The 42,754-nt window shown below is 72.8% G+C and carries 35 protein-coding genes and 1 tRNA gene; 24 read left to right on the top strand and 12 right to left on the bottom strand.

Annotation, left to right across the window (positions count from 1 at the left end; genetic code table 11):
* Nucleotides 1–726, top strand: a 726-nt coding sequence (locus NBM05_RS11135; RefSeq protein WP_254167324.1) for a PD-(D/E)XK nuclease family protein, incomplete at its 5' end; no start/stop codon positions are given.
* A gap of 15 nt (nt 727–741) precedes the next feature.
* Here NBM05_RS11135 and NBM05_RS11130 read toward each other — a convergent pair.
* A complete protein-coding gene (locus NBM05_RS11130; protein ID WP_254167323.1) occupies nt 742–1,692 on the bottom strand; it encodes a phosphotransferase in 951 nt (316 codons plus the stop codon).
* A 43-nt stretch (nt 1,693–1,735) separates the two neighbouring features.
* Here NBM05_RS11130 and nudC point away from each other — a divergent pair, with 43 nt between their 5' ends.
* Both nudC and NBM05_RS11120 read left to right on the top strand, forming a co-directional pair.
* On the top strand, nt 1,736–2,764 hold the full coding sequence (nudC, locus tag NBM05_RS11125; protein WP_254167321.1) for an NAD(+) diphosphatase: 1,029 nt from the start codon (nt 1,736–1,738) through the stop codon (nt 2,762–2,764).
* A 5-nt stretch (nt 2,765–2,769) separates the two neighbouring features.
* Nucleotides 2,770–4,542 (top strand): ATP-dependent helicase, encoded by a 1,773-nt coding sequence (locus NBM05_RS11120; RefSeq protein ID WP_254167319.1) that lies wholly within the window; start codon nt 2,770–2,772, stop codon nt 4,540–4,542.
* Nucleotides 4,543–4,551: 9 nt separating this feature from the next.
* On the opposite strand, the gene NBM05_RS11115 is transcribed toward NBM05_RS11120, so the two are convergent.
* The gene (locus tag NBM05_RS11115; RefSeq protein WP_254167317.1) at nt 4,552–5,229 is read right to left on the bottom strand and encodes a hypothetical protein; all 678 of its coding nucleotides are present in this window, start codon (nt 5,227–5,229) and stop codon (nt 4,552–4,554) included.
* 213 nt (nt 5,230–5,442) lie between these two features.
* Here NBM05_RS11115 and NBM05_RS11110 point away from each other — a divergent pair, with 213 nt between their 5' ends.
* On the top strand, nt 5,443–5,892 hold the full coding sequence (locus NBM05_RS11110; protein ID WP_254167316.1) for a M48 metallopeptidase family protein: 450 nt from the start codon (nt 5,443–5,445) through the stop codon (nt 5,890–5,892).
* On the opposite strand, the gene NBM05_RS11105 is transcribed toward NBM05_RS11110, so the two are convergent.
* Nucleotides 5,856–7,241 (bottom strand): zinc-dependent metalloprotease, encoded by a 1,386-nt coding sequence (locus NBM05_RS11105; RefSeq protein ID WP_254167314.1) that lies wholly within the window; start codon nt 7,239–7,241, stop codon nt 5,856–5,858. The two genes, NBM05_RS11110 and NBM05_RS11105, sit on opposite strands and share 37 nt — an antisense overlap.
* A gap of 198 nt (nt 7,242–7,439) precedes the next feature.
* On the opposite strand from NBM05_RS11105, the gene NBM05_RS11100 reads away from it, so the two are divergent.
* From NBM05_RS11100 to NBM05_RS11090, 3 genes are all read left to right on the top strand, one after another.
* A complete protein-coding gene (locus NBM05_RS11100) occupies nt 7,440–8,534 on the top strand; it encodes a YlbL family protein (protein ID WP_254167312.1) in 1,095 nt (364 codons plus the stop codon).
* 217 nt (nt 8,535–8,751) lie between these two features.
* On the top strand, nt 8,752–11,784 hold the full coding sequence (locus NBM05_RS11095) for a UPF0182 family membrane protein (RefSeq protein WP_254167310.1): 3,033 nt from the start codon (nt 8,752–8,754) through the stop codon (nt 11,782–11,784).
* 433 nt (nt 11,785–12,217) lie between these two features.
* Nucleotides 12,218–12,291, top strand: a tRNA-Met gene (locus tag NBM05_RS11090).
* 263 nt (nt 12,292–12,554) lie between these two features.
* Here NBM05_RS11090 and NBM05_RS11085 read toward each other — a convergent pair.
* The 4 genes from NBM05_RS11085 to NBM05_RS11070 form a co-directional block, all read right to left on the bottom strand.
* Nucleotides 12,555–12,902 carry an ArsR/SmtB family transcription factor gene (locus NBM05_RS11085; protein WP_254167308.1) on the bottom strand — a complete coding sequence of 116 codons (348 nt, stop codon included), beginning with the start codon at nt 12,900–12,902 and terminating at the stop codon, nt 12,555–12,557.
* A gap of 180 nt (nt 12,903–13,082) precedes the next feature.
* The gene (locus tag NBM05_RS11080; RefSeq protein ID WP_254167306.1) at nt 13,083–13,799 is read right to left on the bottom strand and encodes a PspA/IM30 family protein; all 717 of its coding nucleotides are present in this window, start codon (nt 13,797–13,799) and stop codon (nt 13,083–13,085) included.
* A 131-nt stretch (nt 13,800–13,930) separates the two neighbouring features.
* Nucleotides 13,931–14,164 (bottom strand): hypothetical protein, encoded by a 234-nt coding sequence (locus NBM05_RS11075; RefSeq protein ID WP_254167304.1) that lies wholly within the window; start codon nt 14,162–14,164, stop codon nt 13,931–13,933.
* 50 nt (nt 14,165–14,214) lie between these two features.
* The gene (locus tag NBM05_RS11070; RefSeq protein ID WP_254167302.1) at nt 14,215–15,516 is read right to left on the bottom strand and encodes a hypothetical protein; all 1,302 of its coding nucleotides are present in this window, start codon (nt 15,514–15,516) and stop codon (nt 14,215–14,217) included.
* Nucleotides 15,517–15,874: 358 nt separating this feature from the next.
* Here NBM05_RS11070 and NBM05_RS11065 point away from each other — a divergent pair, with 358 nt between their 5' ends.
* Nucleotides 15,875–17,290 carry a S1C family serine protease gene (locus tag NBM05_RS11065; RefSeq protein WP_254167300.1) on the top strand — a complete coding sequence of 472 codons (1,416 nt, stop codon included), beginning with the start codon at nt 15,875–15,877 and terminating at the stop codon, nt 17,288–17,290.
* A 179-nt stretch (nt 17,291–17,469) separates the two neighbouring features.
* On the opposite strand, the gene NBM05_RS11060 is transcribed toward NBM05_RS11065, so the two are convergent.
* Nucleotides 17,470–17,934, bottom strand: coding sequence for a tRNA (cytidine(34)-2'-O)-methyltransferase (locus NBM05_RS11060; protein WP_254167298.1), 465 nt, complete (start codon nt 17,932–17,934; stop codon nt 17,470–17,472).
* A 168-nt stretch (nt 17,935–18,102) separates the two neighbouring features.
* On the opposite strand from NBM05_RS11060, the gene NBM05_RS11055 reads away from it, so the two are divergent.
* The 10 genes from NBM05_RS11055 to secA all read left to right on the top strand — a co-directional run bounded on the left by NBM05_RS11055 (nt 18,103) and on the right by secA (nt 32,026).
* On the top strand, nt 18,103–19,308 hold the full coding sequence (locus NBM05_RS11055) for a cysteine desulfurase family protein (RefSeq protein ID WP_254167297.1): 1,206 nt from the start codon (nt 18,103–18,105) through the stop codon (nt 19,306–19,308).
* A gap of 174 nt (nt 19,309–19,482) precedes the next feature.
* Nucleotides 19,483–20,658 (top strand): tRNA 2-thiouridine(34) synthase MnmA, encoded by a 1,176-nt coding sequence (mnmA, locus tag NBM05_RS11050; RefSeq protein WP_254167295.1) that lies wholly within the window; start codon nt 19,483–19,485, stop codon nt 20,656–20,658.
* Nucleotides 20,659–20,868: 210 nt separating this feature from the next.
* On the top strand, nt 20,869–21,285 hold the full coding sequence (locus tag NBM05_RS11045) for a chorismate mutase (RefSeq protein ID WP_254167293.1): 417 nt from the start codon (nt 20,869–20,871) through the stop codon (nt 21,283–21,285).
* 175 nt (nt 21,286–21,460) lie between these two features.
* On the top strand, nt 21,461–22,450 hold the full coding sequence (locus tag NBM05_RS11040) for a hypothetical protein (RefSeq protein WP_254167291.1): 990 nt from the start codon (nt 21,461–21,463) through the stop codon (nt 22,448–22,450).
* Between the two features lie 184 nt (nt 22,451–22,634).
* Nucleotides 22,635–23,324 carry an MtrAB system response regulator MtrA gene (gene mtrA, locus NBM05_RS11035; RefSeq protein WP_309248154.1) on the top strand — a complete coding sequence of 230 codons (690 nt, stop codon included), beginning with the start codon at nt 22,635–22,637 and terminating at the stop codon, nt 23,322–23,324.
* A gap of 31 nt (nt 23,325–23,355) precedes the next feature.
* Nucleotides 23,356–25,089, top strand: a complete 1,734-nt coding sequence (gene mtrB / locus NBM05_RS11030) for an MtrAB system histidine kinase MtrB (protein ID WP_254167289.1) — start codon at nt 23,356–23,358, stop codon at nt 25,087–25,089.
* Nucleotides 25,090–25,221: 132 nt separating this feature from the next.
* A complete protein-coding gene (locus NBM05_RS11025) occupies nt 25,222–26,880 on the top strand; it encodes an LpqB family beta-propeller domain-containing protein (protein WP_507237316.1) in 1,659 nt (552 codons plus the stop codon).
* Nucleotides 26,881–27,629: 749 nt separating this feature from the next.
* On the top strand, nt 27,630–28,064 hold the full coding sequence (locus tag NBM05_RS15685; RefSeq protein WP_254167279.1) for a ComF family protein: 435 nt from the start codon (nt 27,630–27,632) through the stop codon (nt 28,062–28,064).
* A gap of 102 nt (nt 28,065–28,166) precedes the next feature.
* On the top strand, nt 28,167–28,925 hold the full coding sequence (gene hpf, locus NBM05_RS11015) for a ribosome hibernation-promoting factor, HPF/YfiA family (protein WP_373689323.1): 759 nt from the start codon (nt 28,167–28,169) through the stop codon (nt 28,923–28,925).
* A 254-nt stretch (nt 28,926–29,179) separates the two neighbouring features.
* Nucleotides 29,180–32,026 (top strand): preprotein translocase subunit SecA, encoded by a 2,847-nt coding sequence (secA, locus tag NBM05_RS11010; RefSeq protein ID WP_254167277.1) that lies wholly within the window; start codon nt 29,180–29,182, stop codon nt 32,024–32,026.
* Between the two features lie 82 nt (nt 32,027–32,108).
* On the opposite strand, the gene NBM05_RS11005 is transcribed toward secA, so the two are convergent.
* The gene (locus tag NBM05_RS11005; protein ID WP_254167270.1) at nt 32,109–32,741 is read right to left on the bottom strand and encodes an Rv3235 family protein; all 633 of its coding nucleotides are present in this window, start codon (nt 32,739–32,741) and stop codon (nt 32,109–32,111) included.
* Between the two features lie 313 nt (nt 32,742–33,054).
* Here NBM05_RS11005 and NBM05_RS11000 point away from each other — a divergent pair, with 313 nt between their 5' ends.
* The gene (locus tag NBM05_RS11000; RefSeq protein WP_254167268.1) at nt 33,055–34,629 is read left to right on the top strand and encodes a sensor histidine kinase; all 1,575 of its coding nucleotides are present in this window, start codon (nt 33,055–33,057) and stop codon (nt 34,627–34,629) included.
* A gap of 179 nt (nt 34,630–34,808) precedes the next feature.
* On the opposite strand, the gene NBM05_RS10995 is transcribed toward NBM05_RS11000, so the two are convergent.
* The gene (locus NBM05_RS10995; protein WP_129658945.1) at nt 34,809–35,057 is read right to left on the bottom strand and encodes a WhiB family transcriptional regulator; all 249 of its coding nucleotides are present in this window, start codon (nt 35,055–35,057) and stop codon (nt 34,809–34,811) included.
* Between the two features lie 294 nt (nt 35,058–35,351).
* On the opposite strand from NBM05_RS10995, the gene NBM05_RS10990 reads away from it, so the two are divergent.
* The 5 genes from NBM05_RS10990 to NBM05_RS10970 all read left to right on the top strand — a co-directional run bounded on the left by NBM05_RS10990 (nt 35,352) and on the right by NBM05_RS10970 (nt 40,948).
* Nucleotides 35,352–35,834, top strand: coding sequence for a hypothetical protein (locus NBM05_RS10990; protein WP_254167266.1), 483 nt, complete (start codon nt 35,352–35,354; stop codon nt 35,832–35,834).
* A gap of 239 nt (nt 35,835–36,073) precedes the next feature.
* The gene (gene glf, locus NBM05_RS10985; RefSeq protein WP_254167264.1) at nt 36,074–37,261 is read left to right on the top strand and encodes a UDP-galactopyranose mutase; all 1,188 of its coding nucleotides are present in this window, start codon (nt 36,074–36,076) and stop codon (nt 37,259–37,261) included.
* Between the two features lie 32 nt (nt 37,262–37,293).
* Nucleotides 37,294–39,294 (top strand): glycosyltransferase, encoded by a 2,001-nt coding sequence (locus NBM05_RS10980; protein WP_254167334.1) that lies wholly within the window; start codon nt 37,294–37,296, stop codon nt 39,292–39,294.
* On the top strand, nt 39,291–40,154 hold the full coding sequence (locus NBM05_RS10975) for an ABC transporter permease (protein ID WP_254167262.1): 864 nt from the start codon (nt 39,291–39,293) through the stop codon (nt 40,152–40,154). Before NBM05_RS10980 ends, NBM05_RS10975 begins: the two co-directional genes overlap by 4 nt.
* A gap of 74 nt (nt 40,155–40,228) precedes the next feature.
* Nucleotides 40,229–40,948, top strand: coding sequence for an ABC transporter ATP-binding protein (locus NBM05_RS10970; RefSeq protein WP_373689324.1), 720 nt, complete (start codon nt 40,229–40,231; stop codon nt 40,946–40,948).
* Nucleotides 40,949–41,032: 84 nt separating this feature from the next.
* Here NBM05_RS10970 and NBM05_RS10965 read toward each other — a convergent pair whose 3' ends face one another.
* Together NBM05_RS10965 and NBM05_RS10960 are read right to left on the bottom strand one after the other, a co-directional pair.
* Entirely contained in the window at nt 41,033–41,851 is an 819-nt protein-coding gene (locus tag NBM05_RS10965) for an ABC transporter ATP-binding protein (RefSeq protein ID WP_254167261.1), read from the bottom strand.
* Nucleotides 41,845–42,754, bottom strand: a 910-nt coding sequence (locus NBM05_RS10960) for a FecCD family ABC transporter permease (protein ID WP_254167259.1), incomplete at its 5' end; no start/stop codon positions are given. The genes NBM05_RS10960 and NBM05_RS10965, both read right to left, overlap by 7 nt.

Genomic DNA, 42,754 nt, shown 5'->3' with positions numbered 1-42,754 from the left:
GCGTCGGCCCCCGCCCGGACCGCGGACCCCGAGGAGGACGACGACGCCCGGACGGCCCGGGCCTGGACGGAGGAGACCGAGCTGCTGCTGGCCCTGCGCCGGGAGCGCGCCGCGGCGCCGGCCGAGGCCGCCCCGCCCACCCACGTCAGCGCGTCCCTGCTCGTGGGCCTCGCGGAGGACCCCGAGCAGGTCAGATCCGGGCTCCGGAGGCCGATGCCGCGCCGTCCCGCCCCGCAGGCGCGCGCCGGGACCCGGTTCCACGAGTGGGTCGAGGAGCACTTCGGCAGCCCCGCCATGCTGGACCTCGGCGAGGCCCTGACGGACCCGGAGGAGGGCGCGGAGCCCGAGCTCGGCCGGCTCCAGGAGGCCTTCCGGGCCAGCCCGTGGTACCAGCGGCAGCCGTGGGCCGTGGAGTTCCCGCTGGAGACCCCGGTCGCCGGCTTCACGGTGCGCGGGCGCATCGACGCGGTCTTCCGCAACGACCCCGCCGCCGGGGGAGCGGAGTGGGAGCTGGTCGACTGGAAGACCGGCCGCGTGCCCACGGGGGCGCGGCTCGAGCACCGGGCGGTGCAGCTCGCGGTCTACCGGCTCGGCTTCGCGCGGCTCATGGGGGTCCCGCTCGAGGACGTCGGGGCGGCCTTCCACTACGTGGCCGAGAACCGGACGGTCAGGCCGGCGCGGATCGCGGACGAGGGCGAGCTGGCGCGGCTGCTGGGGCTGCTGTAGGCGCCGCCGGGGCGGCTAGGAGCTGAGCGCCCCGGACTCCCGCAGGTCCTCCGCGAGGGTCTCCAGCAGCGACACGGCCTCGCTGATCGTGGCGCGGTCGTCCTGCTCCACGGCCCGGACCAGCCACTGGGCCAGCGCGAACTCGGCGTGCAGGTAGGACCGGCGCAGCAGGTGCGGGTCGGGGGCGTGCGGCAGCTGCATCGAGTAGACCTCGAGGATCGTGTCGGCGAGGTCCTGGTCGGGGCAGCTCATGAGCCACGCGAAGTCGCTCGCGGGGTCGGCCACCTGCATGTCCTGCCAGCCGCGGATCGCGGTCATGCGGTCGCCGTCGAGCACGATGTTCTCCTCGGAGAGGTCGCCGTGGATCACCGACGGGTTGAACCGCCACATCGACTCGTCCTCGAGCCAGCCCTCCCACCGGCGCAGCAGCTCCGAGGGGATCTTGCCGGTCCCGGCCGCGTGGTCCAGCTCCGCGAGCATCCGCTGCCGGCACTGGTCCCACGAGTAGAACGGGAGGTCGGCCTCCTGGACCAGCTCCACCGGCAGCGTGTGGATGGTCGCCAGGGCCGTGCCGATCTGGGTGGCCAGCGGCTCGCGCTCGGGGGAGACGACCCGCGAGCGGCGCACCAGCTCGTCGATCTCCACGATCTGGCCGGGGATCTCCGGGTAGACGAAGGACTTCAGCCCGTGGCGGTCCGCCGATCCGACCACCGTGGGCAGCTGGAAGGGCAGCCGGGCGCGCAGCCCCGGCGAGAACGAGTGCAGGATCACGTGCTCGGTCTCCAGCCGCACGCTCGCCTCGATGTTCTCCGGCGCCCGCACGATCCACCGCTGGCGCGCCGAGTCGACCACGAGCGCGCTGCTGTACTCGGGGTTGTCCGGCTCGTGCGGGTACGCGGCCACGGGGAAGAGCCCCGGGACTCCCGCCGAGGCCAGAGCGGCTAACGTTAACGGTGTCAAAGTCACGTCCTTCAGACTACTAGAGACAGATGAAAGCCGGCTGAGCAACATGAGACCCACGCGACACGTCTTCCCCGCCTCCCCGCTCGGGACGGTGCTCCTGGGCACCTACCCGGTGACCAGGAGCGACGCGGAGCGGGAGACGGACGACCCGGTGGCGGCGGCCCTGGGCGACGCGCGGGTGCTCGTCCTCGAGCTGCGGGACGGCACGCTGCCCGTGCGCGAGGCGGACGGCGCGGCCCGGCTGGCTTGGCGCGGTGCCGAGGCGCTGGCCGGCGAGGGCGCGGAGCGGCGCGGGGATCAGGAGCTCGCCCATCTCGGCACCCACTCCGACGGCTCCCCGGTGGTCCTCGACTTCCGCCCTGAGTCCCCGCCCGAGCAGATGGAGGCCGGCGACCCCTGGCCCGGCGACCTCCCCGGCCGGCCCGACGAGACGTGGGAGGGCCTGCGCGAGGCGGCCCCCCGGCTCGACGCCGAGGAGTCCACCTGGGCGACCATCGCCGTCGCGCTGGCCACCTGGCACTCCGAGAGCCCGCACTGCCCCGCCTGCGGCTCGGCCACGCGGATCTCCCACGGCGGCTGGGCGCGGCTGTGCCTGGCCGAGGACCGGGAGATCTTCCCGCGCACCGACCCCGCGATCATCGCCGCGGTCACGCACACCGACGACGACGGCGTCGAGCGCCTCCTGCTCGGCCACTCGACCCGCTGGCCCGAGGGCCGGTTCTCGACCTTCGCCGGCTTCGTGGAGGCCGGCGAGTCCCTCGAGGCCGCCGTGGCCCGGGAGATCTGGGAGGAGGCCGGCATCACGGTGGACCGGGTCGAGTACCGCGGCTCCCAGCCGTGGCCCTTCCCGCGCTCGCTCATGCTCGGCTTCCGGGCCCGCGCGACGGACCTCGACGCCGCCCGCCCCGACGGCCGGGAGATCTCCCGCGTCCGCTGGTTCACCCGCGAGGAGCTCGACGCCGAGGTGCGCGCGGGCCGCCTGATCCTGCCCGGCGCCGTCTCGATCGCCCACCACCTCATCGCCGACTGGTACGGTGAGCCCCTGCCCGAACCGGAGGAGGACCGGACATTCTGAACGCCATGGAATCCGTCGCCGAGGGCGAGGCCCCGCCCAGCCCGGACCAGATCCTCGAGGGCCTCGACCCGGAGCAGCGCGAGGTCGCCACGAGCATCACCGGCCCGGTGTGCGTGCTGGCGGGCGCCGGGACCGGCAAGACCCGCGCGATCACCCACCGGATCGCCTACGGGATCGCCTCCGGGGTCTACGTCCCGCAGCGCGTGCTCGCCCTGACCTTCACGGCCCGCGCCGCCAACGAGATGCGCAACCGCCTGCGCCAGCTGGGCGCGCCCGGGGTGCAGGCCCGCACGTTCCACGCCGCCGCGCTGCGTCAGCTGCAGTACTTCTGGCCCCAGGCGGTCGGCGGCACGCCGCCGCAGCTGATGGCGCACAAGGCGCAGTTCATCTCCGAGGCGGCCTCGCGGCTGCGCTTCAGCACCGACCGCGCCGTGATCCGGGACCTGGCCTCGGAGATCGAGTGGGCCAAGGTCTCGATGCTGACCCCGGAGACGGTCGAGGAGCACCTGGCCTACCGCGACCTCCCGGCGGGCTTCACCCCGCAGAGCCTCGCCCGGGTCATGCGCGGGTACGAGGACCTCAAGACCGAGCGCAACGCGATCGACTTCGAGGACGTCCTGCTGGCCACGGTCGCGATCCTGGAGGAGGACGACGCCGTCGCGGCCGCCGTCCGCCAGCAGTACCGCCACTTCGTGGTGGACGAGTACCAGGACGTCTCGCCGCTGCAGGAGCGGCTGCTGCGCTGCTGGCTGGGCAAGCGGGAGGAGCTGTGCGTCGTCGGCGACGCCTCGCAGACCATCTACTCCTTCACCGGCGCGACCTCCCGGCACCTGCTGGACTTCCCGTCCCAGCACCCGGAGGGCAAGGTCATCCGGCTGGTGCGGGACTACCGCTCGACGCCGCAGGTCGTGGGGCTGGCCAACCGGCTGCTCGCGGACCGCCGCCCGGCCAAGGACTCGACGCCGGGCTCCTGGGCGCCCCCGCTGGAGCTGCGCGCCCAGCGCCCCGCCGGCCCCGAGCCCGAGTGGTTCGAGTACGCCGACGACGAGCAGGAGGCCGCCGGCATCGCGGAGGACGTCAAGGACCTGATCCACCGGGACGGGGTCCCCGCCTCGGAGATCGCGGTGCTGTTCCGCACCAACGGCCAGTCGCAGGCGATCGAGCAGGCGCTGGCCGACGCCGGCGTCGGATTCCAGGTGCGCGGGACCGAGAAGTTCTTCAACCGGCCCGAGGTCAAGCAGGGCATCCTGCAGATCCGCTCGGCGGCCCGGGCGGCGAGCGAGGAGCCCGCGACCAAGATCGTGCGCGACTGCCTCGCCTCCCTGGGCTACAAGGACCGACCGCCGGCCAGCGGAGGGGCGGTGCGCGCCAAGTGGGAGTCGCTGGCCGCGCTCGTCTCGCTCACGGACCGGCTGGCCGCGGCGCACGAGGGCGAGTTCACCGTGCCCATGCTCGTGGAGGACCTCGCGCGGCGCGTGGCCCACCAGGACGCGCCGGTCATGGACGGGGTCACCCTGGCCTCCCTGCACTCGGCCAAGGGTCTGGAGTGGGACGCGGTGTTCCTGTGCGGGCTGAGCGACGGGCTGATGCCCATCGGCTTCGCCGAGACGGGCGACGAGATCGACGAGGAGCGGCGCCTGCTCTACGTCGGCGTCACCCGCGCCCGGGAGCGGCTCTCGCTCTCGTGGTCGCTGTCCCGGACGCCGGGCGGGCGGGGCAACCGGCGCCGCTCGCGCTTCCTCAAGGACCTGGCGCCGAACGCGGCCCACCTGGGCTGAGCCTGCCGCTCACGCGGTCGGGTCGGCGCCGAGGCGGCACCGGCAGTCGCCCGGCCAGAGGCCGGTTGCCTCGGGGCGCGGGGCGGACGGCGTCGTGAGCTCCCGGACCACCGCCTCCCAGCCCACGGCAGGCGCCGCCTCGGCCCGCCGCAGCGCGCAGTCGAGGCAGCCCCGCTCGGCCCAGCGCGAGGTCCCGCAGCGCCGGAGCCGCCCGTCCTCGCCCACGACGAGCTGCAGGACCGGGACGTCCGGCTCCAGTGGAGGGTTCCACTCGTAGCGATGCCACGGGGCGAGGGTCTGCACCACCCGGTCGAACCGCGCCACGAGCCCCTCCGCGACGTGGCCGCCCGGCCCGCCCGCCCGGCGCCGGCGCACCGCCCCGGCGAGCACGGCGTCCTCCGCGCGCGTCCCGGGCGGCGGCACCGCGTCCGGGCGCCGGCCCGCCAGCCGCGCGAAGGCGTGGACGAGCCGCGGCCGGCCCAGCAGCCGCCGCGGGTAGTGCCCCGCCGCGACGTCGCCCGCGGTGACGCTCCGGCGCTCCAGGACGCAGGGCAGCGGTCCCGGGGCCTCCGCCAGGGCGCACAGCACCCGCAGCGCGGGTCCGTCGAGCCCGATGAACAGGACCCGGCCGGGCCCGGCGGGCGGGGAGCGGCGGCGGCAGAGGCGTGCATGATCCCACCATGGCACGACGCCGGCCGGTCCGGGCCTTCTCCACAGGCGCGGGCCCGCGCGACTCGCGGGGCTAGGATGCTCTCATGCCCTCACTGCCGACGCGGGAGCTCCTCGCCGCCACCGCCGCCCGCCCCGCCGTGGAGATCCGCCGCTCGCCGAGGCGGCGCAAGACCGTCTCGGCGCGGCGGGAGGGAGCGGCGTCGCTCATGGTGCCGGCGTCCGTGGGCCGTGCCGAGGCGCTGGAGCACCTGGAGCGGCTGGCTGCCGCGGCTGCGGGTCGCCGGCTCGCCCGGCCGCGGCCCCGGCACGGACGCCGAGCTCGCCGAGCGGGCGCGGGCCGTCGCGGAGGCCCACCTGGGGCCGGAGGTCCGCCCCCGGTCCATCCGCTGGGTCACCAACCAGAACACCCGCTGGGGCTCGGCGACGCCGGCCCGGGGCAGCATCCGCATCACCCACCGCCTGCGCGGCGCCCCCGGGTACGTGCTGGACTACGTCATCCACCACGAGCTGTGCCACCTGCTCGAGGGCTCGCACAACGCGCGCTTCAAACGACTGGAGGCCCGCTACCCGCACGTCGAGCGGGCGCAGGCCTTCCTAGAGGGGATGATGCACCAGAGCGGGCTGGGGCCCGCGGAGCCGGGTCAGGAGTCCTTGGGCTCCTGCGAGCCGTCGCCCTGACCCTGGCCGTCCTGGTCCTCGTCGTACCCGCCCGAGAGCAGCTTCTCCAGCGCGGCGTCCATCTCCTCGTCGCTGGCGTTGAGCAGCCCACGAGTCTCGCCGAAGCGCTCCGGCTCGTCGAGGTCCTCTCCGGTCGGCAGGTTCTCGGGCGCACTCCACAGCGCGTCGCGCTGCTCGACGCCGTGCTCCTCGGCGTAGCCGGCCCAGAACTGCGAGGCCTCGCGGAGGCGGCGGGGCCGCAGCTCGAGGCCGATCAGCGACCCGAAGGTCTTCTCCGCGGGTCCGCCGCCGGCGCGGCGCCGCCGCAGGGTCTCGGTCAGGGCCGGCCCGCTGGGCAGGTTCTTGGTCGCCTCGGTGCTGACGTGGTCGACCCAGCCCTCCACGAGCGCCAGCAGCGTCTCGAGCCGGGCCAGGGTGACCTCCTGGTCCTCCGTGAGCTGCGGCTGGAAGAGGTCGCCGGCCAGCGCCTCGCGCATCGACTCGGGGTTGGAGGGATCGATGTCGCGGCTGGCCTCCTCGATGCGGTCCATGTCCACGTGGATCCCGCGCGAGTATCGCTCGATCAGCTCCATGATGTTCTCCCGCAGCCACGGGGTCGAGTGGTAGAGCCGCACGTGCGCCGCCTCGCGGACGGCGAGGAACAGCATGATCTCCTGCGGCGGCAGGTCCAGGCCCTCGCCGAACTCGGAGATGTTGCGGGGCAGCAGCGCGCTGCGGTCGGGCGCCAGCGGGATGCCGATGTCGGTCGAGGAGACGATCTCCTGGGAGAGGCCGCCGAGGGCCTGGCCGAGCTGCATCGCGAACATCATGCCGCTCATGCCCGTCAGCATCCACGCGCCCTGGCCGAGCATCGACTTCAGCTCCTCGGGCATCTGCTTGTTCAGGGCCTCGCCCATGGCCTCGGTGATCGAGGCGGCCACCGGCTCCGAGATCTGGCGCACCGTGGCGAAGCTGTTCTCGACCCACTCGGCCCGGGACCAGGCCTCCTCAGCGAAGCGCGGCCGGCCGAAGTCGGTCACCGGGTCAAGCCACAGCTGCGCGAGCTGCATCGCGTCCTTGACGGCCGACTTCTGCTGCGCGGTCACGGCGGGGTCCGAGTCGCCGCTGGCCAGCTGCCGGGCGTGCTGCCGGGCCTGGTCCCAGTTGACCGACCCGTCGGAGTTCATCCCCGACATCATGGACTGGATCTGGGCGAACAGGCCCGACATCATCGCCGGGTCCATGGACATGCCCATGCCCTGCAGGTCCTCCGGGCTCAGTCCCTGGCCCGAGGAGAGCTTGCGCATGATCTCCTCGAACGGGTTCTCCCCGTGATCGTCGTGGCCGCCGTTCGGGTTGTTCGAAGTCATGATTCCTCACGGTCCTCGTCGGGCCGGGGCAGCGGAGGCCCCGGCGTGCTGACGTCCTTGCTCTCCCACCATTAAAGATCACCGCGGCGGGGCGCGGCACGCGGGCGGGCGGAATTTCAGCTGTTGGCACAGATTCTGCGCGCGGTCCGGTGCGCTAGCATGGCGTGGACCCCGCAGCGACGACGAAAAGGACCGGCCATGCCCCAGCGCCGCACCCGCACCCTGAGGGCCCGCCGCCGGCGGCCCAGCCTGGGGGCCACGGCCGGGATCGTGACCTTCGTCCTCCTCGCCGCGGGCGCCGTCGCCCGCCCGGCCTTCGTGACCGACGCCGCCGGCCCGACCTTCAACACCATCGGGGAGCACGACGGCACGCAGCTGATCGGCATCGAGGGCCTGCCGACCTACCCCACCGAGGGCAACCTGGACCTGACCACGGTCTACGTCTCGGGCGGGCCCAACGGCCCCACCAGCGCCCTCTCGGTGCTCGGCGCGTGGCTCGACCCGGGGTCCACGGCCTTCCCCTCCGACGCGGTGTACTCGCCGGACCTCACCACCGAGGACGTCGCCTCCCAGAACGTCGCCGACATGACCGACTCGCAGAGCTCGGCCCAGGCCGCGGCCGCGGGCTACCTCGGCATCGACTACACCGAGACGCTGCGGGTCACCGGCGTCGCGCCCGACGCCCCGGCCTCCGCGCTGGGGGAGGGCGACGTCCTGCTCGCGCTGGACGGGGAGCCCATCACGGGGTACGACCAGCTCGGCCGCCTCCTGAACGAGGGGGACGGTGCGCCGGCCACGCTGACCTACCGCACCTCGGACGGCGAGGAGCGGAGCACGGAGGTCACCCCCCGCCGCGACGATTCCTCGGGCCGCTACCTGATCGGCCTCTACCTGCAGCGGGACTTCGACTTCCCCTTCGAGGTCTCCTACGGCCTCGAGCAGGTGGGCGGGCCGAGCGCCGGCACGATGTTCGCCCTCGGCATCATCGACGAGCTCACCGAGGGCAGCATGACCGGCGGCAGGCACTTCGCCGGCACGGGGACCATCGACGCGGAGGGCGAGGTCGGCTCGATCGGCGGCATCCGCCAGAAGCTGATCGGCGCCCACGACGCCGGCGCCACCGTCTTCCTCGCCCCGACCGACAACTGCGACGAGGTCGCCGGTCACGTCCCGGACGGTCTCTCCGTCGTCGAGGTGAGCACCCTCGACGAGGCGGCCGACGCCGTGGAGCGCATCGGGGCGGGCGAGGACCCGGCGTCGTTCCCCCACTGCGAGCCCGGCTCCTCGAACTGAACCGCGAGCCCGGCTCCTCCGACTGACGGGGCGGTCCGCGGCCGGGCGGCCCGGCGACCCGCCGCCCCCGGCCCGATTCCACGTTCGGCCGCCGAACCAGGCAGAATAGGATGACACAGCCTGTGCGCCGGGCAGCGGCCGATGGCTGTGACCGGCGCGTCGCCGTTACCGTCGCCGACCGGTGGGACCTTTTCCATTACCGCTCCTTGAGGAAACCGTGACCACAGGACCATCAGCTTCCCGTCCATCCAGAGGCAGTTCCGGCGGCTCCCGGGGCCGCGCCCTGAGCCGCCGCCCCCTGATCACGACGGCGGTCATCGTCGTCGCCCTGATCATCGCCTTCGTCTTCGCGACCCAGGTCTACACCAACGTCATGTGGTACGACCAGCTCGGATTCCTCAGCGTCTACGTGCGCGAGAACCTCATCAAGGCCGCCGCGTTCATCGTGGCCGGCGTCGTGATGGCGCTGTTCATCTACGTCAGCCTCCGCGTCGCCTGGTCCTTCCGGCCGGCGGAGCGCCCCGCGCCCCGGCCCCGCGTCGCCCGCGAGGGCGGGCAGGACCCCATGGCCGACCTGCAGGCCGTGTTCAACCAGAACATGGAGCGCTACCAGCGCGCCGTCGAGCCGATGCGCCGCCTGCTGATGATCGCCATCCCGGTGGTCATCGGGCTGTTCTCCGCGTCGACGATCCTGACGCAGTGGGACACCATCATGCTGTTCATCTTCCAGGAGCCGTTCGGCCAGACCGACCCCGAGTTCGGGTTGGACCTCGGGTTCTACATGTTCACCCTGCCGTTCCTGCGCATGGTCCTCGGATTCCTCATCACCGCGCTGATCTTCGCCGGCATCGCCGGGCTGATCATGCACTACCTGTACGGCGGCGTCGTCGTCCAGGAGCGCGGGATCAAGACCACCAAGGCGTTCAAGCTGCACCTGGGCGTCATCGCCGCGGTGCTGCTGATCGCGCTGGCCGTGAACTTCTGGCTGGGCCGCTACGCGACCCTGCAGTCGAACTCCGGGGACTGGACCGGCGCCCTCTACACCGACGTCAACGCGGTCATCCCGACCAACGCGATCCTGGCCGTCGCGGCCCTGCTCGTCGCGCTGATGTTCATCTACTCCACCATCGCCGGGCGCTGGCGCATCCCGCTCATCGGCACCGCGATGCTGCTGGTGATCTCGCTGGTGGCCGGCGGCCTGTACCCGTGGATCGTCCAGCGCTTCCAGGTCAACCCGACCGAGCAGACCCTGGAGAACCAGTACATCCAGCGCAACATCGATATGACCCGGGACGCCTACGGGCTGACCGGCATGGAGACCCAGGACTACGACGCCACGGTCGAGGCCGGCCAGGGCGCGCTGGGCGGGGACACCCCGTCGATCTCCAACATCCGCCTGCTGGACCCCAACGTGGTCTCCAGCGCGTTCGCGCAGCTGCAGCAGTTCCGGCCGTACTACCAGTTCGGCCAGACGCTGTCCGTGGACCGCTACGACGTCGACGGCAACACCGTGGACACCGTCATCGCGGCCCGCGAGCTCAACCCCAACCAGAACCAGGGCTGGTACAACCAGCACGTGGTCTACACGCACGGCTTCGGCGTCGTGGCCGCCTACGGCAACCAGGTGGAGGCCGACGGCCGCCCGATGTTCATCCAGTCCGGCATCGCCGCGACCGGCGACATCTCCCAGGACTACGAGCCGCGCATCTACTTCGGCGAGTCCTCGCCGCAGTACTCGATCGTGGGCGGCGCCGAGGGCGACACCGACCTCGAGCTGGACCGCCCGCAGACCACGGACGACGACGAGGCGAGCGACGCCACCACGACGTTCAGCGGCGACGGCGGCCCCCGGATCGGCAACTGGTTCAACCGCCTGGCCTACGCCATCAAGTACCAGTCCTCCGACCTGCTGCTCTCCGAGGCCGTGCGGCCCGAATCCCAGATCCTCTACGACCGCGACCCCTCGACCCGCGTCGAGCAGGTGGCCCCCTACCTCACCGTGGACGGCAACCCGTACCCGGCGATCGTGGACGGCCAGGTCAAGTGGATCGTGGACGCGTACACGACCTCGCAGGACTACCCCTACTCCACGCCCACCGAGCTCGGCGACGCCACGGCGGACAGCCAGACCCAGGCGGGCGTGACCCAGGCCCTGCCCAACGAGCAGGTCAACTACATCCGCAACTCCGTCAAGGCCACCGTCAACGCCTACGACGGCTCGGTCGAACTCTACGCCTGGGACGATGAGGACCCGGTCCTCAAGGCCTGGCAGAAGGTCTTCCCGGACACGATCAAGCCGTACTCGGAGATGAGCTCCGCGCTCATGGACCACGTGCGGTACCCGGAGGACCTCTTCAAGGTCCAGCGCGAGCTGCTGAACCGGTACCACGTGACCGACGCCAACAGCTTCTACGCCAGCGACGACGTCTGGGAGATCCCCAACGACCCGACGCAGGACACCGCCACGGACCTGCCGCCGTACTACCAGTCGCTGCAGATGCCGGGTCAGGACCAGGCGGCCTTCTCGCTGACCAGCTCCTTCATCCCGCAGCAGTCGGGCGGCAACTCGCGCAACGTGATGTACGGCTTCCTGGCCGCCAACGGCGACGCGGGCACCGGCGAGGACGGGGTCAAGGCGGACACCTACGGCAACCTGGACCTGCTCGAGCTGCCGCGATCCTCGGTGGTCCCGGGGCCGGGCCAGGCGCAGAACCTGTTCAACTCGGACACGGACGTCTCCACGGAGCTGAACCTGCTGCGCCAGGGCGCCTCCGAGGTGGTCAACGGCAACCTGCTGACGCTGCCCGTGGGCGACGGCATCCTCTACGTCCAGCCGGTCTACGTCCAGTCCAGCGGTGACGCGTCCTACCCGACGCTGCGCCGCGTGCTGGTCGGCTTCGGCGAGCAGGTCGGCTTCGCGCCGACCCTGGAGGAGGCCCTCGACGAGGTCTTCCAGGGCAACTCCGGCGCCAACACCGCGGCCGACGCCGGGGTGGACGTCAGCGAGGCGGACACCCAGGGCGGCACCGGTGCCCAGGGCGACGGCGCGGCCGGTGGCGGGGGCGCGGGCCTCGACGGCGCGCTGCAGGACGCCAACCAGGCGCTGCAGGACTCGGACCGGGCCCTGCAGAACGGCGACTGGACGGCCTACGGCGAGGCGCAGGACCGCCTCGCGGACGCCCTGGACCGGGCGCTGGAGGCCGACGGCGTCTCCGAGTCGGCCTCGCCGGCTCCCTCGCCGAGCGAGTAGCGCTCAGCCCCCAGCGGGACGCCAGGAGGCCCGGAGGCCGGATCATCGCGATCCGGCCGCCGGGCCTTCGGCGTACGGCCCCGGGGGACCGCCTGGCCCACCGGCGACGTCGAGCCGGCGCGAGAGCAGCGGGGGCCGGGTCCGGGCGAGCGGCCGAGACCGAGCCGGGTGGACGGCATCGGGCCGGAAGGCCGATACCGAGTCGATGGCGGACTGCCGGGGTCGGGGAGGCGGGCTGGCCCGTCTCGCGGAGGGCTGCCCCCGGCCCAGCGGGGGAGGACTGTCCCGCCCATCCGGGGGGGGACTGTCCCGCCCACCGGGGGAGCGCTGCACCTCGAAGAAGGCCCTCGACGGCCTTCATCGTGAGATGGGCCACTTATGGCCCTCTCGACTTGCAGACCCCCGAGGTCGCCCGTATAGTTATATGAGTCGCCGCGGGGTGGAGCAGTTCGGTAGCTCGCCGGGCTCATAACCCGGAGGTCACAGGTTCAAATCCTGTCCCCGCAACGCAGGTCTCACGGTAGACACGGGAAGCCCCCCGACTAGGCATCAGCCAAGTCGGGGGGCTTCTTCGTGCTCGGACGCCGCCGGTCTCGAAGCGGCCCGGCCTCTCGGTCGGGCCGCCCGACCGCGCCGACCGGCCGGGCCATCTGACGAAGCCTGGGGGCGGTGTGCCACGAGCTCGCCGCGATCGCGGCGGGCAACGCGGGCCTCAGGCTCCGTTGGGGGCGCTCAGGGCCGCCGTGAAGCCGTCCGAAGGCGGTCGCAGGTCAGCGGTCCCGCGGCGCGTCGTCGGCTGCCCGCCCACCCGAGGGCTCATCCTCGTGCCGGATGTGCGTCAGCGCGTCCAGGAAGATATGCGCCACATGCTCGTCGGCCAGGCTGTAGTAGATCGAGCGCCCCGCTCGGCGCCCGGTCACCAGCCGCGCCTCGCGCAGGCTCCGCAGGTGCTGCGAGAGCAGGGGCTGGGAGATGCCGAGCGCGTCGTGGAGTTCGCCCACCGTCTTCTCCCCGTCGCTGAGCAGGTGAATGGTCGCGGCGCGGGCGGGGGAGGAGAGCGCGGCGAAGAGGCCGCACACGTCTCGGTAGCTCGCGAGGTCCACGGCGTCGTCGGGCACGGGAGTCCTTTCGGGCAGGAGGGGATGGCAGAGTGGTCGGGCGACGCGAGGGACGAGCGCTCCTTCCCTCGGTCGCGGTCGCGGTCGGCGTCGTCGGCCACGGGGTCGACCGGTCGGCGTCTCCACGCCGACCCGGCGACCGACCCCGCGGGGCCGGCCGCCGGGTCGGCGTCGACGGGGTCAGGACTGCTGGCGCTTGAGCGCGGCGAGCCGGGCGTCGACCTCGGACTGCTGCGTCAGGTCCTCGAGCGCCTCGAACTGCGCATCCAGGGACGAGGACGCGAGCTCCTCGGCGCCGCGCACGCGGGCCTCCTCGCGGCGCACCTTCTCCTCGAACCGGCTGACCTCGCTGGTGGGGTCCATGACGTCGAAGGCCCGGAGCGCGTCGTTGACCTGGTTCTGCGCGCTGGCGTTCTTCTGCCGGGCGTTGAGCTCGTCGCGCTTGCGGGCGAGCTCGTCCAGCTTGGACCGCATGCGGTTCAGGCCGTCCTTGAGCTTGGCGACGGTCTCGGTCTGGGAGGCGATCTGCGGCTCGGCGTCGCGGGCCTCCTTCTCAGCCGTCATCTGCCGCTGGAGGGCGACCTTGGCGAGGTTGTCGAACTTGTCCGCGCCGCCGGCGTCGCCCTCGCCCCGGAGGCGGTCGGCGTTCTGGGAGGCGGCCAGGGCCTTCTGGCCCCACTCGGCGGCCTCGCGGGTGTCCTCGGCGTGGTCCTCCTCCAGCATGCGGAGGTTGCCGATCGTCTGGGCCACCGCCTGCTCGGCCTCCACGATGTTGTTCTTGTAGTCGCGGACCATCTGATCCAGCATCTTCTGCGGGTCCTCCGCCGCATCGATCATGGAGTTGATGTTGGCCTTCGCGAGCTGGGCGATGCGCCCGAAGATGGACTGCTTAACCATGGTTGCCTCTCTTGCCGATACGCGGTGGCGGTGCGCCCCGCTGCTGTCATCGTCTCAGATCCGCCCCCGGACCGGGAGCGCGACGCCGTCCGCCGCGGCGGGTGGACGACCTCGCCCGCCGCGCCCGGCCCTCAGTCCCGCCCGGCGATGCCGCCGCCGAACCCGCCGCCGAAGCCGCCCGGAGGCTCGTTCCGCCCACTGCCGAAGGGCCCTCCGCCGAACCCGCCCCCGAAGGAGCCGCCGATCCGGCGCCCCCGGCCGCCGCCGAGCAGCGTCCCCAGCACAATGCCGCCCAGGGCGGCGGAGTCCATGCCCCCGCCCTCGCGCCGGTCGTGGCCGGAGGAGAAGTCGCGGGCCTCGCCCATGGCCCGGCGCTGGGCGTCCTCGGCCAGGCGGATCGCCTCGTTGGCGTTGGTCAGCGCCTCGGAGGGGTCGCTGGCCCGCAGCCGCTGGGCCTCCGCCAGGTGGCGCTCGGCCTCGTGCAGCCGGGTGCGGGCCTCCGCACCGACGGCGCCGCGGCGGGACCACAGGAAGTCGGAGGCGGAGGAGAGCCGCGCCTGGGCCGAGACGAGGGTGTGGGCGAGCGTCTCACGGGCCGCGCGGTCCTGCTGGTTCTGGTCGCGCACGCTGCGCAGCCCGCGGTCGAGCTCGGCGCGCGCCTCGGACAGGCGGCGGGCGTGGGCCAGCGGGTCGCTCGGCCCCGCGGCCCGCTCGCGCTCGATCGCCTCCACGACGCTCTCGACGCCCGCCGTCGCGCCGGCGAGGTCGCCGAACCCGCCGCGTTCCAGCAGCCCGTGCGCCTCCGCGAGGTCGGCCCGGGCCCGGGCGAGGAGTCCTCGAGCGAGCGGGCCGCCGACTGCATCTCGGCCCCGGTGCGGGCGATCGCGCGGGTCAGCCCGTCCACCTGGCCCACCGCCTCCTCGCCCGCGCGCACGTCCAGCACGCCCTCGGAGGTCTCGCCCGCCGCGAGGGCCTCGCGTGCCTCGGCCGCGGCGCGCTCGGCGAAGGCGAGCCGCTCGCCGGCCTCGGCGACGTTCTCGACCACGGTCTCGGTCGCGGAGTCGGCGTAGCGGGAACGCAGCTCGGCCAGCTGGCGCTCGGCCTCGGGCAGGCGACCCCGGGCCGCCTCGATGGCCTCGGCGAGGCGGCTCACGGCCTGGTCGGCGTCGCCCTCGAGCCGGCGCAGCTCGGCGAAGCCGCGCTCCTGCTCGCGGAGGGAGCGCTGGGCGTCCTCGCAGCCGCGCACGATCTCCTCGAGCCACGCGCGGCGGTCGCTCTCGGCGTCGGGGATGTCGTCCTCCAGCTGCCGCTGGAGCTGGAAGCTGTGGCGCAGATGGCCCGCGGCGCGGTCGATCGCCTCGCGGAACGGGACCGTCTGCTCCTCGCCGTACTGGGCCTGGGCGAAGGCGAGCTCCTGCTCGCTGTGCGCGATCGCGTCGTCGGTGCCGACCAGGAGGGAGCCGGCCCGCTCGCGGAGGCTCTCCAGCGGTTCGGGCGCCGCGCCCCGGCGATCGGGCGCGCCCCCGGCTCCGGGCGGGGGGCTGCCCGCCGCGGCCGCACGCCGCCGCCACGGCTCGCGACGCCGCTGCAGCAGCCACAGCGCGCCGCCGCCGAGGAGGGCCACGCCGCCCAGCAGCAGGGCCCCGGCGAGGAGCAGCAGGCTCCCCCCGGAGGCGCCCACCACCGGGGCGGCGACGAACGACAGGGCTGGTGACACGGTGCCTCCTCGCTTCCGGGGCACGGGTGCCCCTCTCGGTGCACCATGATTTCATGTGCCTACCGACAGTCTAGGCATTCCCGCCCGCGCACCGGGCGGGGCCCGGGCCGTCGGGGCCGGGCATGTGCAGGAGCTTGGGCGGGAAGCACCAGTCAACTTCCAGACAACGCCCAACACGGCCACAGCCGTCTCCGCGATGATCGGAGACAACGGCAGAGACATTGTGGAAGAAGGTCTGCGATGAGCGAGTACCCCAGAAACGACCGGCCCTGGTCCCAGGAGCCGGGTCGCGAGCCCGCCCCCGGGGCGGGTCACCAGCCGGCGGGCCACGGCCCGTCCGGCGAGCCCGGAGGGGCCCGTGACGCGGGCTCCGGCGGCGCGCCGGGGACGGCGCACGGCTCCGACCCGGCTACGGCGCCGGGCCGGGACCGAGCCCGGCGGCGCCTACGGGCCCGCGCCGGGCTACCAGTACCAGCCCGGCGCCTCGTTCGGGAGCCCGGCGGCCGGCAGCCCGTACGACCGGGAGCGGGCGGAGAGCGGCCGCCGCCGCTTCGGCGCGGGCACCCTGGTCGCCGGCATGGTCCTCGCGGCCCTCGTGGGCGGCGGGGCGGCGGCCGGCACCTCGGCGCTGATGACCCCGACGGCGTCCCAGTCGACGTCGCAGGGCGCCACCTCGGCCACGACCATCGTCAACAACACCGACTCCGTCAACGCGGTGACCGCCGCCGCCGAGAAGGCCTCGCCGTCCACGGTGACCATCTCGGTCAACGGGTCCAGCGAGAGCGGGACGGGCTCCGGCGTCGTGCTCGACGACCAGGGGCACATCCTGACCAACACGCACGTCGTGACCCTCGACGGCGCGACGAGCAGCGCGACCGTGGAGGTCCAGTTCTCCGACGGCACGGCCCGCACCGCGCAGGTCGTGGGGACGGATCCGACCTCGGACCTCGCCGTGATCAAGGTGGACCCCTCGGGGCTGAGCCTGACCCCGGCCACGCTGGGCGACTCCTCCAAGCTCAACGTGGGCGACATCGCGGTGGCGATCGGCGCGCCGCTCGGGCTGTCCGGCACCGTGACCGACGGGATCGTGTCGAACCTGTCCCGGACCATCTCGGTGGCCTCCTCGGCCGCCCCCGAGGGGGACTCCACGGACTCCTCGCAGGGTTCCCAGGGCGCCGAGGGCAACTCGCCCTTCCGCTTCCAGTTCCCGGACCAGGACGGCGGGACCGGCGGCGCGCAGAGCCAGTCGACCATCGCGCTGAACGTGCTGCAGACCGACGCGGCGATCAACCCGGGCAACTCGGGCGGCGCGCTGGTCAACGCGGACGGCGAGGTCATCGGCATCAACGTGGCCATTGCCTCGGCGGGCTCGGAGTCCAGCACGTCCTCGGCGTCGGGCAACATCGGCGTCGGCTTCGCGATCCCCATCGACTACGCCCAGCGCATCGCGCAGGACATCATCGACGACGGCTCGGCGCAGCACGGGTACCTGGGGGCCACGGTCTCCAGCCACGCGGCGGGGGACAGCCAGTCCTTCAGCGACGGGGCCGAGGTGCGCTCGGTGGTCGGGGGCTCCCCGGCCTCGGACGCCGGCCTGAAGTCGGGTGACGTCGTGACGTCGGTGAACGGCCGCCGGGTCACCGACGCCGAGGGCATGACCGCCACGATCCGCGAGAGCTCCCCGGGGGACAAGATCTCGATCGCCTACACCCGGGGCGGGGCCCAGAAGACCGCGGAGGTCACGCTCGGCAACTCGGACGACGCCGGCCAGTAGGCGACGGCGTCCGGCCCGGGCGGCGCCGAGGTGTCGGGGCTCTCCAGGCTTCGGGGGCCTTGAGGCTTCGGGGGCCTTGAGGCACCCACCGGCTCGCGGCGCGGACACGGCCGGTCCCCTGACGGGGTCGGCCACCTGAGGACGGCCGGTCCCCTCGCGGGGGCCGGCCGTCCTGCGCGTCAGCTCACCCCGTCGAAGCCGTTCTGCCGCCACGCCTCGTAGAGAGCGATCGAGGCGGAGTTGGCGAGGTTCAGGGAGCGACGGCCCGGCAGCATGGGGATGCGGACCCGCTCGCTCACGTGCGGGTCGGCCTGGACCTCCTCGGGCAGGCCCACCGACTCGGGGCCGAACATCAGGACGTCGCCGTCGCGGTACCGCACGTCGGCGTAGCCCCGCGTGCCGGTCGTGCTGAAGGCGAGCACGCGGGCCGGGCCGAGGGCCTCCCACGCGGCCTCGAGCGAAGGGTGGACGGTCACGACCGCGAGGTCGTGGTAGTCCAGGCCCGCGCGGCGCAGGTTCGCGTCGGCGAAGTCGAAGCCGAGCGGCTCGACCAGGTGCAGGTGGGCTCCGGTCACGGCCGCGAGTCGGATCGCGTTGCCGGTGTTGCCGGGGATTTCCGGGGTGTAGAAGAGCAGATGGAACACCCGAGCCAGTCTAGGCCCTCGCCCGCCCGGCCGGAGGACGGGGCCGCCCGCCCCGGCGGTCCGCTCCCGCCGGGGCCGGACTACACTGGACGCATCGCCCGAGCCCGGGCCCGTCACACGGTCCGTGCTCCCGCCACCAGACCCACCAGACCAGGAGGACGACTTCTCGTGCAGCGCGTGTACCTCGACCACGCGGCCACGGCTCCGGTGAGCCGGGCCGCCCTGGAAGCGACCACCGAGCAGCTGCGCCGCGGCGGCAACCCCTCCTCCCTGCACTCCGCCGGGCGGTCCGCCCGCAGCGTCGTCGAGGAGGCCCGCGAGCGGGTCGCGGCGGCCGTGGGAGCGGACCCGGCCGAGGTGATCTTCACCTCCGGCGGCACGGAGGCGGACAACCTCGCCATCAAGGGCATGTTCTGGAGCCGCAACGCCGAGGCCGACCGCCCCCGGGTGATCGTCTCCGCGGTCGAGCACCACGCCGTGGCCGACCCCGCCGAGTGGCTCGCCCGGCGCCAGGGCGCGCGCCTCGAGCGCCTGCCGGTGGACGACGCCGGGCGGGTGGACCCCGCGGACCTGGCGCGGCTGCTCGCGGGCGGCGCGGACGACGTCGCGCTCGTCTCCGTCATGTGGGCCAACAACGAGGTGGGCACGGTCCAGCCCGTCCCGGAGCTCGCGGCGATCGCGGCCGCGGCCGGGGTGCCGTTCCACACCGACGCCGTCCAGTCCCTCGGAGCGGTCCCGCTGGACTTCCGCGGCTCGGGGGCGACCACGATGGCGCTCTCGGGCCACAAGATCGGCGCCCCGATGGGGGTGGGGGTGCTCGTCGCGACCCGCACGGCTCCGCTCGAGGCGCTGATCCACGGCGGCGGGCAGGAGCGCGAGGTCCGCTCGGGGACCATCGATGCCCCGGCGATCGCGGGCTTCGGCGCCGCGATCCGCGAGGCCGCGGGGGACCTGGCCGCGGAGTCGGAGCGCATTCGCCTCCTGCGGGACCGCCTCGTCGCCGGCATGGCCGAGGCCGTTCCCGACGCCGTCCTGCGCGGCCCCGCCGACCTGGGGCCCGCGTCCCGGCTGCCCGGCAACGCCCACTTCACGTTCCCCGGCTGCGAGGGCGACTCGCTGCTGTTCCTGCTGGACATGGCCGGCGTGCAGAGCTCCACCGGATCCGCCTGCAACGCCGGGGTGCCGCGCCCCTCCGATGTCCTGCTCGCGATGGGGGTGGGGGAGGCCGAGGCCCGCGGCGCGCAGCGCTTCACCCTGGGGCACGCGAGCACGGCCGCCGACGTCGAGCGCCTGCTCGAGGTCATCCCGGCCGCCTACGCCCAGGCCCGCGGCGCGGGGATGGCGGACCACGCGCCGAGCGCGCGCTGGGCCTGAGCGGCCACCCCGCGACCGCGGGTGAGCCGGGCCGGCGGGACCCGACGGCGCCGTGCCGCATGCACCGCCCCGGTGTGACCGGGGGAATTGTGCGCCCGCCGGGCGCGTTGTAGAGTCGCGGGCTGATCGCCCGGGTCGAACGGCCCGGGCTCGAGAGCGAGGCGAGGGGCGGACATGAAGGTACTGGCAGCGATGAGCGGCGGCGTCGACTCGGCCGTCGCGGCCGCACGCGCCGTGGACGCCGGGCACGACGTCGTCGGCGTGCACCTCGCCCTGTCCCGCATGCCCGGGACCCTGCGCACCGGCTCCCGTGGGTGCTGCACCATCGAGGACTCGATGGACGCCCGGCGTGTGTGCGACGCCCTGGGCATCCCCTTCTACGTCTGGGACTTCTCCGACCGCTTCAAGGAGGACGTGGTCGACGACTTCATCGAGGAGTACGCCAACGGCCGCACCCCCAACCCCTGCATGCGCTGCAACGAGAAGATCAAGTTCGCCGCGCTGCTGGAGAAGGCCGTGGCGCTCGGCTTCGACGCCGTGTGCACCGGCCACTACGCGAAGGTCGTCGAGGACGCGGAGGGCAACCGCGAGCTGCACCGCGCCGCCGACTGGGCCAAGGACCAGTCCTACGTGCTGGGCGTGCTGACCCACGAGCAGCTGCGCCACTCGCTGTTCCCGCTGGCCGAGACCCCCACCAAGGCCGAGGTCCGGGCCGAGGCCGCCGAGCGCGGCCTCGCGATCTCCCAGAAGCCCGACTCCCACGACATCTGCTTCATCCCCGACGGGGACACCCGCGGCTGGCTCGAGGAGCGGATCGAGCTCGAGGAGGGCCAGATCCGGGACACCGAGGGCGAGGTCCTGGGCACCCACCGCGGCGCCCGGGCGTTCACGGTGGGCCAGCGCAAGGGCCTGTCGATCGGCCGCCCGGCCGCGGACGGCAAGCCCCGCTTCGTCCTCGAGATCCGGCCCAAGACCAACGAGGTCGTGGTGGGCCCGCGCGAGCTGCTGGCGGTCGACGAGATCCGCGGCACGCGCGAGAGCTGGGCGGGGGAGCCCGTCGAGCAGGCCCGCGCGTTCTACGCCGCCGACGCCGCCCCCGGCGCCCGCTCTGAGCCCTTCGAGGTCATGGCGCAGGTCAGGGCTCACGCGGACCCGGTGCCCGCCACGGCGCACCTCGAGCACGGGGAGGTCGACGGCGCGCCCGCGCTGGAGCTGGTGGTCCAGCTGCGGGAGTCGCTGAGCGGCGTCGCGCCCGGCCAGACCCTGGTGATCTACCAGGGCACGCGCGTGCTGGGCCAGGCCACGATCCACCGCGCCTACTCGCTGGACCGGCCCGACGTCCACGCCTGAGCCGGCGCGCCGCGCGCGGCGTGCTACTGCGTGACGACCCGCCTCCCGCCGCCCGGCTCCACGACCCGCGTGGCGCCGCCCGACCATCCGCGTCGCTCCGCTCGATCCCTCGCGGCCCGCCACGCGACCACCCGCTTCCCACCGCGCCTCGGGCGGCGGAGCGGGGTCGGTCCGCGGGCGCTCTCCGCGGATCGGTAGAATAGGCCCATCATGACGGAACACCCCCACGCGACCCCGCCCCAGGGCCTCGAGCCCGAGACCTCGGCCCACCTCGAGTTCGACGCGAGCGCGACCTCGCTCAGCGACGTCGACCCCGCGATCTTCGAGGAGCTGCTGGGCATTCGGCAGACCATCGACAACATCGACGCCGCGCTGGTGCACATGCTGGCCGAGCGCTTCCGCGCGACGAAGCGCGTGGGCTATCTCAAGGCGCAGCACCACCTCCCCGCGGGCGACGCCGGCCGCGAGGCCGCCCAGATCCAGCGGCTGCGGGGGCTCGCCGAGGCCGCCCACCTCGACCCCGAGTTCGCGGAGAAGATCCTCAACTTCATCATCAGCGAGGTCATCCGCCACCACGAGCGCATCGCCGAGGACCACCGGACCGAGGCCCCCGAGACCCGTGCCTGAGACCGGTCCCGGGAGCGGACGCACCGTGAATCGTCCCGGAGGCAGGAGCACGGAGGCCCGCGGCGCGGACGTCGGCGGTGCGAACACCCGTGGCGCGAATGCCGGTCGCGCGAACACTCGCGGCGCGAACGCCCGCGCCGCCGGCTCCGCCGAAGCGGAGCGCGAGCCCGGCCGGGTGCTGGCCACGACCCTCGGGCGCCTGCCCGGGACCGACCTGCGCGAGAGCCTGACCGCGGTGCGCGGGGAGCTGGGACACCCGCACCTGGGCGCCCTGCCCGAGCTCGACCGGGGCTACGCCTCGACCCGCCTGGCCCGCACGATCACGACCCTCGAGGGCCTGACCGCCGACGGCCAGGCCTTCGGCTGGCGCGTCCGCGAGGCCGAGTCCGTCGAGTCCCGGGCCGCGGCGTCGGCCTTCGCCAGCGACGTCAACGCGCTCGCCGACGTCGTGGGGGAGGAGGGCTCCGGGCACCGGGGCGGGCTGGTGCTGTCGCTGACGGGGCCGGTGAGCCTCGCCGTCGCGCTGCACCTGGCCAACGGCGAGGCGCTGCTGAGCGACCACGGGGCGCGCCGGGAGCTGACCGAGTCGCTGGCCACGGGCCTGGCGCGCACGGCCGCCCGCCTGCGCGAGGCCCTGGACGGCGAGGAGCTGCTGATCCGCTGGTGCGAGCCCGCGCTGGAGGCGGCGCTGCGCGCGGAGGTGCCCACCTCGAGCGGGTACCGCACCCTGCGGGCCCTGCCCCGCGGGGAGGCGGAGGCGGCGCTGGCCCGCGTCGCGCAGGCGACCCGGGACCTCGGCGCGGGGTCGGTGCTCGACGCCGCGGGAGCGGTGCCGGAGCCGGGCCTGAGCCGTGGATTCGACGGGATCGCGGTGCGCGACCCGGGGGAGCGCACCTCCGCGTGGGAGCCGGTCGCGGCCGCCGTCGAGCGCGGGACCCAGGTCTGGCTGGGGCTGACGCCGGTCGGGGAGAGGGACTCGGCGGTGCCCGCCGCCCGCCGCGCCTGGCGCGCGTGGAGGGAGCTGGGCCTCGGGGCGGAGGGCCTGGGGCTGATCCGCGTCGAGGAGTCGCGGCCGCTGGCCGGGCTGTCCCCGGAGCGCGCCGTGGGCGTGCTGCGACGCACGGCCGAGCTGGCGGAGGGACTGCACGAGCTGTCCCGGGAATGAGCCCGGGCGCGAGCCCCCGGGCCTCCGGCGCCGACCGGTCGGTCGCCCGGCTCCCGCGTCGTCCCGCCACGCCGCACCCGCTTTTCGCGTATTCTTGGCTGGAAGAGCACAGACAACGCACCTGCGCAGGCTCGGCGCCCCCGCGGGCCCGCCGTCCGGCGCGGGCGACCCGAGGGGAGGGCGAGTGAAAGCGCGCATACTGGTGGTGGACGACGACGACGCCCTGGCCGAGATGGTGGGGATCGTCCTGTCCAACGAGGGCTTCGAGCCGACGTTCTGCGAGACGGGCGACCGCGCCCTGGCCGCCTTCGAGAGCTACGACCCGGACCTCGTCCTCCTGGACCTCATGCTCCCGGGCATCAACGGCATCGAGGTCTGTGAGCGCATCCGCGAGTCCTCCGATGTGCCGGTCATCATGCTCACGGCCAAGTCGGACACGGAGGACGTGGTCCGCGGCCTCGAGGCCGGCGCCGACGACTACATCGCCAAGCCCTTCAAGCCCGCCGAGCTGCTCGCGCGCATCCGCACCCGCCTGCGCACGGGCGACAGCCGTCCCGCCGAGCGCCTGGAGGTGGGCGACCTCGTCGTCGACCTCGCCGGGCGCGCGGTGACCCGCGAGGGCCAGGCGGTGCGCCTGACTCCGCTGGAGTACGACCTGCTGGTCAACCTCGCCCAGGAGCCGGGCCAGGTCCTGTCCCGGGACACGCTGCTCCAACGGATCTGGGGCTACGACACCGACGCCGACCGCCGCCTGGTCAACGTCCACGTCCAGCGCCTGCGCGCCAAGATCGAGAAGGACCCGGAGAAGCCGCAGCTGATCCAGACGGTCCGCGGCGTCGGGTACAAGGCCAACGCGCTTCAGGTGCGGCGCTGACGCCCGGATGGTGACGCACAGGTCAGGAGGGGTGGTCCGGCGCGTCCTCGGCGTCGTGCCGGCCGCCTTCCGCGCCCTGCGCGAGAAGTGGCGGCGCTCCCTGCAGTTCTCGGCCGTGGTGGTGGCCACCGCCCTGTCGCTCGTGGGCTTCCTGGTCGCGGGCAACTTCCTGTCCACGCAGATCGCCAACAGCCTGTTCCGCGAGCGCCAGGAGCAGGCGCTCGAGGAGTCCTCCAGCGGCTTCGTCGACGTCCAGCGGATCTTCGACAACGCGGTGGCCTCGGACCAGACCGAGGTGCAGTCGCTGGTGCGCGAGACGCTGACCATCCTCGAGACCCACGGCGCCGACGCCAAGCGCCAGTGGATCCTGATCCCGGTGACCTACCAGGGCGGGCAGGGGTACGTCGGGCCGCAGAGCCAGAACGAGCGGATGACCGCCTCCTCGGTCCCGCGCGAGCTCCAAGCGGAGGTGGCCGGGCAGGACGGCGTCTACTGGCAGTCCTCCTCGATGCCGGTGGACGGCTCGGGCGACGACGTCCCGGTGCTGATCGTCGGCTCCAAGGTGCACCTGAACCAGGGCAGCGAGTTCGGCCTGTACCTGGTCTACGACTTCTCCTCCTCGCAGCAGACGCTGAACTACATCCAGTTCGTCATCACCGTGGGCTTCGTCATCCTCCTCATCTTCGTGGCGACCATCGTGTGGTGGGTGACCCGCAGCGTCATCCGCCCGATCTCGCAGACCGCGCGCACGGCCGTGCGGCTCGCGGGCGGTGACCTCGACGAGCGCGTCGTCGTGCGCGGGGAGAACGAGGCGGCGGTCCTGGGCTCGTCCTTCAACGACATGGCCGACAGCATCCAGCGCCAGATCGTGCAGCTGGAGACCCTGTCCAAGATGCAGCAGCGCTTCGTCTCCGACGTCTCGCACGAGCTGCGCACGCCGCTAACCACCGTCAAGATGGCCGCGGAGCTGCTCTACAGCGGGCGCGAGAAGATGGACTCGTCCTTCCAGCGCTCGACCGAGCTGATGTACCACCAGGTCGACCGGTTCGAGTCGATGCTCTCGGACCTGCTGGAGATTTCCCGCTTCGACGCCGGCTCGGCCACGCTGAACCTCAGCACGGTCGACGTCTCCGACTTCGTGGAGGACGCCATCGAGGCGGTCCGCCCGCACCTGGACAAGCGCGGTCTGGAGATCCGGGTACACGAGGGACTCGAGCGATGCACGGTGCAGATGGACCCGCGGCGCATCGACCGCGTGGTGCGCAACCTGCTGGTCAACGCCATCGAGCACTCTGAGGGCCGGCCGATCGATGTCTACCTCGGCAGCAACGAGACCGACGTCGCGGTCGCCGTGCGGGACCACGGCGTCGGCATGACCGCGGAGGAGTCCCGGCGGGTCTTCGACCGCTTCTGGCGCGCCGACCCCTCCCGCAAGCGCACGCTGGGCGGCACCGGGCTCGGGCTGTCCATCGCGGCCGAGGACGTCAGGCTGCACGCCGGCCGGCTGGACGCCTGGGGCGAGCCGGGCCACGGGGCCTGCTTCCGCCTCACCCTGCCGCGCGAGCAGGGCCGGAGCTCGGGGGACTCGCCGCTTGGCCTGCCGCCCGAGGGCGTGCCGGACACGCCGGCCTCGCTGTCAAGCGTCGGCGACGGGAGCGGGGTCGCGGCCGACGGCGCCGACCCGAGCGCGAGCCGGCGCGGGGGCGCCGGGACCCGGACGGCGTCGCCGGACGGACCCGGCCGGGACGAAGGAGGCGAGGCATGACGGCGGACCAGCTGCCCCGAGACCCTCGCCGTCCCGCGGGCCACGCCGGCGGGTCTCGAGCCGCTCGGCGCCCGCGCCGGGAAGGCGGCGCGTGCCCGCCGGGCCCGTCGCGCCTGGCTCCGGGCCGCGGCGATCGGCTCTGCCGCGCTCGCGGTCCTGACCGGCTGCGGCCAGATCCCCACCGGGGGCCCGGTCTACCACTACTCCGAGGAGGGCGGCGGGACCGAGAGCCCCGAGCCGCGCTACTCCCCGGCCGGCCCCGCCGACGGCGCGGAGCCCGAGGAGCTGCTGCGCGGGTTCATCGAGGCGGGGACCGGCGTCGCGGACGACTACTCCGTGGCCCGGGACTACCTGACGCCCGAGCTCGCCTCCACCTGGAGCCCCGAGGAGCACACGTGGGTGTACCGGGACGAGGCGAGCATCCAGCCCGGGGACGCCGAGGGCGCGGCGACGCTTGACCTCAGCGTCGGCACCGCGATCGACGACCGCGGGATCGCGACGTCCTTCCAGGTCCCCGACCAGCAGTCGATGCAGGTCGAGTTCGAGCAGGTCGAGGGCCAGTGGCGGATCTCCTCGATCCCGGACGGCACGATGCTCACCCGCACCGAGTTCGAGCAGCTCTTCCAGAGCTACTCGCTGTACTTCTACGACCCCACCTTCAGCTACGCCGTCCCGGACGTCCGCTGGTTCGCCAACCGCCCCGCCGTCGTCACCTCGCTGATCGGCACCCTGCTGCGCGGCCCCGCCCCGTACCTCGAGGGCGCCGTCACCACGGCCGTGCCGGAGGGGACCGGGCTGCAGCGTTCCTCGGTCCCGCTGAGCGGGCAGACGGCCGAGATCTCCCTGTCCGGGCCGCAGCTCGCCGACGTCAACCAGACCGGGATCGAGCGGATGTACACGCAGTTCCAGCAGACCCTGCAGTCGGTGAGCGCGGTCTCGGACATCACCGTCACGATCGAGGACCGCCGGGTCGAGGGCGGCCGGCTCAACGAGTACACCCCGCCCGTCATCGACCCCACGGTCCCCAGCCAGCAGGTGGGCGTCCTCGACGGCGGGCTCGTGTCCTACCTCGACGGGCGCAGCTCGCCCGTCCAGGGGCTGCGGGATCCGGCCTTCCCGCCCACCCTGCCGGCCATGAACGCGGACCGGGACACCTTCGCCTACCTGGACGAGGAGCGGCGCGCCCTGGGTGTGCGCTCCACCTCGGGCGGGGAGTACGACGCCGAGTTCGACGTCGAGCTGACGGCCCCGAGCCTCGACCGGACCGGCTGGGTGTGGACCGGGACGAGCGCCGGGGAGGTGCTGGCGCTGAGCCCCGACGCGCTCGGCGAAGGCTCGCAGGAGGAGCCCCGGCGTGTCGACGCCGCCTGGCTGGAGGGGCAGACCATCCAGTCGCTGCGGGTGGCCCGCGACGGCACCCGGGCCCTGGTGGTCACGGGCGAGGGCGACTCGGCCCGGGTCTGGGTCGCCGGCGTCGAGCGCGACGCCGACGGCACGCCCCTGCGCCTCGGCGAGCCGCTGCGCGTGGGCACCGACATCCAGGCCACGGAGGCGCACTGGATCTCGGACTCCTCGGTCCTGGCCGCCGACACCCAGGGCGACTCGACCCAGATCGTCTCCCTCTCGGGCGAGGTCACGGGCCTCAACGGGCTCTCCGGCATCGAGCACCTCTCGGCGGGCGACGGGCGGGAGTCGATCTTCGCCCAGACCGACACGGGCACGTTCAAGCTGGAGGGCACCTCCTGGACGCGGGTGACCACCGACGTGCGGGACCTCGCCTTCGCCGGGTGATCGGGAGGTCGGTCCTCGCGTTCGGCGGGTGGCTCGGGAGCTCGTCGTCGCCGACGCGCGGTGACTCGGGGCACCTCCTCGCCTTCGCCGGGTGATCCCGGGTCTCGCCGGGGCGGGACGCCCTCGGGGCGGTTCCGCCCGGGCTCGGGCCGGACGTCGTCCACAGCCGCCGTCGGAAGGCCCCTCGTCGGCCCCCGATCCACCATCGGGGGCCTCGTGGTGCCCGGGCCGCCGGGCGCACACCGGATGCGGTCCATGATGGCGGCATGAACGCGACGATCCGGCCGGGCACGCCCCGGGAGACCAGACCACCCATGCCGCCGGGCACGGCGAGCGGACCGACGACGCCGCGGGCCTCGGGCCGGCGCGCGCTGCCCAGGGGCCCCGCTGGCCTGACGCGCGGCGCGGACCGGCTCGCCGCGGCCTGCTGGGACGGGATCGCGGCCGCCGTCGAGCTCGTCCTGCCCCAGGTCTGCGCCTCCTGCGGTGCGGGCGGGTCCGCCGTGTGCTGGACCTGCCGCCGACTGGTGCACCGGGCGACGGCGCGGCCCCTCGGCGGGCGCCGCCGCGCCGCTGTGGCCCGAGGACCTCGTGTGCGCGGCCGCCGGCGTCTACCGCCACGAGGTGGCGCGGCTGCTGCTGGCGTTCAAGGAGGGCCAGCGGCTCGACGTCGTGCCCGTGCTCGCCGCGGCGCTGGCCCGTGCGCTCGAGGCGAGCCCGGCCTGCGCGAGCCGGGCCCCGTCTGGCTGGTGCCGGTTCCCTCGGCCTCCGCGGCGTTCAGGCGGCGCGGGTTCGTCCCGGCCGAGCTGCTGGCGCGGCGCGCCCTGCGGTCGGTGCGGGCCGTCGCGCCGGGTGCGCGGGTCGTGCGCCTGCTGGCCCCGCGGCCCGATCCGTGGTCCTCCTGCCCGCGGCCCTGCGCCCGGCCGGAGTGCGGCCCAGAAGGCCTCGGCGCGCGCCAGCGGGCCCGGCGGATCCGGGGATCCCTGCGGATGCGCCGGCCGCTCCCGGCGCGGGCCGCCGGGGCGGCGATGCCGCGGATCGTGATCGTGGACGACGTGTTGACCACCGGGGCGAGCCTCTGCGAGGCCCGCCGCGCGTTGGAGGCCGGGGGAGCGGCGGTGGCGGGCGCCGTCGTCCTCGCCACGGTGGCCCCGCCCGGCGGAGAGGGGGCCGCCATGCTGTGAGTGAACACCCCGAGGACGCCGGTGTGTCGCGACGAAACGTCGGTGACGAATGCCGCGCGGTCAACTAGCGTGGGGGTAAGGAGACGGTCAGACCCTCTCCCCGTGCTGGTGATCGACGAGGTCGCCGAAGACCGGATCGGTAACCGCACCCACCCACAACAAGGTGAGGTCATCGTGGAACTCAACGTCTACGGCCGGAACATCAAGGTGCCTTCTCGCATGCGGGATTACATCGAGGAGAAGGTCGAAAAGTTCGAGAAGCTCAACGACCGCGTCGACCTGATCGAGGTCAAGGTCACCAAGGTGGGCACCGGCCCCAACGCCATCACGGTGGAGATCACCGTCAACAGCCCCGGCCCCATCCTGCGGGCCGAGGCCAGCGGACCGGACAAGTTCGCGGTCTTCGACGACGCCTACGGCAAGCTGCTCGAGCGTCTCCGCCGCGCCCGCGACCGCCGGAAGATCCACCGGGGCAACCACCGGCCCATCTCCGTCTCTGAGGCCACCGGCGCGCTGCCGGTCATCGACGCCCCGGGGGAGCAGGGCAGGATCGTCGTGGAGGGAACCCACGAGGACCTGCCCGTCGAGGAGCTGGCCTTCAATGACGACTACCCGCTGTCGGACGACACCACCCCCGTCGAGATCCGACGCAAGACCTTCCCCACCGAGAAGCTGACGGTGGACGAGGCCGTGGACCGCATGGAGCTGGTCGGCCACGACTTCTACCTCTTCGTCGACTCCGAGGTGGACCGCCCCGCCGCCGTGTACCGGCGCAAGGGCTGGACCTACGGCGTGATCACCCTCGGCGACGACGCGCCCGCCGGGGGCAAGAGCGAGACCCGGGTCTACAAGGCCCTGTAGGTCGGCCGCCCGCCGGCTCCGACGGCCGGCCGGAGCGTGAGGGGCCCGTCCCGCGGCGCGGGGCGGGCCCCGCCGCGCGCCACGGCACGTGACCGGGCTCAGCCGGTTGCGTAGGGTGAATCTCTAGCGAACGCCCAGGGCACGCGACTACAGTCGCGTAGAATGACCCGTTGGGCGAGGCCGTACCGACCGCGCATCGACCCGCCGCCAGCGGGCCACCACCGAATCTCGTGAACTACTAGGAGTAAGCGCCCGTGGCATCCTTCCTGGAAAAGATCCTTCGCACCGGGGACAAGCGGCTGCTCAAGCGGTTGAGGGTCTACGCCGAGGCGATCAATTCGCTCGAGGAGGACTTCAAGCAGTACTCCGACGCCGAGCTGAAGGCAGAGACCGAGGCGTTCAAGCAGCGCGTGGCCGACGGCGAGAGCCTCGACGTGATCCTGCCCGAGGCCTTCGCCGTGGTGCGCGAGGCCTCCGCCCGCACGCTCGGCCAGCGCCACTACGACGTCCAGCTCATGGGCGGCGCGGCGCTGCACCTGGGCAACATCGCCGAGATGAAGACCGGTGAGGGCAAGACGCTGGTCGCGACCGCGCCCGCCTACCTCAACGCGCTGACCGGCAACGGCGTGCACGTGGTGACCGTCAACGACTACCTCGCCGAGTACCAGGCCAACCTCATGGGCCGCGTGTTCCGCTTCCTCGGCATGGAGGTCGGCGTCATCCTGTCCCAGCAGACCCCGGAGGTGCGCCGCAAGCAGTACGAGGCGGACATCACCTACGGGACGAACAACGAGTTCGGCTTCGACTACCTGCGCGACAACATGGCCTGGTCGATCGAGGATCGCGTGCAGCGCGGCCACCACTTCGCGATCGTGGACGAGGTCGACTCGATCCTGATCGACGAGGCCAGGACGCCCCTGATCATCTCCGGGCCGGCCTCGGGGCAGGCCAACCGCTGGTACGGCGAGTTCGCCCGGATCGCCAAGAACCTGAAGCGGGAGAACGACTACGAGGTCGACGAGAAGAAGAAGACCGTGGGGGTGCTGGAGCCCGGCATCGAGAAGGTCGAGGACCACCTGGGCATCGAGAACCTGTACGAGTCGTCGAACACCCCGCTGATCGGGTTCCTCAACAACTCGATCAAGGCCAAGGAGCTGTTCACCAGCAACAAGGACTACGTGGTCCTCAAGGGCGAGGTGCTCATCGTGGACGAGCACACCGGCCGCATCCTGCCCGGCCGCCGCTACAACGAGGGCGTCCACCAGTCGATCGAGGCGAAGGAGGGCGTGGAGGTCAAGGCCGAGAACCAGACCATGGCCACCGTGACCCTGCAGAACTACTTCCGCCTCTACGACAAGCTCTCGGGCATGACCGGCACCGCCGAGACCGAGGCCGCCGAGTTCGTCAACACCTACGACCTCGGCATCGCGGTCATCGAGCCCAACAAGCCCATGCAGCGCATGGACAAGCCCGACCTGGTCTACAAGAACGAGGTCGCGAAGTTCGCCGCCGTCGTCAAGGACATCGCCAAGCGCTACGAGACCGGGCAGCCGGTGCTCGTGGGCACGACCAGCGTCGAGAAGAGCGAGTACCTGTCGAAGCTGCTGGCCAAGGCCGGGGTGCGGCACGAGGTGCTCAACGCCAAGAACCACGCCCGCGAGGCCGCCATCGTCGCCCAGGCCGGGCGCAAGGGCTCGGTCACGGTCGCGACCAACATGGCCGGCCGCGGCACCGACATCATGCTGGGCGGCAACGCCGAGTTCAACGCGATCGAGCGCATGCGCGAGCTCGGGCTGGACCCGGCGGAGAGCCCGGAGGAGTACGAGGCCCGCTGGCCCGAGGTCCTCAAGGCCGAGGGCGAGGCCGTCAAGAAGGCCCACGACGAGGTCAAGGAGCTCGGCGGCCTGTACGTGCTCGGCACCGAGCGCCACGAGTCCCGCCGCATCGACAACCAGCTGCGCGGCCGCTCCGGCCGCCAGGGCGACCCCGGCGAGTCGCGCTTCTACCTCTCCCTCTCGGACGACCTCATGCGCCTGTTCAACGGCGCCGCGGCCGCCCGCCTCATGGCCGGCGCCCCCGACGACGCCGCCCTCGAGCACCGCATCGTGACCCGCGTGATCGCCTCGGCGCAGAACCAGGTCGAGTCGCGCAACGCGGAGCAGCGCAAGAACATCCTGAAGTACGACGACGTCCTCAACCGCCAGCGCGAGGCGATGTACGCCGACCGCGCCAAGATCCTCGAGGGCGACGAGATCGCCGAGCACATCCAGCGGTTCATCACCGACGTCATCACCTCCGCGATCGCGGACAAGACGAGCCAGGGCCACGCCGAGGACTGGGACCTGCCCAAGCTGTGGAGCGTGCTGGAGACCATCTACCCGGTCAGCGTCTCCATCGAGGATCTCGAGGAGGCGGCCGGCGGGTCGTCCAAGCTCACCCAGGAGAAGATCACCGAGGAGATCCTCTCCGACGCGCGCCTGGTCTACGAGGCGCGCGAGGAGGAGGTCGGCTCCGAGGCCATGCGCAACATCGAGCGGCGCGTGATCCTCTCGGTGATCGGGCGGCACTGGCCCGAGCACCTGTACGAGATGGACTACCTCAAGGAGGGCATCGGCCTGCGGGCGATGGCCCAGCGCGACCCGCTCATCGAGTACCAGCGCGAGGGCTACGCGATGTTCCAGTCCATGATGGGCACCATCCGCGAGGAGACCGTGTCCTACCTGTTCAAGCTGGACCTGTCCAAGCAGCGGACCCAGATGTCCTCCCAGGCCCTCAAGGTCCCCGAGCAGCCCTCGTTCCTGCGCTACACCGCGCCGAGCGAGGACGGGGGAGAGGAGAGCCGGGTCGAGGTCCCCGCGGGGGAGGGCCGCCCGGCCCGGTCGAGGAGCGGCCGCGGGGCCGCGGAGACCGCGTCGGCCGGTGCCTCCGGCGCTTCCCGGACAGCCGCCCCCGCGGCAGCCTCGGCGGGCTCCGCCGTGAGCGGGGAGCCCGCCGCGGACCGCGGGACCGTGGCCACGCGGACGGCCGAGGACGACGCCGCACCGGCCCCCGCCAACCGCAAGGCCAAGCGCGCGGCGCAGAAGAACTCCCGCAAGCGCTGATCCCGGTGCTCGCGCCGGCCGTGCGCCGCGCGGGCGACCGGGTGGCCCGGCGGCCGGTCGAACCGGCCGCGGGCGCGGCCTCTCAGCCGATCTCCGCCTCGACGATCTGCCACTGCCCCCGCGGCTTGTGGATGCGCAGGGCCAGGGCGCGGGTGCGCTCGCCGTCGTCGACCACCACGCTCGCCTCGTACTCCTCGGGCGCCACGCGGATCGCCCGGACCCTGCGCAGGCGGGTCTCGCGTGGGCCGTACCTGCGCGGGGCGCGCGCGGCGTCGTCGGCCTCGGTCGGCCCGGCGGAGCCTCCTCCGGCCCCGCCCCCGGCCTGGCGCCGCGGCGAGGGGCCGGTGCCCGAGCGGCGGCCCGGGACCACCACCCGCGCGGTGGAGCGGCCCGTGGCCCCCGGGGCCGCCGACGCCGCCCGGGACTCGATCCCGGCCCGCAGCCGCAGCCTCTCCAGCACGCGGGGGTGCACCCACCGGGCGAGCTGCTCGACCGGGCGCCCGCCCGTGACCGCCTCCACCAGCGCCACCCCCATGGTGGCCGCGATGGCGTGGACCCGGCGCAGCTGCTCCTCGGGGTCCGCGGCGCGCCGCCGCCACCGGTAGAAGGCCGGCGGCCCCGCCGGGTGGCCCCCGGGCGAGGCCGGGACGCTCTCGATGGACAGGACGGTGCCCCGCCTGAGCCGGGCTCGGCGGTCTCCGGGAACGGCGCTCATACTCTGGTCCTCCTCCTTCGGCTCGTCGTCGAGCCCTCGCGGCGTGCGGTCCGGCGGGAGCGCGCGGCGGCGGGCGGCAGACGCCGCGTCGGATCCCCCAGCACCGCTCCCCGCCCGCCGCCGACGCGCGATCTCCCCGCGCGCACCGGCCTGGCGGTCGATACCCCACCATGAATACCCCCAGCGCGCCGCGGCGGTAAAGGGACACACCCCCGACGCCGCCCACACGGCGTCTCGAGCAGTCACCCGGCACCGGTTCCCCCGGCTCGGCATAGGATGGAGTCGGTACCCGCCGTCGACCCCGAGGAGCCCCATGACGCTCGCCGACCCGCTGCTGAAGACCGGGGAGTTCGGCCCCGGGGACTCGGAATGGCTGCACCTGCTCGTCGGCGACTGGCAGCTGGTCTCGGACCTCGCGCAGGGCGACCTGGTGCTGTGGTTCCCGCAGGAGTTCGTGGGGGCCCAGGCCGCCGACCGCCTCCAGGGCGGGCCGGCCGAGGGGACGGGCTTCGTCGGCCTGGCCCACGTGCGGCCCTCCACCGCGCAGACCGTCTTCCACCGGGACATGGTCGGCCAGCCGATGGCCTCCGACGTCGTCGCCGGCGCCCGGGACTGTTGGTACGAGCAGACGGTCCACCCGCTGGACCGGGTCGACTGGAACAGCGAGTCGAGCATGCGGGTGGTCGTCTACCCGCTGGTGCGCAACGGGCGCACGATCGCCCTGCTGACCGTGCACCACGGCCTCCTCTCCGCCCGGATGCAGGGCCGCCTGGACACCGTGTTCCGCGAGACCGCCCGCGAGCTGCTCAGCATGGTCGCCCGGGGCGCGTGGCCGGACTTCTCCGCGCCCACAGGCACTTCGCGCGGCAACCCGCGCGTCAGCGACGGCGTGATCCGGCTCGACGCCGAGGGGCGGGTCACCTTCGCCAGCCCCAACGCGGTCTCGGTCTACCGCCGCCTGGGGTTCCAGGGCTCGCTCACGGGCCAGTTCCTGGCGGAGCTGACCCGCGACCTGCTGCCCTCCACCGGCAAGGCGGACGAGACGCTGCCGCTGGTGCTCACCGGCCGGATGCCGTGGCGCAGCGAGATCGGCACCTCGCGGGCCAGCGTGACCTTCCGGGCGATCCCCCTGCGCCGCCAGACCCGCCGCGGCGAGGAGCGCTTCGGCGCGATCCTGCTCTGCCGGGACGTCACCGAGCTGCGCCGCCGGGAGCTCGAGCTCATGACCAAGGACGCGACCATCCGGGAGATCCACCACCGGGTCAAGAACAACCTGCAGACCGTCTCGGCGCTGCTGCGGCTGCAGGCCCGCCGGATGACCTCGCAGGAGGCGCGCGAGGGGCTGGAGCAGGCGATGCGCCGCGTGGCGACCATCGCGATGGTCCACGAGGCGCTCTCCCAGGGGCTGACGCAGAGCGTCGACTTCGACGACCTCATCGGCCGCCAGTTCCGCCTGGCCGCCGAGGTCGCCTCGCCGGGCCAGGCGGTCAGCACCGAGTTCACCGGCCACTTCGGGCAACTGCCGAGCGAGCTGGCGACGCCGCTGGCGCTGATCGTCAACGAGATCGTCGCCAACGCCGTCGAGCACGGGCTGAACGGGTCCTCCGGGACCGTGGGCCTGGACGGGTGCCGCACCGAGTCCGAGGACGGCGAGCCGATGCTGGTGGTCACGATCTCCGACGACGGCGTCGGGATGGGGGACAGCTACGTCGAGGAGTCGGGGGTCTCGGCCTACCGGCCGCCGTCGGAGGGCGAGGGGCTGGGCATGCAGATCGTGCGGACGCTGGTCGCGAGCGAGCTGAAGGGCTCGATCCGCTGGCAGCCGCGGCCCGGCGGGGGCACCGAGGTGGTTATCACGGCGTTCATCCCCGAGGACTCCGCGGGCTGAGCGCGGGCCGGGGACACCCGGGGCCGGCCTCGGGATGCGGTGAAGGCCCGGGACGCGGCGAAGGCCCGAGACGCGACGAAGGCCGCCACGCGAGATGGCGGCCTTCGGAGGCTGACCGATCGGAGTCGGGGACGCGGGAACCGGAGACGGTCCCGAGCGGCCCGGCGGACGGGCCCGGTCTAGGAGGCGCGGCGGGCGCGGGCTGCGCGGCGTTTCATGGCGCGGCGCTCGTCCTCGCTCATGCCGCCCCAGACGCCCGAATCCTGTCCGGTCTCGAGGGCCCACTGCAGGCACGTCTCCATGACGGTGCAGCTGCGGCAGACGGTCTTGGCCTCTTCGATCTGCAGCAGGGCAGGGCCCGTGTTGCCGACGGGGAAGAAGAGTTCGGGGTCCTTTTCGAGGCAGGCTGCGCGACTGCGCCAATCCATCGTTGCACGCTCCTTGTGTGATTTCATCCCGCGGGCTCAACGGTTCATCCGCGAGGACAAGCAAACGGCCCCCTCGATGACGGTGCGGGGGCCTCCTTGTGAACTTTTATTAGGTTCCCATGTAAACAACCTGTGAACAAGGGTTTTCCGCCGAGGCGAGCGCGCACGGGCGGTTGTTTCTTATCACACGCCCGCGTGCTTGACACGAGGTTTCGCTCCGATATGAAGGACCCGGCCGCAAGGGGCCTGCACGCCGCGCGACGCCGCCCCTCGGCCCTCCTTAGAATGGTCACCATGACCTCCTCCGCGACGCCCGACGAGCCACGACCCGACGACGCGACGCCCGACGGCGCCGTGCCCTCCCCGGCGGACCACGACGTCGTCCGCGCCCCGCGGGCCGTGGTGCTCCTGAGCGTGCTGGTGGGCCTCGAGGCCGCGGCCCTGGTGCTGCTGGGGCTTATCCAGATCGCCGAGACGTTCTTCCTCGAGCGGACCATGCCCGTCGGGGCCATCGTGCTGATGAGCCTCATCTACATCGGGTTCGGGCTCTGGCTGGGCCTCGCGGCGCGGGCCGCGCACCGCGGGCGGATGTGGCCGCGGGCGCTGATCATCCTCGCCCAGGTCTTCCTGGTCATCATCTCCGTCCAGTCGGCCCCGGTCTGGGGCTGGCCGATCGCGATCCTGCCGATCCTCTACGGACTGCTCGTGGCCCTGATCCTGTTCAGCCGCCCCGTCCAGGCCCACCTGCTGCGGGAGGCCCGGCGCGTCGAGGGCTGAGACGGCGTCCCCGCGCCCGCGATCCGACGCCCTGCGCCCGCGGCCCGGACACGGTCATGCGGTAGGTTGGGGGTCGAGCATCACGACCCCAGCGCGCCTGGACCCCGTTCAGGCTTCACACAGGGCGCGTCGATTAGGATTCTCGAAGAGAAGACCCGGGCCGGCCTCCAGAGCCGGCGCGGGAGAAGACAGCTCGGCCGCACGGACGCGGGCGGGCGCAACAACACACAGGAGTTTGCGTGAACGCGGATCTAGTGGTCGTCGGATCGGGCCTCTTCGGGCTGACCATCGCCGAACGAGCTGCCACCGAGCTGGGGCTGAAGGTCGCCCTGATCGACCGGCGCCGCCACATCGGCGGCAACGCGTACAGCGAGCGGGAGGAGCGCACGGGCATCGAGGTGCACCGCTACGGCGCCCACCTGTTCCACACCTCCAACGAGCGCGTGTGGGAGTACGTCAACCGCTTCACCGCCTTCACCAACTACGTCCACCGCGTCTACACGCGCCACCAGGACGAGGTCTACCCGATGCCGATCAACCTCGGCACGATCAACCAGTTCTTCCGCTCCGCCCACGGCCCCGCCGAGGCGAAGGCCCTGATCCAGGAGCAGGCGGGCGAGCTCGCCGGCACCGACCCGGAGAACCTGAACGACAAGGGCATCCAGCTGATCGGCCGCCCCCTCTACGAGGCGTTCATCAAGCACTACACCGGCAAGCAGTGGCAGACCGACCCCAAGGACCTGCCGGCCTCGATCATCAGCCGCCTCCCGGTCCGCTACACCTACGACAACCGGTACTTCAACGACACCCACGAGGGCCTGCCCGTGGACGGCTACACCGCGTGGCTCGAGCGCATGGCGGACCACCCGAACATCGAGGTCCACCTGGACACCGACTTCTTCGACGGCGAGCACGCCCTGTCCCGCTCGGCCGTCATGGGCCAGGTCCCGGTGGTCTACACCGGGCCGGTGGACCGCTACTTCGACTTCGCCGAGGGCGACCTGTCCTGGCGCACGATCGACCTCGAGGAGGAGGTCCTGCCGATCGAGGACTTCCAGGGCTGCTCGGTCATGAACTACCCGGACGACGACGTCCGCTTCACCCGCATCCATGAGTTCCGCCACTTCCACCCGGAGCGGGACTACACCAAGGACGCGACCGTCATCATGCGCGAGTTCTCCCGCTTCGCCGAGAAGGGCGACGAGCCCTACTACCCGGTGAACACCGAGGTCGACCGCGACAAGCTGCGCAAGTACCGCGACCTCGCCCGCGGCGAGGAGTCGGTGCTGTTCGGCGGCCGCCTCGGCACCTACAAGTACCTGGACATGCACATGGCGATCGGCTCGGCGCTGTCCATGTTCGACAACAAGCTGCGCCCGCACTTCGAGCGCGGCGAGAAGCTCGTGAGCGGGGGAGTCGACGCGTGAGCAAGGCCCAGGACACCACCGCGCCCGCGCGCATGCAGACCCTCCAGCGGGTCATCCTCCCCGAGGTCCAGCAGATGGACACCATCCCGCTCTACGTCGACTCCGGCCAGGCCGCGGGCGTGCAGCTGTCCACGATGAACGGCTCGCTCGGCAGCAACGACTCGCTGTCCGGCGAGAAGCGCGGCGAGCCGCAGGGCTCCGGCTCCGGCTCCGCCGCGTCCTCGGCCGCGTCTGAGGCGCACGCCGAAGACTTCATCGGCCGCCGCTCGACCCTGATCCGCCCCGGCTCCAGGCTCTCGTTCGCGACCTACTTCAACGCCTTCCCGGCCTCCTACTGGAAGCGCTGGACCACCGTGGACGAGGTCCGCCTGGCCATCCGCACCCAGGGCGAGGGCACCGTCATCGTCTACAAGTCCAACCCGCGCGGCTCGCTGCAGCGCGTGGACTCCCGGCAGGTCTCCGGCCGCCAGGCCACCGACTTCGACCTGCCGCTCAAGCCCTTCGGCGACGGCGGCTGGTACTGGTTCGAGCTCGTCGCGGGCACCGAGTCGCTGGTCCTCGAGGAGGCCGAGTGGCAGGCCGCCGACGACGGCAGCGAGCCCGGGCGCATCACGCTCGAGATCACGACGCTGAACAAGCCGGACTTCTGCCTCAACAACCTGCGCTCCTTCGCGGACAACCCCGAGGTGCTGGAGCACCTGCAGGAGATCCTCATCGTGGACCAGGGCACCCAGAAGGTCCAGGACCAGGAGGACTTCGAGGAGGTCGCGGCGCGCCTGGGCGGCAAGCTGCGGATCATCAACCAGGCCAACCTGGGCGGCTCCGGCGGTTTCGCCCGCGGCATGTACGAGGCCGTGGAGAACGGCAGCGACTACGCGCTGCTGCTGGACGACGACGTCGTCGTGGAGCCGGAGTCCATCGTCCGGCTGCTGACCTTCGCGGACCGGTGCCGCAAGCCCACCATCGTGGGCGGGCACATGTTCGACCTGTACAACCGCTCCGTCCTGCACACCTTCGGCGAGATCGTGAACACCTACCGGTTCCAGCCGGACCAGCCGCACCAGGAGCAGGTGCTCGGGCACGACTTCCTGTCCTCGAACCTGCGCAGCACCCCGTGGCTGCACCGCCGGGTCGACGTCGACTACAACGGCTGGTGGATGGACCTCATCCCCACCCGGGTCATCAAGGACATCGGGCTGTCCCTGCCCGTCTTCATCAAGTGGGACGACGCCGAGTACGGCCTGCGCGCCAAGCGGGCCGGCTACCACACGGTGTCCCTGCCGGGCGCGGCCGTGTGGCACGTGTCCTGGATCGACAAGGACGACCTCGTGGGCTGGCAGGCCTACTTCCACATCCGCAACCGGATCATCGCGGCCCTGCTGCACTCGCCCTACGACCGCGGCGGCCGCCTCCTGCGCGAGTCCTCCTACGCGGACGTCAAGCACCTGATCTCGATGCAGTACTTCACCGAGGCCGGGCGCATCATGGCGCTGCGCGACGTGCTCGCCGGCCCGGACCAGCTGCACGAGATCCAGCCGCAGCGGCTGCCGGAGATCCGCGGGCTGATGAAGCAGTACCCGGACGCGCAGTTCGCGGAGGACATCGAGTCCTTCCCCGAGCCGCGCATGGACAAGCCGCCGCGCAACGGCCGCGGGTTCAGTGCGCCGTCGTACCGCTCGCTGGTGCCGTGGGCCCTGAAGACCGTGACCAAGCAGCTGGTCCGCCCCGTGGACCCTGCCGTCAAGGAGCACCCGCAGGCCCACATCGCCCACCAGGACAACCGCTGGTGGCGTATGTCCCAGTTCGACTCGGCGCTGGTCTCCAACGCCGAGGGCACCGCCGTGTCCTGGTACCAGCGCGAGCCGGAGCAGCTGCGGAACAAGCTCGTGGAGGCGACCCGCCTGCACGCGCGCATCCTCCGCGACTGGCCCAAGCTGCGCGAACAGTACCGCGAGGCGGCCCAGCGGATCACGTCCTTCGAGGCGTGGCAGAAGACCTTCGAGAAGCATACGGACTCACAACTCACGCGATGACCGAAATCAGCGAACGCGCGTTCCATAGCCCCGGCCGCGGCCGGGGCCTGGTGGACGCCCTCAAGAACCGATACCTCCTGCGGCTGCTCGTGGACAAGGAGCTGCAGGTCAGATACCGGGGCTCGGTCCTCGGCATCCTCTGGTCCTACGTCAAGCCCGGTGTGCAGTTCATCGTGTTCTACATCGCGCTGGGCGTGTTCCTGGAGCTGAACAAGGGCCTGGACAACTACGCCGTCTACCTGTTCTCGGGGATCATCCTGCTGAACTTCTTCGGCGAGGCCTTCGGCAACGGGGCCCGCTGCATGGTGGGCAACGGGGCGCTGATCAAGAAGATCTACCTCCCGCGGGAGCTGTTCTCGGTCTCGACCATCTGGGTCGCGCTCGTGCACTTCCTCCCGCAGCTGCTGGTCCTGCTGATCGCGTGCTTCGTCGTCGGGTGGCGGCCCGGGCCGATGCAGCTCGGGGCGGCCGTGGTGGCGATGATCATCATGGTCATCTTCTCCTTCGGCCTCGGCCTGATCTTCGGCGTCGCCAACGTCTTCTTCCGGGACGCGGAGAACATCGTCGACCTGCTGGTCATGGTGCTGACCTGGCTCTCGCCGGTCATGTACTCGTGGGAGCGGGTCGCGGCGGCCGTCCCGGCGTGGGGGCTGCACCTGTACCTGAGCAATCCGATCACGGTCGCGGTGGAGCTGTTCCACTTCGCGTTCTGGGCGCCCACGCTGGAGGGGGAGTGGCACGTGCCGCCGCACCTGCTGACCCTGTGGACGCCGGTGGCGGTCGTGGTCGCGCTGCTGTTCATGCTGGTCGGCGACCTGCTCTTCCGCAAATTCGAGGGCACTTTCGCCCAGGAGCTCTGATACCCGTGTCGTGGATTGACGACGACCCCGAACTCGGCGGGGAACCGCGGCCCTACGTGCCGTCGACCGAGCCCGTGGTGATCCGCATCGGCGGCGTGGCCAAGCGCTTCGTGCTGCGGCACACCCGGTCCATGAAGGAGGCCTTCGTGTGGCTCATCAAGGGCCGCAAGGGGGACCTGTCCGAGAAGTTCAACGCGCTCGACGGCGTCGACCTCGAGATCCGCGAGGGGGAGCGGGTCGCGCTGCTCGGCCTCAACGGCTCGGGCAAGTCGACGCTGCTCAAGCTCATCTCCGGCGTCATGCACCCTGACGGCGGGGAGATCAAGACCCGCGGGCGCATCGCCGGGCTGATCGAGGTCGGCGCGGGCTTCCACCCCGACCTGACCGGCCGGGACAACGTGTACCTCAACGGAGCGATCCTCGGCATGACCAAGGCCGAGATCGACGCCAGCTTCCAGTCGATCGTCGACTTCTCGGAGATCGAGCAGTTCATCGACACCGAGGTGAAGTTCTACTCCTCCGGCATGTACCTGCGCCTGGCCTTCGCCGTCGCGGTGCACACGGACCCGGAGATCTTCCTCGTGGACGAGATCCTCGCCGTGGGCGACGAGCCGTTCCAGAAGAAGTGCATCCGCAAGATCAAGGAGCTCTCCGAGAAGGGCAAGACCCTCGTGGTGGTCAGCCACGACCTGGACATGGTCGCGCGGCTGTGCGAGCGCGGCGTCGTGCTCGAGAAGGGCCGCGTGGTCCAGGACGGGGACATCCGCGACGCCGTGCACCGGCTGCGCGGCTGACCCGCGCGTCCGGGAGGCGAAAGACGGGCGAGGGGGCGGCACGCCGAGCGCGTGCCGCCCCCTCGCCCGTCTCCGGCGTCGGGCTCAGCCCGCCCGGGAGGCCGCGGGGACCACGAGCGGCCCTCCCGTCTCCGGGTCCTCGACGACGACGGCGCGCAGCCCGAAGATCTCCCGCAGGTTCTCCGGCGTGATCACCTCGCGCGGGGAGCCCTCGGCGACGATCGCCCCCTCGCGCAGCGCGATCAGGTGCCCGGCGTACCGGGCCGCTTGATTGAGGTCGTGGAGCACCGCGACGATCGTCGTGCCCGCTGCGTTCAGCCGCGCGAAAAGGTCCAGGAACTCGATCTGGTGCGCCATGTCCAGGTAGGTGGTCGGCTCGTCCAGGAGCAGCACCTCGGTCTCCTGGGCCAACAGCATCGCCGCCCAGACGCGCTGGCGCTGGCCGCCCGAGAGCTCCGCGACCCGGCGCCCGGCGAGCTCGAGCGTGTCCGTGCGCCGCAGGGCCGCCTCGATCGCGGCCTCGTCCGCCCGGCTGTTCACGTGCCACGCGTTCTGGTGCGGGAAGCGGCCGCGCCCGACCAGCTCCCGCACCGCGATGCCCTCGGGGGCCGTGGCCGACTGGGGGAGCAGCCCGACCCGGCGCGCGATCTGCTTCGGCGCCAGCCCCTCGAGCGGCTCGCCGTCCAGTAGGATCCGCCCGGCGGTGGGCCGCAGCAGCCGCGCGAGCCCGCGCAGCAGCGTCGACTTGCCGCAGCCGTTGGCCCCGATGACCGCCGTGAAGGAGCCGTCGGGGATCTCGGTGCTGAGCCCCTCGATCACGGGGCGGTCCCCGTAGCCGAGGCGGATCCCCTCGATCGCGTACCGGGCGGCGCGCCCGGGGGCCTGTGGACGTTCGTTCACCATGACTTCTTCCTCGCCTCTCGGATCAGGAGGACCACCAGGTAGGCGCCGCCGAGCACGATCGTGACCGTGCCCACCGGCACCCCGCCCGGCACGGCGTACTGGGCCACGAGGTCGGCGCCGAGCAGCAGGAACGCGCCGGTCAGCGCCGATCCCGCCAGCGGGAGGCCGGGAGACCGCAGCAGCCGCGCCGCGATCTGCGGCGCGGTCAGGGCCACGAAGGCGATGGGCCCGGAGGTCGCCACCGCGAGCGCGACGAGCGCGACGCCGAGCACCACCACCGCGAGCCGGGCGCCCCCGGCCCGCACCCCGTGGGATCGGGCGATGTCGTCGCCGAGCTCGAGCTGGCGCAGCGCGGCGCTCGCCATCGCGACCAGCACCAGCAGGAGCACGACGCCGGCGGCCGCGAGCAGCATCGCCTCCCGCGTCGACCCGGCCAGGGAGCCGGCGCCCCAGATCGAGGCGCTCATCGCGACCTCGGCCTGGGCCCGCAGCAGCAGCCACTGGTTCACGGCCGTCAGCATGGCCGTGACGCCGATGCCGACGATCACCAGCCGGAACCCCTCGATGCCCCGTCGATAGGTCAGCGCGAGCACGACCGCGGCCGTGGCCAGGCCGCCGACCAGCGCCCCGACCGCCGCGCCGTCGAGCCCCGCCCCCAGGACGGTCAGCGCGAGGATCGCCCCGGTGTAGGAGCCGCTGGTGAAGCCGATGATGTCCGGCGAGCCGAGGGGGTTGTCCGTGAGGGACTGGAACAGCGCCCCGGAGACGGCCAGGGCGGCCCCGACCGGCTGCACGCCCAGGGCGAGCGCCGTCTCGGCGTCGCCCCAGCCCAGGGCCACCACGCGCTGCGGGTCTTCGGGCACGTCCACGTCACCGAATTTGGTCGAGACGGTGGTGCCCGAC

This window comes from Rothia santali (assembly GCF_024199905.1).
GTDB classification, from domain to species: Bacteria; Actinomycetota; Actinomycetes; order Actinomycetales; family Micrococcaceae; genus Rothia; species Rothia santali.
This window is presented reverse-complemented; position numbering and strand designations above follow the sequence as displayed.

Excerpts from the sequence above, each read along its gene's own strand:
- NBM05_RS11120 (WP_254167319.1), top strand. The coding sequence starts at position 2,770 with ATGGAATCCGTCGCCGAGGGCGAGGCCCCGCCCAGCCCGGACCAGATC.
- NBM05_RS10990 (WP_254167266.1), top strand. The coding sequence starts at position 35,352 with ATGACCTCCTCCGCGACGCCCGACGAGCCACGACCCGACGACGCGACG.
- NBM05_RS11075 (WP_254167304.1), bottom strand. The coding sequence starts at position 14,164 with ATGGGCGAGGCCCGCGACTTCTCCTCCGGCCACGACCGGCGCGAGGGC.
- NBM05_RS11100 (WP_254167312.1), top strand. The coding sequence starts at position 7,440 with ATGCCCCAGCGCCGCACCCGCACCCTGAGGGCCCGCCGCCGGCGGCCC.
- mnmA (WP_254167295.1), top strand. The coding sequence starts at position 19,483 with ATGAAGGTACTGGCAGCGATGAGCGGCGGCGTCGACTCGGCCGTCGCG.
- nudC (WP_254167321.1), top strand. The coding sequence starts at position 1,736 with ATGAGACCCACGCGACACGTCTTCCCCGCCTCCCCGCTCGGGACGGTG.
- NBM05_RS10975 (WP_254167262.1), top strand. The coding sequence starts at position 39,291 with ATGACCGAAATCAGCGAACGCGCGTTCCATAGCCCCGGCCGCGGCCGG.
- NBM05_RS10995 (WP_129658945.1), bottom strand. The coding sequence starts at position 35,057 with ATGGATTGGCGCAGTCGCGCAGCCTGCCTCGAAAAGGACCCCGAACTC.
- NBM05_RS11045 (WP_254167293.1), top strand. The coding sequence starts at position 20,869 with ATGACGGAACACCCCCACGCGACCCCGCCCCAGGGCCTCGAGCCCGAG.
- NBM05_RS11080 (WP_254167306.1), bottom strand. The coding sequence starts at position 13,799 with ATGGTTAAGCAGTCCATCTTCGGGCGCATCGCCCAGCTCGCGAAGGCC.
- NBM05_RS10980 (WP_254167334.1), top strand. The coding sequence starts at position 37,294 with ATGCAGACCCTCCAGCGGGTCATCCTCCCCGAGGTCCAGCAGATGGAC.
- NBM05_RS11105 (WP_254167314.1), bottom strand. The coding sequence starts at position 7,241 with ATGACTTCGAACAACCCGAACGGCGGCCACGACGATCACGGGGAGAAC.
- NBM05_RS11000 (WP_254167268.1), top strand. The coding sequence starts at position 33,055 with ATGACGCTCGCCGACCCGCTGCTGAAGACCGGGGAGTTCGGCCCCGGG.
- NBM05_RS11005 (WP_254167270.1), bottom strand. The coding sequence starts at position 32,741 with ATGAGCGCCGTTCCCGGAGACCGCCGAGCCCGGCTCAGGCGGGGCACC.
- NBM05_RS10965 (WP_254167261.1), bottom strand. The coding sequence starts at position 41,851 with ATGGTGAACGAACGTCCACAGGCCCCCGGGCGCGCCGCCCGGTACGCG.